34 protein-coding genes and 1 pseudogene are annotated in these 44,831 nt (G+C 42.1%); 22 read left to right on the plus strand and 13 right to left on the minus strand.

Features of this window, described 5'->3' with window-relative positions:
- Window positions 1–258: 258 nt before the first annotated feature.
- From N482_RS01705 to N482_RS01725, 5 genes are all read left to right on the plus strand, one after another.
- Window positions 259–1,695, plus strand: a complete 1,437-nt coding sequence (locus N482_RS01705; RefSeq protein ID WP_063375439.1) for a peptide MFS transporter — start codon at window positions 259–261, stop codon at window positions 1,693–1,695.
- Between the two features lie 430 nt (window positions 1,696–2,125).
- Window positions 2,126–3,172, plus strand: coding sequence for a 4-hydroxyphenylpyruvate dioxygenase (hppD, locus tag N482_RS01710; protein ID WP_063375440.1), 1,047 nt, complete (start codon window positions 2,126–2,128; stop codon window positions 3,170–3,172).
- A gap of 133 nt (window positions 3,173–3,305) precedes the next feature.
- The gene (gene fahA / locus N482_RS01715; protein WP_063375441.1) at window positions 3,306–4,619 is read left to right on the plus strand and encodes a fumarylacetoacetase; all 1,314 of its coding nucleotides are present in this window, start codon (window positions 3,306–3,308) and stop codon (window positions 4,617–4,619) included.
- A gap of 122 nt (window positions 4,620–4,741) precedes the next feature.
- On the plus strand, window positions 4,742–5,842 hold the full coding sequence (locus tag N482_RS01720) for a M23 family metallopeptidase (protein ID WP_063375442.1): 1,101 nt from the start codon (window positions 4,742–4,744) through the stop codon (window positions 5,840–5,842).
- On the plus strand, window positions 5,832–6,218 hold the full coding sequence (locus N482_RS01725) for a bactofilin family protein (RefSeq protein WP_063375443.1): 387 nt from the start codon (window positions 5,832–5,834) through the stop codon (window positions 6,216–6,218). Before N482_RS01720 ends, N482_RS01725 begins: the two co-directional genes overlap by 11 nt.
- On the opposite strand, the gene N482_RS01730 is transcribed toward N482_RS01725, so the two are convergent.
- Window positions 6,215–6,682: a hotdog fold domain-containing protein gene (locus tag N482_RS01730; protein ID WP_063375444.1), complete on the minus strand. Its 468-nt coding sequence runs from the start codon at window positions 6,680–6,682 to the stop codon at window positions 6,215–6,217. The two genes, N482_RS01725 and N482_RS01730, sit on opposite strands and share 4 nt — an antisense overlap.
- 231 nt (window positions 6,683–6,913) lie before the next feature.
- Between N482_RS01730 and N482_RS01735 the strand changes: the two genes are divergently transcribed.
- The 3 genes from N482_RS01735 (at window position 6,914) to N482_RS01745 (ending at window position 9,449) form a co-directional block, all read left to right on the plus strand.
- A complete protein-coding gene (locus N482_RS01735) occupies window positions 6,914–8,092 on the plus strand; it encodes a multidrug effflux MFS transporter (protein WP_063375445.1) in 1,179 nt (392 codons plus the stop codon).
- Between the two features lie 250 nt (window positions 8,093–8,342).
- A complete protein-coding gene (locus N482_RS01740; RefSeq protein WP_063375446.1) occupies window positions 8,343–8,978 on the plus strand; it encodes a LysE family translocator in 636 nt (211 codons plus the stop codon).
- 12 nt (window positions 8,979–8,990) lie between these two features.
- Entirely contained in the window at window positions 8,991–9,449 is a 459-nt protein-coding gene (locus N482_RS01745; RefSeq protein WP_063375447.1) for a methylglyoxal synthase, read from the plus strand.
- On the opposite strand, the gene yegD is transcribed toward N482_RS01745, so the two are convergent.
- From yegD to sixA, 6 genes are all read right to left on the minus strand, one after another.
- On the minus strand, window positions 9,446–10,807 hold the full coding sequence (yegD, locus tag N482_RS01750; protein WP_063375448.1) for a molecular chaperone: 1,362 nt from the start codon (window positions 10,805–10,807) through the stop codon (window positions 9,446–9,448). The genes N482_RS01745 and yegD overlap by 4 nt on opposite strands.
- An 87-nt stretch (window positions 10,808–10,894) precedes the next feature.
- Complete coding sequence (locus tag N482_RS01755; RefSeq protein WP_063375449.1) at window positions 10,895–11,737, minus strand: DNA ligase; 843 nt, start codon at window positions 11,735–11,737, stop codon at window positions 10,895–10,897.
- Between the two features lie 71 nt (window positions 11,738–11,808).
- The gene (locus N482_RS01760) at window positions 11,809–12,462 is read right to left on the minus strand and encodes an HAD family hydrolase (protein ID WP_063375450.1); all 654 of its coding nucleotides are present in this window, start codon (window positions 12,460–12,462) and stop codon (window positions 11,809–11,811) included.
- A 26-nt stretch (window positions 12,463–12,488) separates the two neighbouring features.
- On the minus strand, window positions 12,489–12,788 hold the full coding sequence (locus tag N482_RS01765) for a hypothetical protein (RefSeq protein ID WP_063375451.1): 300 nt from the start codon (window positions 12,786–12,788) through the stop codon (window positions 12,489–12,491).
- 132 nt (window positions 12,789–12,920) lie between these two features.
- Window positions 12,921–15,218: a TonB-dependent receptor gene (locus N482_RS01770; RefSeq protein ID WP_063375452.1), complete on the minus strand. Its 2,298-nt coding sequence runs from the start codon at window positions 15,216–15,218 to the stop codon at window positions 12,921–12,923.
- A 693-nt stretch (window positions 15,219–15,911) separates the two neighbouring features.
- Window positions 15,912–16,379 carry a phosphohistidine phosphatase SixA gene (gene sixA, locus N482_RS01780; protein WP_063375454.1) on the minus strand — a complete coding sequence of 156 codons (468 nt, stop codon included), beginning with the start codon at window positions 16,377–16,379 and terminating at the stop codon, window positions 15,912–15,914.
- Window positions 16,380–16,526: 147 nt separating this feature from the next.
- Between sixA and N482_RS01785 the strand changes: the two genes are divergently transcribed.
- The 5 genes and pseudogenes from N482_RS01785 to N482_RS01805 all read left to right on the plus strand — a co-directional run bounded on the left by N482_RS01785 (window position 16,527) and on the right by N482_RS01805 (window position 25,967).
- Complete coding sequence (locus tag N482_RS01785; protein ID WP_063375455.1) at window positions 16,527–19,214, plus strand: insulinase family protein; 2,688 nt, start codon at window positions 16,527–16,529, stop codon at window positions 19,212–19,214.
- Between the two features lie 328 nt (window positions 19,215–19,542).
- Window positions 19,543–21,654 carry a bifunctional diguanylate cyclase/phosphodiesterase gene (locus tag N482_RS01790; protein ID WP_231100768.1) on the plus strand — a complete coding sequence of 704 codons (2,112 nt, stop codon included), beginning with the start codon at window positions 19,543–19,545 and terminating at the stop codon, window positions 21,652–21,654.
- 829 nt (window positions 21,655–22,483) lie between these two features.
- A complete protein-coding gene (locus N482_RS01795; protein ID WP_063375456.1) occupies window positions 22,484–22,882 on the plus strand; it encodes an MmcQ/YjbR family DNA-binding protein in 399 nt (132 codons plus the stop codon).
- Window positions 22,883–23,065: 183 nt separating this feature from the next.
- Window positions 23,066–24,901, plus strand: coding sequence for a choice-of-anchor I family protein (locus N482_RS01800; RefSeq protein ID WP_063375457.1), 1,836 nt, complete (start codon window positions 23,066–23,068; stop codon window positions 24,899–24,901).
- A gap of 79 nt (window positions 24,902–24,980) precedes the next feature.
- Window positions 24,981–25,967 (plus strand): annotated as a pseudogene (locus N482_RS01805) (6-phosphofructokinase).
- Window positions 25,968–25,980: 13 nt separating this feature from the next.
- Here N482_RS01805 and nhaD read toward each other — a convergent pair.
- Window positions 25,981–27,426: a sodium:proton antiporter NhaD gene (nhaD, locus tag N482_RS01810; protein WP_063375458.1), complete on the minus strand. Its 1,446-nt coding sequence runs from the start codon at window positions 27,424–27,426 to the stop codon at window positions 25,981–25,983.
- Between the two features lie 317 nt (window positions 27,427–27,743).
- Window positions 27,744–28,682: a DUF368 domain-containing protein gene (locus tag N482_RS01815; protein WP_231100767.1), complete on the minus strand. Its 939-nt coding sequence runs from the start codon at window positions 28,680–28,682 to the stop codon at window positions 27,744–27,746.
- A 117-nt stretch (window positions 28,683–28,799) separates the two neighbouring features.
- Between N482_RS01815 and N482_RS01820 the strand changes: the two genes are divergently transcribed.
- Entirely contained in the window at window positions 28,800–29,666 is an 867-nt protein-coding gene (locus N482_RS01820; protein WP_081227647.1) for a DUF3530 family protein, read from the plus strand.
- 2 nt (window positions 29,667–29,668) lie between these two features.
- Here the strand turns inward: N482_RS01820 and djlA are convergent, their stop codons facing one another.
- From djlA to N482_RS01835, 3 genes are read right to left on the minus strand one after another with little or no spacing between them, the layout of a single operon-like run.
- Entirely contained in the window at window positions 29,669–30,538 is an 870-nt protein-coding gene (gene djlA / locus N482_RS01825) for a co-chaperone DjlA (RefSeq protein ID WP_063375459.1), read from the minus strand.
- Window positions 30,528–31,205 (minus strand): N-acetylmuramate alpha-1-phosphate uridylyltransferase MurU, encoded by a 678-nt coding sequence (murU, locus tag N482_RS01830; protein WP_063375460.1) that lies wholly within the window; start codon window positions 31,203–31,205, stop codon window positions 30,528–30,530. The genes djlA and murU overlap by 11 nt, the downstream gene beginning before the upstream one ends.
- A gap of 1 nt (window position 31,206) precedes the next feature.
- Window positions 31,207–32,241: an aminoglycoside phosphotransferase family protein gene (locus tag N482_RS01835; protein WP_063375461.1), complete on the minus strand. Its 1,035-nt coding sequence runs from the start codon at window positions 32,239–32,241 to the stop codon at window positions 31,207–31,209.
- A 98-nt stretch (window positions 32,242–32,339) separates the two neighbouring features.
- Here N482_RS01835 and lptD point away from each other — a divergent pair, with 98 nt between their 5' ends.
- The 7 genes from lptD (at window position 32,340) to N482_RS01870 (ending at window position 41,017) form a co-directional block, all read left to right on the plus strand.
- Window positions 32,340–34,595, plus strand: coding sequence for an LPS assembly protein LptD (gene lptD / locus N482_RS01840; RefSeq protein WP_063375462.1), 2,256 nt, complete (start codon window positions 32,340–32,342; stop codon window positions 34,593–34,595).
- 14 nt (window positions 34,596–34,609) lie between these two features.
- Window positions 34,610–35,902 (plus strand): peptidylprolyl isomerase SurA, encoded by a 1,293-nt coding sequence (gene surA, locus N482_RS01845; protein ID WP_063375463.1) that lies wholly within the window; start codon window positions 34,610–34,612, stop codon window positions 35,900–35,902.
- A gap of 11 nt (window positions 35,903–35,913) precedes the next feature.
- Window positions 35,914–36,906, plus strand: a complete 993-nt coding sequence (pdxA, locus tag N482_RS01850) for a 4-hydroxythreonine-4-phosphate dehydrogenase PdxA (RefSeq protein WP_063375464.1) — start codon at window positions 35,914–35,916, stop codon at window positions 36,904–36,906.
- Entirely contained in the window at window positions 36,903–37,709 is an 807-nt protein-coding gene (gene rsmA / locus N482_RS01855) for a 16S rRNA (adenine(1518)-N(6)/adenine(1519)-N(6))-dimethyltransferase RsmA (protein ID WP_063375465.1), read from the plus strand. The genes pdxA and rsmA overlap by 4 nt, the downstream gene beginning before the upstream one ends.
- The gene (apaG, locus tag N482_RS01860) at window positions 37,693–38,082 is read left to right on the plus strand and encodes a Co2+/Mg2+ efflux protein ApaG (protein WP_063375466.1); all 390 of its coding nucleotides are present in this window, start codon (window positions 37,693–37,695) and stop codon (window positions 38,080–38,082) included. The genes rsmA and apaG overlap by 17 nt, the downstream gene beginning before the upstream one ends.
- Before the next feature lie 3 nt (window positions 38,083–38,085).
- On the plus strand, window positions 38,086–38,886 hold the full coding sequence (locus tag N482_RS01865) for a symmetrical bis(5'-nucleosyl)-tetraphosphatase (RefSeq protein ID WP_063375467.1): 801 nt from the start codon (window positions 38,086–38,088) through the stop codon (window positions 38,884–38,886).
- A gap of 115 nt (window positions 38,887–39,001) precedes the next feature.
- Window positions 39,002–41,017 (plus strand): methyl-accepting chemotaxis protein, encoded by a 2,016-nt coding sequence (locus N482_RS01870; protein WP_063375468.1) that lies wholly within the window; start codon window positions 39,002–39,004, stop codon window positions 41,015–41,017.
- A gap of 218 nt (window positions 41,018–41,235) precedes the next feature.
- On the opposite strand, the gene tkt is transcribed toward N482_RS01870, so the two are convergent.
- Window positions 41,236–43,227 carry a transketolase gene (tkt, locus tag N482_RS01875; protein WP_063375469.1) on the minus strand — a complete coding sequence of 664 codons (1,992 nt, stop codon included), beginning with the start codon at window positions 43,225–43,227 and terminating at the stop codon, window positions 41,236–41,238.
- Between the two features lie 258 nt (window positions 43,228–43,485).
- Between tkt and metK the strand changes: the two genes are divergently transcribed.
- Window positions 43,486–44,637, plus strand: a complete 1,152-nt coding sequence (gene metK, locus N482_RS01880) for a methionine adenosyltransferase (protein WP_063375470.1) — start codon at window positions 43,486–43,488, stop codon at window positions 44,635–44,637.
- Window positions 44,638–44,831: the final 194 nt, after the last annotated feature.

Raw genomic sequence — 44,831 nt, forward strand, 5'->3', positions numbered from 1 at the left:
TCGGCATTAAGCGTTACGCTGACTTTTTTATATCTAAATGCGGCTAATCCTAGCTGGTAAGGCTTCCCCAAAGTCTGCCTGCTGGGTATACTGACTCGCTTTTAATGCATAGTTAGTCAATATTTACTTTGCATGTAAGCAATTTGGGAACTGGCCACCCGTTCAAAGTGTGCGCTAATTTGGCTTCATGAAGCTGTATTTACTCACCAATAATATTAAGGCCACAAAACACATTATGATTAAGTTTAGGAAGAAAACATGAATTCATTACCTAATCGAGGCGAGATCCTAGGTCACCCTAAAGGCCTATTCTTGCTTTTCGGCACGGAAATGTGGGAGCGATTTGGCTACTACGGCATGCGTGCAATCTTAGTACTTTATCTAGTAGCGCAAGTACAAAATGGCGGTTTTGGTTGGACTAATGCAGACGCATTAAGCCTATATGGTACATTTACAATGGCTGTATACCTAACCCCTTTGTTCGGTGGTTGGCTAGCAGATAACGTACTCGGACAACGCAAAGCCATCATCATAGGTGGTATTCTCATGGCTGCAGGTCACTTTATTATGGGTATTCCTCATAGCATTGTTGCAGGCCAAGAAGAAAACGTTTTTTATATTGGTTTAACCCTACTTTGTATTGGTAACGGTTTATTCAAGCCAAATATTTCTACTATGGTTGGTGATCTGTATGAAGAAGGTGATAAGCGCCGTGACGGTGCATTTACTATCTTCTACATGGGTATCAACATGGGTGGTGCCCTAGGTCCACTAGTCGCAGGCTATGTCGCTGCTGTTATTAGCTGGCAGGCTGGTTTTGTTGCCGCTGGTATCGGTATGGTGATTTCAGTTGTCATGCAAATGCTTCTAAGTCAAAAATACTTAGGCGACATAGGTGTTGTACCATCAGCTAAGCTCTCACAACAACAATCTGCATCAGGCACTAAAGAGCCGTTGACCAAAGTAGAAAAAGACAGAATCCGCGTAATCTTCACTATGTCTGTATTTAGTATCATCTTTTGGATGGGCTTTGAGCAGGCGGGCGGCTTAATGAACCTGTTTGCGAATGACTATACTAACCGCATGTTAATGGGCTTTGAAATCCCAGCTTCTTGGTTCCAGTCTTTAAACTCGCTCTTCATTATTATATTTGCTCCAATCGTCGCGATGATTTGGCTCAAGCTAGATAAAAAAGAGCCTAATTCACCAGTTAAATTCGCCATCGGCCTCGTATTTCTAGCACTTGGTTTCCTAACTATGATGCTAGCACTGATGACAGAAAGCGCAGAGCCAGGACAAACATTACAAATTAGCATGATGTGGTTAGTACTATTTTACCTTTTCCACACGCTTGGTGAATTATGCTTGTCTCCAATTGGTCTTTCTATGGTAAGTAAATTAGCTCCGCTACGTCTTGCTTCTTTGCTTATGGGGATCTGGTTCCTATGTACTGCCATTGCCAACAAGATCGCAGGCTTTGTAGGTTCTTTCTTGGGCGAAGGTCAAGAAGCGATGAACAATGCGATGGGCATCTTCATCGGCTTAGGTGCAACCGCGTTACTATCAGCACTTGCTATGTACTTACTAAGCAACAAGCTTGTTGACTGGATGCATGGTGCAGAAGGTGATAACGAGCCACACACGCAAGAGCACTATCTAGAAAAAGAGCTTGAAGTGAGCGGTGAAAGACAATAAACCGCAAATAAAATTTACTAAAAGCCGCGCCATATAGCGCGGTTTTTTTATATTCACTCAAAAAAATGTATAGATAATTTTACACTGAACTGTGCTTTACGTAGATATGAATCAAAGCTATTTGCAAACCTACATTTATTGAAAGATTTATACAAAACATTAAAAATATAATATATTCATAAAGTTAAACTTAAAAAAGAAATGCAAAGAACAGCTTTTTTGTGCAATTTTTCAGTGTAATTACACATTTTCAATCTAAAAAAATTGTCTGTTTTCGTTTTGTGTCTAAACGCCTGTAAACGTGCAGCTAAATTTACAAAATGCCGTTCAGCCAATTGGGCACCAAACCTTCCACTTTAGGCAAATTTGATTAATCATCCACTGCATAAATTACAACAAGCAATCCAGTGCTTAATGCAGGAGAATGACAATGAGTGAAGTAAATAATCCTCTTGGCCTTGTAGGTATCGAATTTACTGAATACGCAACCCCAGACACAGATTACATGGACAAAGTCTTTGCTGATTTTGGTTTCTCTAAACTTAAAAAGTTTAAAGGGAAAGACATCGTTCATTACAACCAAAACGATATCCATTTCTTACTAAACAACGAGCGTGACGGTTTCTCAGCTGAGTTTGCTAAGTCACACGGCCCAGCTATTTGTTCGATGGGCTGGCGTGTAGAAGATGCAGCAAAAGCATTTGAAGTAGCCGTAGAGCGTGGTGCAAAACCAGCTACTGATTCTGCGAACAAAGACTTACCATATCCTGCTATCTACGGTATTGGTGACAGCCTAATTTACTTCATCGATGTATTCGGTGATAAAGGCTCTATCTTCGAAAATGATTTTGAAGATTTAGCTGAACAGAACATTGTTGAAGACAAAGGCTTCCTTCGCATTGACCACCTAACAAACAATGTTTACAAAGGTACAATGGAAAAGTGGGCTAACTTCTACAAAGGCGTATTTGGTTTTGAAGAGGTACGTTACTTCGACATCAAAGGTCAGAAGACTGCACTACTTTCATACGCGCTTAAGTCGCCTTGTGGTACTTTCTCGATTCCAATCAACGAAGGTAAAGACGACAACAACAACCAGATCGATGAGTACCTAGATGAGTACAATGGTCCGGGCGTACAGCACCTAGCGTTCTTAACGAACGACCTTGTTGGTTCTCTAGACAAGCTAGACAAAACAAACATAGCGACTTTAGATATCGTTGATCACTACTACGATACAATTTTCGACCGTGTTCCTTGGGTTGCTGAAGATAAGCAAAAGATCAAAGAGCACCAGATCTTAGTAGATAGCCAAAGCGAAAACTGTTACCTACTACAGATCTTCACTAAGAACCTATTCGGTCCTATCTTCATTGAAATGATCCAGCGTGTAGACGATGGTGGTTTCGGTGAAGGTAACTTCCAGGCTCTATTCGAGTCAATCGAACGTGACCAAGAGCGTCGTGGTGTGATTTAATCACTTACCAGTTAATACAAAATAAAAAGCAGCTTTTCTAAGCTGCTTTTGCTATTTAAACTTGGCCATATTCTGGCGAAAGCACAAATTAAAATGCATAGTCATATGCAGTTTGTATAAAAAAGGAAAGACCATGTCTTTTATCAATGAAACACACGATATAAATTTAAAAAGCTGGGTAGCAAGCGCAAACCAAGCGGGTACTGATTTCCCTATTCAAAACTTACCTTTTGCGTCATTTCGTCGTAAAGGAAGCAGCGAAGAGTTCCGCGGCGGTGTTGCAATTGGCGATCAAGTATTAGATCTTGGTGCTGTAGCTGCTGCAAATATCTTTGACGGCGTTGCACAAGAAGCGGCTGAAGCAGCAAATGCACAAGCACTTAATGAATTTATGGGCCTTGGTAAAGCACATTGGTCAGGTCTACGCCTTGCACTTTCTCGTGTATTGCGTGAAGGCTCTGAGCACCAAAGTACGCTTGAAAGTGCACTTGTAGCACAAAATGACGTTGAATATGCATTACCATGTCATATTGGCGACTACACAGATTTCTATACTTCAATCTATCACGCGACTGCGGTAGGTAGTTTGTTCCGTCCAGATAACCCTCTTCTACCTAACTATAAGTGGGTACCAATCGGTTACCACGGCCGTGCATCATCTATCGATGTTTCTGGTCAAACTTTCCCTCGTCCAAAAGGTCAGACTAAAGCGCCTGACGCAGAAACACCTTCTTTTGGTCCTTGTAAGCGCCTTGACTATGAATTAGAGCTTGGTATTTATCTAGGTAAAGGTAACGAGCTTGGCGATACAATTGGTATTGAAGACGCCGAAGATCACGTATTTGGTTTCTGTCTATTCAATGACTGGTCAGCACGTGACTTACAAGCTTGGGAATACCAGCCACTAGGTCCATTCCTTGCTAAAAACTTTGCATCAACAGTATCTCCTTGGATTGTTACAACAGAAGCGCTTGCACCTTACCGCACTGCATGGCATCGCGATGAGAACGATCCTCAGCCTATGAGCTACCTTGAGTCTGCACAAAACCGTGAAGCTGGTGCATTTGATATTCAGATGGATGTACTTATCGAAACTGATAAGATGCGCAGCGAAAATGCAGTACCTAGTCGGGTATCTGAGTCAAGCTTTAAGCATAGCTATTGGACAGTCGCACAAATGGTCACGCACCACACCGTGAATGGCTGTAACTTCCTACCAGGCGACATGTTAGGATCTGGCACACAGTCAGGTCCTGAGCATGAAGAAGCAGGTTCACTACTTGAGCTTTCTCGTGGTGGTAAAGAGTCAATCACTTTAAGCAATGGCGAAGAGCGTAAATTCCTTGAAGATGGTGACAAGGTTATCATGCGAGGCTGGTGTGAAGCTGATGGCTTCAACCGTATTGGCTTCGGCTCTGTAGAAGGCACCGTGCTTCCAGCAAAATAATTGAATATTATAATTCTATTTAAATCAAAGGCGTGCATAAACACGTCTTTTTTTTGTATTTTTATACTGGCTTTTTGTATAAAAATTGTTAGAGTTAAGCGTTATCTAAATTTTTGAGTGTTATGTTAAGCGTTATCAAAAGCCTAATGGTTCAGCTATTTCAACCTAAACAACTAATGTTGCGTCAAAACGGCAAAGTGTCACTGGTGACTGTGCCAACTTGGCTACAAATCACTTTAACAATAAGTGTTTTTGCAACTTTGGTTTGGCTCGGTTTCGCAACTGCTCAATATTTCAAGCAAAAACATGGCATATCACAGTTAAACGAATCAGTTGCCTTACGTGAGCAGGATTGGCAATCGCAAAAAGCTGCATTAGAAGCCAAACTCGCACAACAAAATACCCGCATCGCACAGCTAGATGCTCAGCACTCTGTATTAAATGAACTTATGGCTTCTTTGCCAAGTACAATAACCGAAGAATCTGGGGTTGAATTAGAAGTGCAAGCTGAGCAACCTGAAGCCGAACAACCTATCGAAGCAGAGCATACACACGATGGTGATTTTCATCACCATGCTGTTGAGCTTGATGACGCTCAAACTAAGTTACTTAATCAGCTACATGGGCTTATTTCTAGACGTAATGAAGTATTAATTGCCAGTATGCAAGAGGCAGGAATTCAAGCACGGACGTCGACGCAGGCCCAAGGTGGTCCATATCATCAAGTGCAAGGCAGGCTGTTACCACAGGCCTACTTACAGGCGATCGATAGCTCGGTAAAGCTTAACCAGCTGGAAAACTTGGTTCAAACACTTCCACAAAGCATGCCGGTAAAAGAAGACAAGTATTATATCTCTAGTGCCTTTGGTTACAGAAAAGATCCAATAACAGGCAGGCGCGCTTATCATAAAGGGGTAGATTTAGCTGGTTGGCATAAAACTCAGATAATCGCCCCTGCTGACGGAACTGTGACTCGAGCCGGGAAAAATGGCGGCTATGGCAAGTTTATTGAAATACAACACGCCAATGGCGTCACGACCCGTTATGGTCATTTACACACCATAAAAGTTAAAAAAGGACAGCTGATTAAACAATCTGATGTCATTGCATTAATGGGCAGTACAGGAAGAAGTACCAGTACACACTTGCACTATGAGGTATTACAGGATAAAAAGCATATTAACCCCGTTAAACTTGCAAGAGTACTGGAACGTGTTCAATAAACTTAAAAACAATAAATCCACTGCGCCTTATGTCGCAATGATCTCCCCCAACACCCAAGTCATTGGTGATCTCAAATGTGATGGTGAAATCCAAGTCGATGGCATCATTACTGGCAACTTAGAAGTTGAACACTTGGTGATCGGCGAGCACGGCACGATAGAAGGCAATATCACTGCAACGCAAGTAGAAGTCAAAGGCACTGTAAATGGCTGTATCACAGCTCAGAAAGTGCGTTTAGAGCCTTCTGCCAAAGTCCATGGCGATATCATACATGATACGCTCAGTATCGAAGCTGGCGCGCATATTGAAGGCCAGTTAAAGCACAACACTGACCTGTCAAATGTCACCCCGATTGAGACGCAAGAGCAAGCTTAGCTTTTTTCCGTAATATACATAGTGATGTCGGCGTGAAATACTTTGACGCCTTCATTATTAAACACCTCAACAGGCACGATGAGATCCTCTTTGTCTTTCCATTCACGAGGCATTGGGATTTGTGCCTGCGCTTTTAAATCCGAGTCCGCTTTTTTCAGATACTGCACTGTCATCCCTTTAGGGATCCACCTATGTGTATGGTTTGGTACCGTTGCATCGGTCACCACACCTGCACATAATTCCGCAAGGTTACATTGTGCAATTGCATGCACAGTCCCTATATGATTGTGAACTGCGCGGCGATTTGGCATTTCAGCGCAAATACGACCACAGCTTAAGTGCGTCACCTTTGGCTTTATGGTGGCAAAGTAAGGCGCTCTTTTACATATTGCTTTACTGAATAACCAATTACCAAAAGGGAGCCACTTAAATTTTTTATATGTTTTTAACAGTGAGCTAGCCATACGTATCCTGCATAGTGTTTTAGAACAACCTAACACATCAGACCAGTTAAAACTAGCGCCAGACAGTATGTTTTGATTTGCAATATCAGCGCCCTCTCACCTATGTCTATTTCATTAGGGACAAGATAACTTCGATAATTTCTAACAATGAATAAATTATTTCCTGATTTCGGCGTTTTGTCCTGTCTTTTTGTTGGATGCGCAATACAATAGCGTCGAAAAGGAGACACTATGCAACACCGTACCAGCAAATCTTTAATTTTTATTCTCGCCCTGCTTGTCATTTTTTGCCCGCTAGGCATCGATTTATATCTGCCCGCTTTTGTCGATATGCAAAAGGCGTTGTCCGTTAGTGAAGCTAAAATACAACAAACCGTCAGCGTATATATGCTGGCTGTCGGCCTAGGGCAATTAATTGCTGGCCCGCTTGCAGACAAATATGGCCGAAAGCCCATTGCGATCAGTGGTATCACCCTGTTCACCTTTGGTGCTGTTTTAGCGACACTTGCACAAACTTGGGAATGGATCATGATAGCTAGAATACTGCAAGGCCTAGGTGCATGTGCTACATTTGTTAGTGCGTTTGCTATTGTGAGAGACAGCTTTGGTCACAGGGGTAGCGGCCAGATGATTACTTATCTCAATGGTATTGTTTGCTTTATTCCTGCGCTCGCCCCTATTTTCGGCGCTTGGTTAACAGTCGAATTTAGCTGGCGAAGTAACTTTGCTTTTTTAAGCATCTTTGCGATTTTAGGTTTGATAGTTATTTTTCTAATGTTTAGAGAAACCAAACCTGAAGAGTCAATTTACCAAGGTCACATATTAGATTTTCGCCGATTTAAACCTATGTTGAGCAGCTCTAAGTTTATGTTTAATGCATCCATCACCATGGTTTGCATGTCTGCGATGTTAGTTTTCGTCGTTGGCGCACCAGGCTGGATCATGTCTCATTTGAATATGCCTATGTCCGATTTTACTTTATGGTTTGCCATAAATGCCGCGATAAGTATTATATCGAGCTTTATTGCCCCACAGTTTATCAAGCGTAATAGCCGCAGAGCACTACAATTTGGACTCACTTTATTCTGCGGTGCTGGTGTCATTAGTTTTGCCTTGCCTCAAACAGATGTCATCACCTACATGTTGCCTATGTATGTGGCGTCCATAGGGTTTGCATTTACCTTAGGGGCCGCTGCTGGTAATGCCCTAGCTGAATTTCCAAAACAAGCCGGAACCGCATCTGCACTGATTGGCTTAATGCAAATGAGTGGTGCAGGACTGCTAGCCGTTGTAACACAACCTTTGGGTATAATTGCACCTTGGCAGCTGGCGCTACATCTAATTATGGCGATTCCGTTTCTACTGTTGCTGTTTTCTAGATATCGCTACACATTGCATAGCACGGCTTAATATAAATAACCCTAATAAGTCGTAAAAATGTCACATTGTAGAGGCATACTGTACCACAGTAACTTACAAGCTGTTGTTTATAAGACACTAGACTTCTTTTAGCATTATTTAAACAGATATACTCAAGATCCCCCAACCTTGATATGCGGGCTTAGCGGCCCGCATAATTTTTATAAATTTTAATAAAACATTTTCAATTTTTTTTTAACACATTAAACTAGCCCTGAAGTTAGAAAAAGAACAATCCTCTATGCTGAATCCCGAATACTTGATTTCTTTTGCTGTAGCAAGCCTCGTTATTGCTGTCGCTCCTGGTCCCTCAAATGCATTTTTAATGGCACAAACTTTCACCAATGGAAAAAGTGCTGGTATGCAAAGCGCACTTGGCTTTGCACTAGGCGGGGTTGTACATACTTTATTTGCGGTTATTGGCCTATCTGCAATTTTGAAAGCATCGGAAACCGCTTACACAACAGTGCAGTACTTAGGTGCTGCATATCTTGCTTATTTGGGTGTTATAACACTGAAAGATACGCTTACTTCCTCTCAAAACCATCAACAAGAAGCACAAATAAATACAAGTAAACCCAATAAGAATGTCACTTTTCAAGCTATGATGACTGAAGTGCTAAACCCAAAAGTGGCGCTGTTCTTTATCGCGTTTATCCCTCAATTCGTTGATACCTCTTTGGATGCCTCAACCACATTGCAACTCGCTTTATTTGGCCTGCTCTATCCTATATTAGCTTTTCCGATAGACTGTGCCTATGTATACGGGGGAGATAAAATCGCGGGGTACTTTAGAGCACACCCACAAGCACCGATCTGGATAGACAGAATATCGGGTGCCATATTTATTGCACTGGCAGTAAACCTCCTGCTATAGAAGAGCTCGCTTATGGAACAGAAACATTCAACGATTCCAGCAAAAAAACACATTGCCTTAGTTGCGCATGATGGTAAAAAACAAGCGATGGTAAATTGGTGTGCAAATCATACAGGCATATTGAGTTGCCACTGTCTATCTGCCACAGGAACTACAGGCAATTTGATAGAAGCTAAAACTGGCTTAGAAGTCACAAAATTGCTCAGTGGTCCCATGGGTGGAGATCAACAGCTAGGGGCGCAAATCGCTGAACAACGTGTAAATATGCTGATTTTCTTTTGGGATCCGCTTTCATCTCAACCCCATGACCCAGATGTCAAAGCATTACTGCGCCTTGCCGCTGTTTGGAATATTCCGGTCGCTTGTAACGAAGCAACCGCTGATATGTTAATAACATCATCATACATGGGGTGTGAGTTGCTAAGGCAGCAACCCGATTATGACGAATACTTCAAAAGTCGACTCAGTTAACGGTAAATACGCTCGGCCCACTTTGTAAGACCGGCTGTCACACTGCCAAAGTTATCGCCATTTAGCATTGGAATGTTACCCAATGCTTCGCGTAACGCTTGCTTTAACAACGGCGACTGAGCACTGCCTCCTGTCAGGTATATTGCATCTGGTTGGACACCGGCATCTGTAATTGCTTGTTGCGCAAGGTGGGTAATTTGCGACAAACTAGAATTTACCGACTCCTCTAGCTCTGTGACATTTACCTGCTGCATCAACTGCGCTTCAACAAATGAAAGGTCGGCACTGTATTCGCTTACTTCACTCAGTGCTATTTTGGCAAGTTCAGCCTGTCTAACAAATTGATGTGTCATTTTGTTTTCATGGATCACTTGCAAACGAGCAAGTTTGTTGGCTTCCTTCACATCTCGCAACATCGTTACCAGCTCTCTGCCAAAAGTACTACTATAGAAGTCACTTTGCATTTGAATATCATTGATTTTGCAGGCTTGCCAAAATATTTGGTGAGGGAGTGGTAGGCCCGATTTAAATTCACCACCCAGCCCACAGGTCGGCATCAGCTTATGAAACGCCAACGCAATATCTAAATCGTTTCCGCCGATCCGTTTACCTGTATGCGCCATAAAATCGCCGCTACGGTCAGTGTTATCTCTAAAGCTCGGCCCCATTTGGACGAAAGAACAATCACTCGTTCCCCCGCCGATATCAACGACCAATACTTTTTGGTCATGTTGTAAATTACACTCAAAGTCAATGCCTGCAGCCAACGGCTCAAACAAAAACTCAACTTCTTTAAAGCCAGCTCGATGGGCTGCTGTCGTCAAAATATCAATTGCCTGACGATTGCTTTCTTCACCCCCGACGGCTTGGAAATTGACAGGACGACCTATTACTGTGTGAGTAAGTGTTTTTCCTAAGTGGCGCTCTGCACGACGCTTTAACTCAATGATCATTGCGCTTGCGATATCTTCGAAAAATGCAATTTGCTCTGGCTTCAGACCAATGGCACCAAAGAAAGATTTAGGAGACTTAACAAAGTAACCCTCTTCTGGCATGGATATATATTCTTCGATCGCTTCTTGCCCAACAAAAACACCGCTTTCCGTGTTTTCTAAATCAAGGTCATTACGGGCGAGTTTGGCACTTTTCAATATACCTGCACGCGCTGAACGATATGCTGTCTGGTCACTACCATTTAACTCTCGGGCAACTAAATCTGATATCAATGAGTTGTGAAGTGCATACAAAGTAGAAGGCAAGTAGTGTTTGCCTTGCTCCAATGGGACAAGACTCACCCTATTTTGTTGCCATACACCCATTGCACAATTTGAACTACCATAATCAAAACCGACAACCATCGTGACCTCACAACTGTAAAGAAAAAGGCCGCGAAATGTAGCATAGCCAGCACGTAATTTAAAGGTAAATTGAGATGACTTCCTACACTATAACTGCGCTTTTATTCTTAAAAAGCTGGCGAATCGGGGTTTGCCATATTTGGTTTTCCCTTGGTATTGAAAAGTGATTGTACTGCCAATCGGTGGGGGAGTTTCACGCTGCTTATCACTAAAACCGGTACCGATATTAAATGTGATCCCAGATGGCATACGAACTTTGAGTGCGCCCATCATACCTTCATATTTACCCCTTCCAGGTAAGTGTGCAATCACTACAGCCTCTGCATCAAATTTTGGTTTATATTTTAGAATTTGCGCCGTTCGGCCACTTGCATGCTTAGCACGCTTTTCATGTAACATCACGCCCTCCCCACCACGCGCAAGCACATCCTGATAAAATGAGTCTAGCTCTAACTTATTTTTAAAGTGAAACTGCTCAACGGTTTTGACGTGAATACTAGGCAGCTCATCAATCAACTTTTTATAAGTTTGATATCGAGCTTCAAAAGACTGTTCACGATCTGGCGCATCAAAAATAAGGTAGTTTACCTGCTGCCAGTTCTTGTGGTCGGGCACTTTCCGTCGTATCAAACTACTCACAAACGCAAAGTTGTTATACCCAGCCCAAAGCTCACCATCCAGCCAACGGTTTGGCAAGATAGCTGTAAACCAATGCGGTGCATGTATGACATTCCCTTTACGCGTTTTAAGTTGCTTGCCATCCCAAATGGCTCTTACTCCATCGTATTTTTCGCTGACTAAGTAATGGTTGACTGGCTGTTGCTGTGCGTAAACTTTAGCAAGCTGAACATGAGGAACTTGTTGAGCCAAAAGGGGGAACGTTAAAAAGGCGAAAAATATGGCGACAAGCCAGACGAGAATTTGTTTCATGCTACTTTCCTTTGCAGATAAAAAACGTATATTCAATCTAAAAAGTAGCACTTTTAGCTCATTTGTACAGGCTAGCCGCTTGTTATTACATTCTTATAAGCAGTTTCTAAACTGTCGCAAAGCCACGTCGCTTTTGAAAAGTCTTGTTGTTTTGAATGCTGATGGGGTATCACAATGGTCCTTAAGCCGGCTTCAATTGCAGATGTTAACCCCGTATGGGAATCCTCTAATGCAATCGCTTGTTGTGTCGGTATATTTAACTGGCTCAGGGCCTTTTGATAAGGCTCAGGGTGTGGTTTAGGATGCTGCACATCGTCTTTGCAAACAACACAATCGAATAACTCAAGCAAGCCGTAATGTGATAACACAGGCATCGCCTCCGCGATTGTACTACCCGTAACTAGTGCCAACTTAAAATTCTGAGAACACGCCGATAATACATCTCTTGCATGAGGCATCAAAACTGGTTTATGTGTTTTTGCTGTTTCTATAAACTGTAGGTTCTTTTCTTGGGCTAGCTTTAATCCAGCTTTAGAAAGAGAGTAACGCTGTTGTAAGATATGCCCAGTTTTAACTGTGGGCACACCAGAAAACTCATTGCAAAAGGTGAGTTCATCAATAAATACTTGAAACGGCTTGAGCACTTCACACCAACTCAAGTAGTGAAGTGTCTCTGAGTCTACTAACGTGCCATCAAAATCAAACAATAACGCCTGTATACTCATAAACACTCCTTATTTATTAAATTATTTTAGCCTTTTAGTGCTGTTGGTGGCTCTGCATAGGCCTCTTCGCCCGTTTCGACTTCCACTAATTCGTAGCCGCGTTGCTTTCTAACTACTTTTAACACTGGTTTCTCGAATGCTGACTTAAGTCTATCTGAATCAGCTTGTAACTCTTCAATGGTATGTCCAAAAGGAGCTGCGCCAGTCTCTGACCAATTTGTTACTTTTCCGTTGATGTTGTACTCAACTTCATGAATTTGGTATAGCGCTGAATCGTTGTCTTTATCTTCACAATAAATCACGCGGTAGTTCCAAAATCCAGACATATTTAACTCCTCTTACTTTATACTACGCTGCGACTGTACCAACTTATTAGTACAGTTGCATTAAAGAAATAAAAAACCCGCGTTATTTTATCAATAACACGGGTTTATAACGGTTTATTTCACTTCACTCTATTAGAAGAAGCGAACCTTGAACTCAGCACCGATGAAGCGTTCTTCATTCAACATACCTGTGTTGTTATTGAAATCTACGCCACCAATAACAACTTGCTCATCAAACAAGTTACGTACGAATACCGATGCTTCGTATTCGTTATCACCAGATGCCCAAGCATAACCTGCCCTTACACCAGTTTCGAATAACGCTTCGCCTTCAAACTCAACTGATTCGTATAGGAAGAAGTTGATTTTGCTACGATAAGAGGTATCAGCGTATACGAAGAAGTCACCGCCTTCTAGCTCTTTAGTATAACGAAGTGTTGCATTAGCAATCCACTCTGGAGCATGTGGAAGGCTATTGCCATCTAGGTTATAAAGACCGGCATCATTCTTTACGTTTGTGATCGTACACTGAGCACAACCTTCAATAGCCAAGCTTGGATCGTCGATTTCTGTTTTGTTATAGCTCAGATTGAAAGTTGCGTTGAGCTCGTCAGTAAGCACCCATTCTGTATCTAGCTCAAAACCATAACCAGTTGTTTTATCAGCATTAACTAAGCGGTTAAAGTTTGCACCACCACCTACAGCAGTTAACTGCTGATCATTCATCTGATAATAGAAAACAGTACCGTTTACACGACCTTGCCCGTCTAACACATCAGACTTTATACCAAACTCAATTGAATTCGTTGTCTCTGAATCAGCAACAGTTACTTCATCACCAAATAGGATACGACCCTGAACACTCGGAGCACGGAAACCGTTCGCTAAACGACCAAATAGATTGATATCATCAGTCAGCTTGTAAGTAGCACTTAAGTCCCAGCTTACATGGCTGTCGCTTGGGTTTGCACGGCCTTCTAAGAAATCTGGCGAACCATTCCAAGGCGTTGGATTGTCAGTTCTTTTCGCATAAAACTCTTTTTCATCGTCAGAGTAACGAACACCAAGAGTTAAATCCAGTTTGTCTGATAGCGTGTAATCAAATGAACCAAATACAGCCCAAGCTGAGGTATCTTGATTCTGGACTGCATAACCGTTTTGTAAACCATACTGGCCCGCTGCGGTGTCGAATGCACCTGTATCAAAGCCAAAGCTTTCAATGGTCATCTCTTCTTCAAACAAGAAAACACCTACTTGGAAATTAAAATCTCCTGAGTAGTTACTCGATAGGCGTAACTCTTGCGTATATTGATCATGATCAGGAAGAGCATCAGCAGTTTCAGATGAGAATGGAATCAGACCTGGTCCCATTGTTGGTGCAAATTCATTGCCATATGCACCATCGACATCCGCACGCGAGTATATTTCTGCACTTTCCCAAGCTGAGATTGATGTTACCGTATGCTCGGCAAGATCCCACTCAAGTTTTAAGCTTAGACCTTGAGTTTCTACTTGCTGTGTCGCACGAGAAGCTGCGTCGTGATAAACAACATCATTATCATAGATTGGGTTGATGTTATTTGAGCCTTTCTCAATCAGGTTTGCACGAAATGGAATTGGACGACCGTCAAGATCACGAACGTGATAGTTTAACAAACCTGTAAAATCATCACCTTCATATAAAAATTGAACACGTGCAGCCTTTTCGCTGTAACCGCCTAAAGAGTCTTCTTTTGCGAACTCATTGGTTACACCTTCTGGTGAGCGAACATCTATGTAGTCTGGCTGTTCTTGCCATAACACAGATACACGCGTAGAAATTCTGTCAGTCAGGCCTGTACCTACAGCACCTTCAAAGTCAACAGACTCACGGCTACCGTATGAAACTGATGCATAACCATCAAATTCTTGACTCGGCTTTACAGAATCAAATTTAACAAGACCGGCTGGTGTATTACGACCAAATAAAGTTCCCTGAGGACCACGAAGCACTTCAATACGCTCGATATCAAAAACAGGGAAGCCTTTTAGAATAGGGTTTTCTTGAACGACTTCGTCAACAACCAAAGAAACCGGTTGCGAAGCATTTAGATCGAAGTCGGTGTTACCAAGACCGCGGACATAAAAGCGCGGGAATGTACGTCCAAACGAAGATTCAACCGACAAGCTCGGGATCTTAGCGTTCATAAAGCGGATATCCATACCAGCTGAACTGTAGGCGTCAAGGTTGTCGCCTTGTAATGCAGACACTGAAACTGGCACTTCTTGTGCATTTTCAACACGCTTACGTGCGGTGATTTGAATCACTTCCAGTTGATTACTTTTCGCTTGCGTTTCTTCAGCAAGCGTTGTGAATGAAGTACCTGCTACAGCAGAGAACAACGTTGCATTAATTAAAGTTGCTAACGTAGATCTTTTCATTGCTTTCATGTTGGTTTTTGACCTTATTTATGCACTCTTTGAGTTCAACGGTAAATTGGGCGCCGTTTCACAATGGCTATGGCATTCAATTTTGCGCGTCAATGACAAACAACGCGGACCTCATTATCGAGAGTGCAAAGCGAAAAACGAGGCTGAACGCAACGGGCGTAATTATAGCAGCAAATTTTTAAAATGCTCCAAATAAACACATAAATTACACACATTTTTACAACGTTCGACGACGTTAGGTCAAACTTTACGAATTTTAGCAACAAAAAGCGGACATTTGTCCTTATAAAATAATAAATATTGTGGTCAAGAAATTGTTTTTACCTATTAACTAAACAAAGCATCAATATTCTGTTGATGTTTAAAAAATTAACTGAGATATGTACAAAAGGTACACTCTCGCCAAATTTATAGTCATACCGGTTACAATCGCCCAAAATGGTAACCGGTGTCATGAAAGCCTGCGCATTCTATCTAAGCCTTTTCAACTAAGGGAGGACATTAGACCGCATATCAGAAACATAGCCAAAGCACCATTAAATAGAGTGCAAAACTAAAAAGAAGTTCAAAAGAAAAATGGATTTAATAAGAGTAATTGGCAAATAACTCATCAAACTTTACCGAAGCAAAGTATTTCATAGTTAGAGATACAAGCACCCGCCTTGATTCAGCAAGTGCTGATTAATACAAAACTTAAAGCTGAGGAGAATGCATTCCTGCATATGATGCTTTGTGAGTTGCTGGTTCGTACTGTATTACAGCTACACTTGCTGTGGAAAAAATAGGCATCTCACCAGGAACCAGTTGATCGACCATATAACTGACTATCGGCATGTGCGCCACAATCAACCAAGACTCAATATCGTTGTTCATACTGATTAATGTTTCAATATAATCCACCGCAAAAGAGGCACTGCCGCTTGGTACGATATCCGAGCACGTTTCTTCGAATACAAACTGATTATTGTGCTTTACCTCAAGCGCTGTCTGTTGTGCACGTTGATATGGGCTTACCAATAACGCTTGAGGTTGGTGACGCTCCAAAAGCCATTGACCCATTTCAAAAGCCTGTGCTCGCCCCCTTTTTGTTAACAATCGAGCTGCATCATCTGCTTGCATTGGTCCTGCTTCACCGTGTCGCATAATCAATAAGGTTTTCATAGCTCTCCGAAAAGTATCGAAATTTTTATCTTTATCAGTAGTAAACCTAGTTATTTGTCCGCTATATTAAAACAAAAGATTCATAACTGTTAATAATTTACGTAATCGACAGACTATCTCACTTATTTATATATCGGCGGCGCACATTTGAAATTAAGTAATAATGATAATAAACAATATAAGCACCTGACACTGGACAATGGTCTTAGGGTACTACTTGTTAACGATCCGAGCAGTGAGAAGTCTGCATCTTCTTTGGCAATAAATATAGGCCATTTTGACGATCCTATAGATCGCCAAGGCATGGCACACTTTATTGAGCATATGCTGTTTTTAGGTACAGAGCAATACCCAAACCGTGGAGAATTTTCCCAAATCGTCAGTCAATTTGGCGGTAATTCAAACGCATGGACTGGCACAGAACATACTTGTTATTTTTTTGATGTACGCTCAGAAAAATTCTCAAATGTCTTACCGCGCTTTGCCGACTTTTTTATTGCGCCACTATTTGAAGAGTCTGCTCTTAATGATGAACGAAATGCCATTGACTCTGAATTTAACCTCAAAGTAAAAGACGACAACAGAAGAATCATTCAAGTTCACAAAGAAACGGTCAACCCAGCTCATCCATTTACGAAATTTTCGGTTGGTAATCACGATACGCTTGGTGATAAACAAGGGCATATTCGTAAAGAAGTTGTAGATTTTTTCACTGCTCACTACCAAGCACAGTGGATGACATTAGTCTTGGCAGGGCCTCAATCACTTGAGGAACTAAGCGCATTGGCACACAATCATTTCAGTTCTATTGCGGGTTCAGGTATTGAAAAGCCCCCCATTTGTAAGCCTATGTACCGCCAAGAAGACTTAGGGTTGTTACTTCATATTCAACCCCGTAAGCATTTGCAAAAGCTTATAGTGAGTTTTGCGATGCCTGATATCAAAGACTTATATCGATATAAAAGTTTAAGCTTTCTCGCACACCTTTTAGGCTATGAAGGTGACGGTTCTTTATACTCAATACTGAAGAAGAATGGCTGGATCAATGCTCTGTCAGCAGGCGGCGGGGTAAATGGCAGCAACTTCAAGGATTTTAATATTAGCTTCGCACTTACAGATGCCGGTATTGAATTTTACGAAGATATTGTTGAAATGCTATTTGAATACATCAGCTTAATAAAAGACAAAAAGACTTCATTGCCTGCACTCTATTTGGACAAGAAACGACTACTGGAACTGGCTTTTGACAACCAAGAAGTTAATAAGCTAATCGACTGGGTGAGCAACGTTAGCGTCAATATGCATCACTATGATGATGACAACGTGCTCTATGGCGATTACTGTATGGCAGGTTTCAACGAAGTACTTCATGAGCAGCTATTAGAGTATTTATCACCTCACAACATGCGCTTAGTCATGATCCACCCAAGTGCTACGCACGAAACAGAAACAATCAATAAAATTGCTCAGTGGTATAATACCCCCTATCAGGTTGAACAAATCAGTACTGAATGGCTGCATGCCTTGGCAAACATCCGCTCTCCCCTGCCTGAGATGTTGCTACCCAATGTAAATCCGTACTTGGCTCATGATAATGAGTTGTTTGAAATTGAGTCAACGGCGCAAACGCCAACACAGCTAAAAGACAAACCAGGGTTTGAGTTTTGGTTTAAACAAGACGCTACTTTCAGAGTAACCAAAGGCCACTTTTACTTAGAGTTAGATTCTGAAATATCCATTGCAGATAATAAAGCAATGGCACTTACACGGCTTTTCGCAGATCTATTTATGGACAGTGTGGCTGAACAATTCTATTCCGCGGAGCTAGCGGGACTCAGTTATCATTTAACATCCCATCAGGGAGGTCTAACTCTACATACCGCAGGCCTATCTTCTTGCCAGTTAAAACTCGCCACGCAGTTGGTAGAAGCGCTGCAAAAGCAACCTATTAGTGCCACTAGGTTCGCTGAATATAAAAAACAACTCATAAGACATTGGAAGAACCACAATAAAAATAAACCTGTAAGTGAGTTATTCAGTATACTGGGCGCCAAACTTATGCCGTGGAACCCAACGCCAGAGGCACTTGCGAAAGCACTAAAAAATGTTTGCTTCAACGAGTTCAATGCATTTCGCTCAGCATTTTTTAGCTCAATTCATGCAAAAGCATTTTTGCACGGCAACTGGCAGCTCAAGCATGCAAAAGCGATTCAACAGCAACTGTTATGTAACTTTGCTACCAGTGAAATATTAGAAGATTTGAAAAAGCCACTTAACACTATTGAGACGCCCGAATGCGAAATATTTTGGAAAGAGAATAGTGAGCATGCTTTTATTCACTACATCCAAGCACCTACCAAAAACGTTGAAGACAAAATAAAAATCATGGCATTTAACCAATTAGTAAGCCAACATTATTTTGAGCAGCTAAGGACGCAAAAACAACTGGGATACTTAGTAGGGGCAGGCTATGCGCCATTTAATACCAGAGCTGGAATAGCCTTTTATATACAATCCCCCAAATTTACGAGCGCCGAGCTAGTTGAGCATCATCATCAATTTATGCAGGAGTTCGTTACACATATCGATGAACTTGAACAAACCCAGTGGTCTGATATGAAGTCGGGCTTAAAGTCACAAATTGCAGAGAAAGACAAGAATCTACGGTTGCGCTCACAACGTTTCTGGGTCGCTATAGGTAATGATGATCATGCTTTTTCAATGCAAGAACAATTATTAGAAAGCCTTAACGCACTGACTTTCGAGCAACTTAAGCAATTCATTATTGACGTCACCGCTCCAGATTTTCCAAATCTTACCTTGCAGATGAATTAGCACATTACATTAAAACGAACTGCGGCATAAAATACGTTTTTATGCCGCCGCCATGGGCCCGCGCAGCTTCATCCTTGAAATACAATAAAATACTCTCCGTTGGTATCTGACCTACTCTTTTCGTGTTTCATCAATTTTGCTTTGACTAAGGCAGGCTGTTTCGATTAGATTAGAGATGATTACTTCGAACTCTTGCACTATGGTACATAAAAAAAATATAAGCATATTCTCAGCTATTATTGCCCTTTTTATTCTGAGTACTTCAGTGCATGCGCACCCGTATGTAGAGCCTATCTTCAATAATCCCATGACATTTGTGGCTGTCGCTATGGTGGCGTTAACACCTTTTTTAATTCTGCTTATTTTAAATCGTAAAGCCTCTCGCTCCTTGTCCAGCTTGCGAATGTCAGAGAAGTGGCTCAAAAGTACGGTAGAAGGCAGTGGCGATACCTTATGGGACTGGAACATTCAGTCAGGTGAAATTATCCGCATCAATGATAAATATGCGCTTAATGAAGCGAAATGCGAACACTTTATACCGAATGCTAGCCGAATACACCCACAAGATATACCGATAGTCGAAAAGCAACTAAAACTCCACTTTGCAGAAAAGACAGCTTTTTTCGAGGCATCTTACCGCCTTAAGGATAATTTAAATCAGTATCATTGGGTGCTGGATAAAGGAAAAGTAATTAGCAAAGACGATAATTTAAACCCACTCAGAATGACGGGGACTGTACGTGATATCAACCACTTAAAAAGCACCGAAGAGCGCTTGAACCTATTTGCCAAGTGTGTCGAGTCATTAACAGATGCTATTGCCATCTATGATAATCATTTTAAATTAGTCGATTTAAACCCGAGCTACTTGCGGATATTTGGTGGCAAACGCAAGCAATACCTTCATTCAGAGTTTCAATTGCCTGGATACGATAGCCGGTTTATAAGACAGATAAAATCCGCTTTAAAAGAAACTGAGCACTGGCAAGAAGAATTAAAAATATACAACCAACAAGGGTTAATGTTGCCTATCGAGGTAACTATAGATGAAATTAAAAATAGCCATGGTCATATCACGAATTACGTTGTGGTTTTTTCGGATCTAACCGAGAGGAAAAAAGCAGAGTCACAATTGCACAACCTCTCAAATCGAGATCGTATAACAGGCTTGCCAAACCGAAACTTATTTTTTACTAACTTAAAAAAGCTGTCTCAGCAAGGCACACACCATGCTTTATTAGTATTCGATCTAGATAATTTCAAGAAAATCAACGACTCTTTAGGCCACCAGCTTGGTGATAGCTTGTTATCTAAGCTTGCCATGAGACTCAATAAACTATGTAGGCAGCAAGACACCTTTTATCGACTGGGTGGGGATGAATTTGCATTGGTGATGTCTGGTACAAATGATATACACACCATAACAAAGGTTGCTAAACAGTTTTTAGCAGCCATCGCCACACCGTTTAAAATGGCAAATCATGAACTAGTTATTACGTCATCTGTAGGTATCGTTCTCTTTCCTGAAGATGGGAAAACCCCAGAAATATTGCTCAAAAATGCAGATACAGCAATGTATCATGCAAAGCAAAAAGGAAATCACTACCTATTCTTCAACGACTCAATGAACGAGCAAGCAGTAAAACGTCTACAAATAGAAAACTTGATGCGGTTTGGGCTCAAAGAAGATCACTTCGTCGTTTATTACCAACCCAAAATGGATATTCGCACTGGTAAGCTTGTCGGAATGGAAGCACTCGTTCGTTTTATTACACCAAAGAAAGGTATTATTAGCCCGGGCGTCTTCATACCAATAGCCGAGGAGACAGGCCAAATAATCGAGATTGGTGAAGTTGTGCTAGACAAAGCGTGTAAGGATGTTAAGCGCTGGGTAGACAAAGGTTTGTTTAATGGGCGTGTTGCGGTCAATTTATCGGCAAAGCAATTCAGTTTGCCAGACTTAACGGCGCGCATCGATATTATCTTGCAAAAAAATCAACTACCATCGTATTTTTTGGAACTAGAGATTACCGAAGGAACGGTTATGGACGATCCTCAAGAAGCAATTTCAATTATGCGTTCCCTAAGTTCAAGGGGGATCCACCTTGCAATGGATGATTTTGGTACAGGTTATTCGTCATTAGCTTACTTGAAGCAATTTCCACTTAATACCCTCAAAGTAGACAAAGCATTCATTGACGATATGGGCAGTGATAGAGGCCGCAATATGGTTGACTCTATCGTTACCATCGCACACAACCTTGATTTACACGTGGTGGCAGAAGGCGTCGAGGAAGAGGAGCAACTTGCGCTGCTAAAACAACTAGATTGCCAAACGCTGCAAGGGTATTATTATTCAAAACCGCTATCGGGCGAAGAATTTGAGCGCTTTTTGGAATCTGAATCAGAACACAAACCAAACCTTCAATTAGTTAACTAAAATTGATTAAAAGAAGTGCCAAAATACTCAATGATTCATCACAATTCGGTCTGCACACCATGAAAGCGCCCCCAGCCAAACGCTAAGCTCACTTTTTAATCAAAACGACCATTAATCATGCAAACCACCAGATTTTAGCGTGGAAATCAGCCAAAATGACATAAATTGTTGCAAAATATTGCATTATTTAATTTAATACCAGCCTTGAAGATACAAGTATTTGCACGTATTTAGTTCTAAAAATAGGTATTTCAATAGCGAATTCAAGAAAAATCTATAAAAAACAACTTTTTAGATCTTATTCAATGAATAACCTGTTGAAGTTGGCTGTAAATCACTACTTTTCCATGACGGGCGCTTTATCTCAATGACATTGAGTCAATGATAAAAATGTTTGGTGAAGCTTTGAATTGCTTAAGTTGACGTAAAACTTATCTTTGTAAATCTAAATAGTGAAATTGCTTATACTAAGCTAAAGTTAGTAGTAAGTAGTCAACGCAGTACTTGTTAGATCAATTGGTCATGGTGTAGTTTGCAGCTAGGCCGTTTTGTGTAGTGTGCTTTTTGCACACTTGAGTTGATTTAAAGTAGATAAAGGCGGACTGAGTAAAGTAACCAATATTCACTTGATTAAACAATGGTTTTTCAGCATATTATGAAATTTACTTGTTTAATAAGATTGCTAAAGTGAAGTTTTGAATACTTATTGAGCTCACACATTACATCAGTGGTGTGCAATCAACCTTACATATTACAGAAATCTCTCAATAGCTGCTAAAATTAGCCCCATGTTGTATTAATTAATATAGTTTTTTCAAGGACACGGGCTATGGATCAGAAGAGTGTACATACGTATTTACAGGCAAAGCCTGGAACCTTTATTACCAAGCCGTTTGCCCAAGAGGTAGACGTCTATAAAGTGCAGCATAAAATGTTTGCGACCCTCTATGAGGGTAAAGAAGGTCAAACAGGTGCAAACGGCGAACCTGTTTGGTGGTTAAACTTAAAATGCGACCCTGATGAAGCTTTGTTACTTCGTGACAAATATTCGTCTGTCGTACCAGGCTATCACATGAATAAGCGCCTTTGGAATACCATAGTGCTTGATGGCAGCATACCTGAAGATGAGCTTAGGCAGTTAATTGACGACTCCTACAACATTGTTGTAGACAATTTACCGACAGCTCAACGCGAAGAGTTAGCTCGTATCACCTCAGGTGATAATTAATTGGCCCCCCTCGCACATTGTGCGAGGGCCATTTTAGCGAATATCAGTATTTCCACTTCCCAGTATTAAAAACTTCACACTCAAGCGTAATTTAATTGCTAATCAAGCAAGATTGTAATCCTTTCGTCAAACCCCTGTGATTCACTACTTAAGTAAATTTTTGCTTTAGGAAAAAATCTAACAATGAATAAACTAATACTGCCCCTAGCACTTTCTACTTTACTTATTGGTTGTGCGCTGGATGGGGGCGATGGCTCAAATGGCAAAGATGGCGCGGCAGGCGCACAAGGACAAATTGGCGCAACGGGGCCCACCGGTGAAAAAGGAAATACCGGGGAAACAGGTGACAAGGGGGAAACGGGAGCAGCAGGCCAACCTGCAACCATTCAATTAGTGCCTACACTAGTTGGACGCGCAGTATTGAATGCTCAAAGCCCAGAAGGAGCTGCGGAAATAGTTGCTTATCATGCACAGAGTCAGCGTATTTTTGCCCTCAATAGCTCAACATCACCAGCAACTATCGAAGTGATAAATATTGCCCAACTAGATGTAGAAGCATTAGTTAAAAATACAGAGGGAGTAATCACTAATACAAACTTACAAAGTGGCTCTACAATTAACCTCAGCGAATTCGAAACGGGCGATGCAAACAGCGTAGCAATACATGGTAATTTAATGGCCGTAGCCGTTGCCAAAGAAACGGGTCAAGCCGGTAAAGTTTTGTTCTTTGAGATAACACAAGACGCTGTCAAGTTTATCAAGTCGGTGACCGTAGGAGATTTGCCGGATATGGTTACATTCTCGCCTGACGGTAACAAAGTCATTGTAGCCAATGAGGGCGAGCCAGAAAGTGACTACAGCATAGACTCTGAAGGAACCATAGCTATTATTGAAACGGTTAATGGTGAAATTGCAGATAATGCGACTATGCTCAACTTTAATGCTTTTGACAACCAACAAGCCACACTAGAGGCACAAGGCGTTGTATTTGCCAACCCAACAGGTAGAACGATAAAAGGCAAAACGATTAACACTACGGTCTCCATGGATTTAGAACCTGAATATGTGTCCGTGAGTAAAGATGGACGATATGCGTATGTATCTCTTCAAGAAAATAATGCCATGGCGATTGTCGACCTTGAAACCAACACTCTTGATGTAAAGGGGCTTGGGTTTAAGGATTGGAGTAATTGGACACTTGATGCGTCGGACAAAGACGATAAAATAAACTTTGCATCCTACCCGGGTCTTTATGGCATGTATCAGCCTGACTCTATAGCGACTTACCAATGGCAAGGTGCAAACTTTATTATCTCAGCCAATGAGGGCGACGGACGAGAGTATTTCTTTGACTCCCAAGATGAAACAACCTGCCTTGCACAAGGTGGTATCGAGTTCGACGAAGATGATGGGTGCTTAGCATATACAGACGAGTCGCGCGTAGAGGACCTAACGCTAGGTGGTAACTTTTCATACCTAAATAACGATGACCAAGATATTGGCCGTTTAAAAGTTTCCACTGAACTAGGTGATGATAACAATGACAACCAGTATGAGGAGCTATATACATACGGCGGACGCTCTTTCTCAATCTGGGACCACAATGGTCATAGAATATATGATTCTGGCGACGATGTTGGCAAAATCACAGCGGCTATACATGGTGAAGCGTTTAACAACGATGAGGACGAAAACTCAGGAGATACCCGCTCTGATGCTAAGGGCGCTGAGCCAGAAGCGCTGGCAATTGGAGAAATTGGCGACCGAACCTACGCATTTATAGGGTTAGAACGCATGGGGGGCATTCTCGTCTACGATGTTACCAACCCATTTAATGTCACAATGAACACGTACATGATCAATCGTGGGCTGCAAAAAGACGCAGAGATTAGCGGCGATTTAGCCCCCGAGGGGATGGTATTTATCAGTGCTCAAAATAGTCCTACAGGCAGTCCATTGCTTGTCGTTGGAAATGAGATCTCTGGTAGCATTTCTGTGTGGTCTATTACGCAACAGTAATTGCTAAATCATTGACATTTAAGCATCGCTGTCTAGGATAAGAGCTAATAGCAAGCAATAGACTCACTGGAAGTTTGCCATGCAAAGGTTAGCAATTATTACCAGCGGCGGCGATGCGCCTGGCATGAATGCAGCCATTCGTGCCATAGTATTATCCTGTCACTCAAAGAGCATAGAGTGATTTGGGTTTTGTCATGGTTACAACGGACTGATGAGTGGTGAATACCAAATTCTTACTCCAGACATGGTTAGGCCAATCACACAATATGGCGGCACGATTTTAAAAAGCGCACGCTGCCCTCAAATGCTTCATGATTCAGGCCTAGAGACAGTCGCAAAAAATCTGCGACGACATAATATTGATGCGCTTATCGTCATAGGTGGAGATGGTTCGTTTCGTGGCATGATGGCGTTGCAGTCATTTTGGTCTGGACGGCTTATTGGTGTCCCCGCAACCATAGATAACGATTTAGCCTGTACAGACAGTACCATTGGTTTTGCGACTGCCGTGAATACTGCAACGCAAGCTATAGATAAAATTAGAGATACCGCAAATGCTTTTGAGCGTGTTTTTATTGTAGAGGTAATGGGACGACATAGTGGCCATATTGCTTTCAATGTCGGCCTAGCGACAGCCGCTGAAAGCATATTATCTTTTGAAAACTGCCCAACTGACAATTTAAAACATGTAGAACGCGCACTTATTGCGCAAATCCAAACTCAGCAACAAAATAACCATAGCAGCTTTGTTATTGTCCTCGCTGAAAACCTTTGGCCAGAAGGCCCACAAGGGCTAAAAAAAGCCCTATTTGACGCAGCTAAAATCGAAAGCGCGGTGTGTGTATTGGGTTATATTCAAAGAGGTGGCAGCCCTTCACCTGAAGATAGGATCCTTGCAACTGAGCTTGGTATTGAAGCCGTTAGCGCTGCCATTTCAGATTCAGGTGTTATGATCGGCAAAACAAACGGCACTTTGACAAGAAGCAGTATCATTCGTGCAACCGAGCAAAATAAGCCCGTAGACCAGGCCCTGCACTCGGTCTACCAGCAATTGGCCTATTTCTAAGTGCGACAATAGCTTAGCCATAAATATCAAATAGGTCAGCATTCAACCACAAGTGCACCATAATACTGGCTACATAACCCAACGCTATCACCGGCGTCCACTTTAAATGGCCAAAAAAGGTGTAGTAACCTCTCGCTTGACCCATTAATGCCACGCCTGCAGCAGATCCTATCGACAACAAACTGCCTCCTACACCTGCTGTTAGCGTAATCAATAACCACTGGCCATGAGACATATCTGGTTGCATAGACAATACAGCAAACATAACTGGAATATTGTCAATTACAGCGGAAATGACACCTAAGAATACGTTTGCCCCCGTTGTTGACCAACCGCCATATAACATATGAGACATTAAGTTTAGATAGCCAAGAAAGCCAAGCCCTCCAACACACATTACGATGCCGTAAAAGAACAACAGCGTATCCCACTCTGCTCGAGATACTTTACTGAAAACATCAAAAGGTACCACACTACCCAGCTTCTTAAGTCTGTCCTGATCGCCTTCTCGCTCAGCCATAGCTTTTTTGCGCGCCAAAGAACCGGGAAGTGTCACACGCAGAAAGTACCCAAAGAATTGTAGATACCCTAATCCCATCATCATGCCTAATACAGGCGGTAAGTGAAGTAAACTATGGCACATAACCGCTGTAGCTACGGTAAGTAAAAATAAGGTCAAAATCCGTAATGCACCACGTTTTAATTCAACGACTTCACAACTCGAATTAGGCTTTTTATCAGCTACAAAAAAGCTCATGATTGCCGCAGGCACAACATAATTAGCAACAGCCGGGATAAGCAGTACAAAAAACTCATTAAATTTAACCATACCTGCTTGCCATACCATCAAGGTAGTGATATCGCCAAACGGGCTGAAAGCGCCACCAGCATTCGCTGCGACAACTATATTAATGCAACTTAAGTTGATAAATTTTTTATCGCCTTCAGCTACTTTCATTACCACGGCGCACATTAATAGCGCAGTTGTTAAATTATCGGCAATTGGCGAGATAAAAAAGGAAAGAAAACCCGTTAACCAAAACAGTGTTTTATAGCTAAATTCTTTACGCACCATCCAGGTGCGCAGTGCGTCAAACAAACGCCGCTCTTCCAATGCATTGATATAGGTCATCGCAACAAGCAAGAATAGCATTAACTCTGCAAATTCAAGCAAGTTATGGCGAAAAGCATGCTCCGTAGCTTCCGGCATGCCTTGCTCAACATAATAAGCGCCTATTAATATCCATATTAAACCAGCTGCAACCAGCACAGGTTTTGATTTACGCATGTGAAGCTTTTCTTCGAGCATCACCAATGTGTATGCAACAGCGAATATTGCTATGCAAATAAACCCTAGCATATTTGCAGTTAAATCGAGTTGAGAAGTAGAGGCAAACGCTGAAAAACTCGTTCCCAGCAGACAGAAAAATAGCAGGCAACTTATCCCTACAAGTTTCATTTCAAGGCTTTTCCTAAATAAGTGAGCACATCTCCGCCAGAAAGTAACACACTTTTTACACCTGTGGCATTGTACACAAGTCTACATTTACAGTTATTTTACGATATGGCATATAAAAGACTGAATTTAAGCAATGCGACGCAGTTTGCCATTATCATACATGGCACATATGAAAATTAGATTAAGGCGGGGAAATCTGAAAGTGGATTTGATACTCCGCAGTGCCGACCATAGCAAAAGAAATCAAAAAGCCGCAAATAGCGGCTTATTTGCGGCTTTTCTTGTGTATTAGGCAGGAATAAACCTCACACAAAAACTCAATCTTTATGGCTGATGCGATCCAAAGTAAGGATTAAGATCAGGCCAGCTACGGCCAAAGCAATGCAAACTGTTAATTGCGCGTCTTGACCAGTCAATTGCGTGAATTCCATCGGTGAAATGTTTTTTTGCATCAGCGGTTTTTCTATGCCGCTGGAGTTCACATAGGTCGTTACGACTTTTTTCCAGGGCCACAGCATATTTAATGAACCTATCAAAAACCCAGACAATAGTGCAAACGTTACTTGCTCGTACTTACTTAATAACCAAGACAAAAATCTCGAAAAAATCATTAATCCGCAAATACACCCAAGTAAAAATAGCCCAATTAAAATCAGTTCTTTGTTGTTTAGAGCAGTTAGAACATGTCCATACATACCAAGCAAGAGTAAAATAAAGCTCCCAGAGATCCCAGGTAATATCATCGCGCAAACAGCAATGCTACCTGCGACAAAATAAAACCATGGTTGTACCTGTGCTTCGGCAGGGCTCATTGCAGTAATCACATAAGCAATCGCTGCGCCTAATATACAACTTACTATGTGTGTTGCCTGCCACTTATCAACTTTTTTGGCGATATAAATAAAAGACGCAATAATCAACCCGAAGAAAAACGACCACACCAATTGTTGATGATGTTCGAGTAAATAAGTGATTATTTTTGCCAAAGACAACGCGCTTGTGATCAAGCCTCCGAATACTGCCAGTAAAAAGCTACCGTCGACATGTTCCCAAGCCTCTTTAAATTGGCCTTTCAGTACCATTTGGAGCGCACTCAAATCAACACTTTTAATGGCTGCCAATAAGCGAGCATAAATGCCTGTTATAAATGCAATAGTGCCGCCTGAAACACCTGGTACGACATCCGCCGCCCCCATGCCAGCCCCTTTAAAAAACAACCATATATAATCACGTTTGCTATCTGTCGTATTTGACACCGATATACCTCCAATACTATCAACATTCTCAGTGTATCAAATTCCCTTACCAAAATACTAAAGTTCGTCGTTTTACTGTCGATAGGAAAGTACAGCAGTTCATTTAAGCACATTACAATGAAGGGTCTCCGATTTTATCTCGTATCTATATGCTTCGTATTCTTGATTTTTGTCAGTACAGTTTGCCAAGCAGTTGAACATGTTGCTCCTATCGCAAAGTCTGCTGTGATCGGATCAGACCTAAACCACTGGCTACCGGCCGATTCGTTTATCACAATTAAAGATGATGAAAGAGAAATATCCGTTCTATATTCTGAGTATATGAGTAGTAGCAAACGCGGCATCGTCGTCATGTTACCGGGCATAGATCAGAGCCCGGTTCAGGGAAATGGATTGAGTTACTTAAGAGAAGCACTGAATGACGATGGCTATGATACGTACGTTATTCCTTCTCCGAGTTTCAATTATGGGCCTGATCTCATGAAGAGTGCAATTTCTAGCACAGACAGTGATGATACCCAAAAATCAGCAGATGTTGCTGTAATAAGTGAAATGGCGCTCAATGACTATAAATCTGAGCTTGTTGCTCGGTTTTCTGCACTTTACAAAACCCTGGCTCTACGAGAAAGCGAACATATTGCCATTCTTGCTTTTGGCAACAGTGCTGGACTGATCACAGAATACCTTGCTACTTTACCCAATATTCGCGTAGATGCTCTCATCACGGTAAGTGCTCAGTTAGCCAACCCAAGCAGAAACAAACACCTACCAGCTAGCCTTTCGCTCGTAAGCCCTGCGCTTTTGGACGTATATTACTCATACGACAACCCCGCGGTACTACACACGATTAAAGCACGCCGCAGGTGGGCAAAACGCAATAGCAAGTACGACTATCGCCAAAGACAATTATTTGGCCAGCATACCCAAGAGCGACAACATCAAAGACTAAGAAAAGAACTGTCGGGCTTCCTAAGGCAGCTCTGAGGTTACCTCTTTTTTAATACCTCATACGCAGCTTGAATATTCTGTGACTTGCCTTTCGCTATTTCCATCATGTGCTCTGGCAGTCCCTGAGATACTAATTTATCCGGGTGGTGCTGCGCCATTAGTTTCCGATAGGCACGCTTAATGTCCTTTTCATTCGCTCCCTGCTCTAGCCCTAAAACAGCCAAAGCCTGTGCTTCAGATACCTCTGGTTGAGATGGCGGCATATGCGTTCGCTTTTGACCATGCTGATTTTCACGATTGCCAGAGTGAGTACGCTGTTGAGATTGCCACTGAGCACGCTGCTGCCTAAACTTAAACTCAGCTTGGTAACGCTTTAAAATAAAACGGAAATGCTTTTCATTAATACCTAAGTATTTACTTACCAACTTCAAAAGCTCAAGCTCTTTTGTCGCTAAATGCCCATCGGAAAAAGCCATTTGAATTTGAATTTCTAAGAATAATTGCAATAAGTCATACCGTCTTGCAAAGGCTTCTTTGAAATCGCCAACCGACTCTTCGATTGAGAACTCATTACTTTTTCCGGCATTGAAAGCACTCTGTGCCTCCCTGCGCTCTTCACCATGAAGCCGCATTTCGTCCATAAATGCCGAAGCTGCTTGAATATGAATTTCACTTACTCGGCCATTGGATTTTGCAATATGACCCATGACTGAAAAACAGCTTGAAAAGAACAGTGCTTGCCTCTCGTTTAAATCATCGCCGCTGAAAAAGCCTTGGAATCCACCCGCTTTATCAAAATCTTGCTTTAAACTTTTGTCAAACAAATGACCGAGATAGAAACCTAAAATAGCCCCGAACCATTTGCCAAACAAAAACCCAAACCCTGTGCCTAGCAGCTTACCCCACATGTTCAGACTCCATTTCTCGATTGATCTCTTCTAGCCTCTGGGGTGTACCAATGTCATACCAAAGGCCCAGATATAATTCACTGGATACTTTGCTCTCATTTATCCCCTCACGCAACAGTGGCCCCAATGGCACTTTGCCGGTTTCTAAGTCATCAAAAAAAGCTTTGTCGTAGAGGCCTATACCAGAAAAAGTATATTTGTGTTCATTCAGCGGTTGATGTGTTAGGCCAAAATCACCTTGAGGGTTGTGAGCGGGGTTTTCGACCAAGACAATATGGGCTTCTCCTGCATGTAATTGCAGCTTGGTTAATGCGTGGACATCATAGTCTGTAAAAATATCACCATTTATTACGATAAACTGTTCTTCTTTGCTACACAACTTAGGGAGTGCTTGCTTGATGCCACCAGCCGTTTCTAGGCCACCCAGGGGCTCATGGCTATATTGAATTTGCATTCCCAACTGCTCACCGTTGCCAAAAAAACTTTCTATTTTATTTCCCTGCCACGCTAAGTTAATGACCACTTCGTCAATACCAGCCACTTTTAAACGTTCAAGATGATAAGTAATCAATGGCCTACCTGCAACTTGTAAAAGCGGTTTTGGAAGGTCTGAGGTAAGTGGCATCATACGCTGGCCACGACCAGCCGCTAAAATCATGGCTTTCATATTAACTCTGTAATTTAACCTGTATCAAAGGTATTATCTCGGATTGCAACCAAGTTGCAAGCCATTGAAACTCTGAATAACGATTTCCCACTTCGACAACATATTCCAAAGTAGGAATAATGCTTTGTAGGTAACCCGCTTTACCATCACGTAAGTGCAACCGCACAAATATACCCGCCGCTTTTAAGTGTCTTTGTAATCCAGTTAAATCAAAGTGATAAACATACTGATCAAACGTCATATCGCCAAGCAAACCAGCTTTAAACAGCTGTTGATAGCTTTCGCTCCGCAATTCAAGAAACTCTGTTTGTGGCAATCTAATGTAACAATCTTTAAGTAAAGATACAGCGTCGTAACACACAGGGCCCATCACGGCATCTTGATAGTCAATTAATCGCCCAGCATTTTCGCTATACATTACATTACGGCTGTGAAAATCACGATGCATCACCGTTTGTGGTTGTGCTAACATTTGCTCGGTCAGCTTCGCATTTAATTCCGTCCATTGCATGCTCATTTCTTCAAATAGCGTAACGCCCAACCAAGACTCAAGTAACCACAAACGAAAGATATTGGTTTCTTGCTGAATAAATTCAGCGTCATAAGGGTTCATCCAAGGAGATGCTTTTACTTGTGCAATTTTAGGTAACCAGCTTATCAGCTCTCTATACTTGCGCTTGTCAAATTGATGGTCAATTAAATCCGCAAGGTGCGTAGAGCCCAAGTCTTCTAACAATACAAAGCCTAGCTTTTCATTAAATGCATGAATTTCCGGTACTGCTAAGCCATTTTTTTTAAAATTTTCGTTTAACTTAACAAAAGGCACAACGCTCCCTTTTTCTGGCGTTACGTCCATCAAGATGTAGCGCTCTTGCCCTACCACAACTCTGAAATACAAGCGAAAGCTGGCATCCCCTGTGATGGCCTCGAATTTTAGCTGTTCAGGCGTATTTTCTTGTTGTGTCAAATATAGCTCGATAAATTTCAACCTGTCTTGACTTCTTTGTACTATCTCGTCTGAGTTTAACCTCGTCATTTTTCTCACCAATTACTGATCTTAATTACTGTATTTAACACGGTTTTCATTTATCATGTCTGGCTTGAATAGTGGTGCTAGGTAGACAAGGTTGATAAATGAGTAAAAATTGGGGCATTCTAGTCCTACCCCTGATTAGTACAACAGCTATAGCTAATTCGAACACTGTTGGCGGACTCTGTAAAGAGTATATTCAGCCTAAAAGGTGGCAACCAATACCTGATTTGATGCCTAACACTATCGATATTCAAGCAAACAAAGTTGAACTGCAAGGTACCAAAAGCGCAGAATTTTCTGGCAATGTTGCTGTATATACTGCCGCAATGACAATGAATGCTCAAAGCGCATTGATTGATAAAAGACAGGGCTTACTCAATGCCACAGGGCCTTTGTTGTTCCAAGATAGCTACACCCTAGTAAACAGTTCGGGTATGTATGCCGACCTCAATAATAATGAATTTAGCTTGCTCGGTGCTGAATACCGCCTCACGCAACAGCAGGGCCGCGGTAAAGCTGAAAAGTTACACGCCTCTCAAAATCAAGTTGGATTGTTCAATGCTAGCTTTACAACTTGCCCCGGCGATTCGCCGTTTTGGGCAATTGAGGCAAGCTCCATTGTTTTAGACAAAGAAAATGGGTGGGGCGAAACCTATAACACAGTGCTTAAAATACTAGACACACCCGTTATTTATGTCCCTTATTTTACTTTCCCGATTGATGACAAGAGAAAGTCAGGCTTATTGACACCCACCATATCAAGCTCGAATAGATATGGCCTTGAGCTCGTCACCCCTTATTACTTCAACCTTGCTGAAAATTATGACGCGCTGTTAACACCTCGCTATATGTCTAATAAAGGCCTACAAATTCAAGGCGAATTTAGATATCTAACAGATCAACATTACGGCCTAGTTGCAACTGAATTTTTAAGCAATGACAAATCTGAAGCTAACCTGGATGAACGTTATTTGGTTCATTGGCAGCAACAAAGTTACTTCGATGATTTTTGGCGAGCTAGCGTAGATATCACGAATGTCAGTGATGATAACTATTTGACGGATCTCGGCTCTAGCTATGCCAATCAAACGGATACACAGCTGACCAGAAAAGGGCAACTTAGTTACCTTGGAGAAGATTGGCTCGTTGATTTACAAGTACAAGATTTTGAAGTGTTAGGTAATCACTCTGAGTCCTACTCCACTTTCCCCGAAATTACGATTAAAAATCGTACTGCGGAGCAGTACCTCGGACTTGATTGGCGATTTACAGGCCAACTCAGTCACTTTAAAAACAGCAATGCAGAAATAACGGATGCTACTCGACTACATTTAGAGCCAAGTGTGACATATAACTTGAGTGAGCATGCTTGGTCGTTTGATTCTCGCTTTGCACTACTGCACACACATTACGAACAAAACGGCAACTTTGGTACTGATAAATATCAAGAGTCGATTTCAAGAACATTGCCTCAAGTCAGGCTGCACGGCCAACTAAACCTTGAGCGCAGTATGCGAGGGATCCTAGAAGGCGGCACACAGACGCTAGAACCTCAGATACAATACCTATATACACCGGAAAAAGATCAAAGCAAAATCGGCCTATACGACACCGTAAAAATGCAAGATGACTTTTTTGGTTTATTCAGAGAGAGGCGCTTTTCCAGTGTCGATTATATTTCAGAAGCAAATCAGTTTACGCTGGGTGCCACAACGCGTCTTTTGGACAAAAAAAATGTTGAGAGATTCAGTTTTAGCGTTGGCCAGATTATTTATTTGAGTGAATCAGCCAAGCCAACCGAAGCGACTTTTAATAACACCTTCCGTGAAAATAACTACAACGCGTTATTTGCTGCGGAAACAAAAATCCATTGGCACCCTCGTTGGTATTTCTCAGGTGGCTTACAATATGACGCCGATGAAAAAGATTTAATCCGTTCGCATATGACACTAGATTACCGAGGCAATAATAAAAAGCTAGTACAGTTGAACCATCACTATGCAAACGATGTCTCAGGTAACGAGATAGATCAAGTTGGTATTTTTACTAGCTTACCAATTGATGAAAACTGGCAAATGGTCGCAAGCTATCATCGAGATCTGACAGCCAAGCGAAGCGTTGAAGTTTTCGCAGGCTTTCAATATGAATCTTGCTGTTGGGCCATTCAGATCACGGGAAACAGAACCATTGAAACTGACTTAAATAATAATTTGCAAACTCAAGATCCGGTTTTTGACTCGAGCATAAATATCAATTTTGTGTTAAAAGGGTTAGGAAGCAAGTCAAGATATGATGCAAGTCAGTTGCTAAAACAAGGTATCTTTGGTTACCGTAGACCATATTTTTTAAATAATTAACAACAAAGACTCTTATGAATTTCAAAAAGCTGTTACTAATTCCAATATTGAGTGCTGCCCTTTGTCAGCAAGCACTTGCTGAGCGCGTACAAATAGATAAAGTTGTTGCCACCGTCAACGAAGGCGTAGTTTTACAAAGTGAAGTAGACCAAATTGTAAACCGAGTAAAAGAACAAGCCAATCAACAAGGCACTGAGCTTCCTTCTGATAAAGTACTCAGCATTCAAGCCACTGATCGACTTATCGACCAAGTATTGGTATTGCAACTAGCAAACCGTATGGGTTTAGAAATATCTGATGCACACTTAGATCAAACCTTAGCCAATATTGCTAAAGAACAAGGCGGTACTATTGCTGATCTGCGCCGTTCAATTGAGGCCTCGGGTGAAAGCTTCCAAGCTTATAGAGAAGATGTGAGAAAAGAAATCACCATGAGCCAAGTTAAGCGTGGCGCTGTTGATAGAAGAGTCTACATTAGCCCTCAAGAAGTCGAAAACCTAAACAAAATATTAGCTGAACAAACTGGTCAAAGTGAAGAATATGATATTGGCCACATTTTGATTAAAGTGGATAGCAAAGCAAACCCTGAAGAAATTGCAGAAGCCAGAGAGCGTGCAGAAAAAGTCATCGAATTCTTAAATGAAGGCAGAGAATTTAAGCGCATTGCGATTGCTTCATCAGGCGGTGCAAATGCGCTGGATGGTGGACAGCTAGGTTGGATGGGCATCAATGAAATGCCAACGCTTTTCGCTGAAGCCATCAAAGGTAAGAAAAAAGACGAAATCGTCGGCCCATTGCGATCTGGAGCTGGTTTCCATATTGTGAAAGTGCAAGATGTGAGAGGTAGAGAAGTCGTAGAAACTATCGAAGTTCGCTCACGACATATCCTATTAAAACCTTCGATTATTCTAAGTGAAGAAAAAGCGAGAGATATGCTTGCCGGATTCATAAACGATTTACGCGAAGGCAAAGCTGATTTTGCCAAGCTTGCAAAAGAGCATTCAGAAGATCCAGGCTCGGCGCTTAAAGGTGGTGAGTATGATTGGACAGACCCATCGACTTACGTTCCTGCATTTAGAGATACGCTAATGGGTCTTGAGAAAGATCAGATCAGTGAACCATTTCGTACAACTTACGGGTGGCATATTGTACAGTTGCTTGATAAGCGAGTTGCTGATAAAACAGAACAAGCAAAGCTCAATCGTGCTCATCAGCTTTTATTCAGAAGAAAGTTCAAAGAAGAAAGCTTTAAATGGATGAGAGAAATGCGTGAGCAAGCTCACATCCAAGTATTAGAAAGCCAATAAGAAGACGCCATATGTGCTTGAGAATAGCAATTACACCAGGCGAGCCAGCAGGAATTGGGCCTGATTTGGTTCTGAAGCTAGCGCAGCAAAGTTGGCCTGCGCAGCTTGTTGCTGTGGTCGATCAGACCATTTTAGTGCAGCGAGCAAAAGAGCTGAGCTTAGATATTGAGTTGCTGCCATTCAGTACAGAGCAACCAGTGCAGCCAGCCAAAGCAAAGCAACTATATTATTTGCAAGTTGATAAAGGGGCTGATGTGACCCCAGGTCAGCTGGATGAAAAAAATGGTCAGTACGTTTTAGATACGTTGCGTATAGCGTCAGAAAAAAATATGGATGGTACCTTTGCAGCGGTTGTCACCGGCCCTGTTCACAAAGGTATCATCAATCGTGCAGGCATCTCTTTTAGTGGTCATACTGAATACTTCGCACATCAATCTAACACGCCTGATGTGGTGATGATGCTGGCGACTAAAGGACTGAGAGTAGCACTCGCAACAACACATATACCCCTTGCTTATGTATCTAAAGCAATTACTAAAGAGCGCTTAACTAAAGTCGCCAACATCCTTTATCACGATTTGCAAACTAAGTTTGGCGTCGCTGAACCAAGAATTTTAGTATGTGGCCTTAATCCTCATGCGGGAGAAGGTGGGCACTTGGGTAACGAAGAGATCGACACGATTACACCTGTGCTAGAGGTGCTGAACCATGAAGGTAAAAACTTTATTGGTCCACTACCTGCTGACACACTGTTTCAGGCTAAATATTTAGATAATGCGGACGCTGTACTCGCAATGTATCACGATCAAGGGTTACCTGTGTTAAAATATAAGGGATTCGGTAACTCGGTTAATATTACCTTGGGTTTACCTTTTATTCGAACTTCTGTCGACCACGGTACTGCACTTGATTTAGCAGCATCTGGAGATATAGAAGTTGGTAGCTTTGAACTAGCAATACACGAAGCAATTAAGCTTGCAAGCAAGAAATTAAAGAATTCATGACAGATAAAGTACATTTAGGGCATCGCGCCCGCAAAAGATTTGGCCAAAACTTCCTTAATGATGACAGTATTATCGATAAAATTGTCACCGCTATCGATCCAAAGCCAGGCGATAACCTAGTAGAAATCGGGCCTGGTTTAGGTGCGATTACCGAGCCAGTGGTTGAGTTAAGCGGCAAATTAACGGTTGTTGAGCTCGATAGAGATTTGGCTGAGCGCCTAATCGAGCATCCATTTATGGGCAGTAAACTCACTGTTCATCAGGGCGACGCAATGAAGTTTGACTTTTCGAGCTTGGTAGACGAACAAGCCAAGCTGAAAATCTTTGGTAACCTACCCTACAATGTGTCTACCCCACTACTCTTCCATTTGTTTGAGTTTGCAGACCAAGTTGAACACATGCACTTTATGCTGCAAAAAGAAGTCGTTAACCGTATGGTTGCAGGACCGGGCAGCAAAGCCTATGGTCGACTCAGTGTCATGACACAATACTACTGTCACGCGATGCCTGTCATTGATGTGCCACCGACTTGCTTTAAACCTGCACCAAAGGTTGACTCAGCTGTTGTCAGGTTAATACCAAAAGGTCCTGATAGTCGTAATGCGAAAAGTACTAAAATTCTCAATACCGTTTGTTTGGAAGCTTTTAACCAACGACGTAAAACATTGAGAAACAGCCTGTCAAACTTGCTTACAGTAGAAGAAATAACACAACTGGGTATTGATCCGTCACTTAGAGCGGAAAATATCTCTCTTACTCAATTTATTGAAATTGCAAACTGGATTTATGACAACAAACAGTGAGATTGGTTCGCCGATAAAAGTATCGGTAGAAACATTTTATGTAGAAGCTCAGTCACAACCTGAGAAAGATAAGTACGTATTTGCCTATACCATCACAATCAAAAATCACAGTTTGTGCAGTGCTAAGTTGGAAAGCCGGTACTGGTTAATTACCGACGCAAATGGTAAAGAAACAGAGGTAGAAGGAGATGGGGTTGTCGGTGAGCAACCAACTATTCGTCCAGGGGAGAGCTATCAGTACACCAGTGGTGCGGTACTCGACACGCCTGTCGGTACTATGGAAGGTTACTACCTTATGCGCAATGAATTTGGTTCAGAGTTCAAAAGCCCAATCAAGGTATTTCGTTTAAACCGACCAGATATTTTGCATTAAGAAATGGCAACTTACGCAATAGGTGATCTTCAGGGGTGCTACGACCCCTTTAGGAGCTTGCTTGATGAAGTCGGGTTCAACCCCAGTCAAGACCATCTCTATTTGGTAGGAGACTTGGTTGCTCGAGGGCCAGACTCCCTTTCCTGTATGGAACTCGTCTATCGTCTAAAAGATTCTATTACCGTCACATTGGGTAATCACGACCTACACCTGTTAGCAACGGTTTTGACAAACAAACACCCCAATCCAAAAGATAAGCTCGAACCACTATTAGCGAGTGATAAACTATCCTGCTATGTCGCTTACCTGCAATCGCAGCCGCTATGTTACTATGACACACAATTTGACAGTTTCGTTTCTCACGCGGGCATTTACCCTTTGTGGGATATAGATACGGCAATTGAACTCTCAAATTGGGCTAGAACATGCTATCAAGGCTCCGAAGCGGCAAACTACCTTAGTGCCATGTACGGTAAACAACCCGCGATTACAATTGAAACTCATGACAAGCAAGTCAAATTTAATTCGATTCTCAATGTATTTTCTCGTATGCGATTTTTGACCAGTGACTTACGTCTTGATTTTGATAATAAAGGAGGCTTAGCGAACACTGAAGAATTACAACCTTGGTTCTCACACACGAGATTCAAAGCAGCGAGTACGCAATTTATATTTGGCCACTGGGCTGCCCTCGAAGGTAAAACCACTACCGAAAACGCTGTCGCTTTGGATACAGGTTGTGTGTGGGGAGGTCCGATGACACTGCTAAATTTGTCAACAAATGAACAAATATCCAGCAAATAATCGAAACCTGTCCATTTTTACTGAATTTTCTATTCACATCTGCTATAAAATACTTAACTAATGCGCAATAAATCCGATAAGTAGTTGTACTGCTTTAACTTGATGGTATACCCGTATGAATTTAACCGTTAGCCAACGTATTTGGGGTGGCTTTATAATTATTACCCTACTCTTATTATCCATCGGAGGGAACTCACTGCTCAGGATCGCAAATATAGATAGTTCTACTCAGCTCGTCAACACACTTTCTGTGCCTGCTCTGGATCGTAGCGCTGCACTACAAATTGAGTTTACTCAAATGAGTAAGATTGCTCAGGCAAGTTTTTATACTCAATCTAGTGGTGATTTAAATAACCTTAAGGCTGCTTTTAGCGAGCGCCAAAAAGCATTCGAACGGAGTTACTCTGATTTAAACGATATCGTGAGTAACGAACCTAGCTTGGCCAGCAGTAGTAAGGAAGTCAGCTCAAGCTTTCAGACTTTTTCCGGCTCAGTTGGCTCTCTTTTCCAAGACAAAGCGCTGGAACTTAGTCTAAACAAGCAGCTAAAGTTGCAACTTGAAGAAACTGAGATTGCGGCAGACGATGCGGCTACCGTGGTTGTTGATATTCTAGATTTAGATGGTTTTGAGAGTATTAACCAAAGAGCTTACCGCGCTGCCAACAAGCTTGAAAACTCATTTAGCTCTCTGGCCACCAGCAGCGCAGATATGCTGACAATTAACGAAAAAAGCACATTAGATATCGTCAAGAAAGAGCAAAGCTATGTCTTTGAAGATATTGATAGAAATATCGAGTTAATGCGCGCTACCATCGCTGAACTTGACGAAGACTTGTTAAACGACCTAGACACTTATTATCAAACGCTTTCAGAACAACTTTTGGGCAGCAATAGCATACCCAATAATCGTGAGCGCTTGATCACTGCAAGAGAGAACACTCAAAATGAGCTGAACGTTGCTGAACAAGCAACTGAGAAAGCACTTAAACAATTGGGCGATTTAGTCGCACAGTCTAAGCAGTTGGCATTTGAAATCCAAAATGAGGTGACTGAAGATGTTTCCTCTGCCAATATCGCTACATGGACAGGCATGATTGCTGCTGCATTACTTGCAATCGGTATTGCTTTCGTCACAGTTAGCCGTATCACCAAACCACTTGCAGAAGTAAATAGAGTACTAGACATTGTTGCCAAAGGTGACATGACACACTCTTTAGATGCCTCAGCGCAAGATGAATTCGGCGAGCTGGCGCAAAGTTGTAATACTTTAATTGAAAGCTTAAAAGACCTTATTGCTGGTATTGTTTCACGCTCTACTCAGCTTGCTGCTGCTTCCGAGCAAACATCGGCGATTACATCAGAATCAAGCCATGCAATTAAGAGCCAACAATCTCAAGTTGAGCAAGCCGCAACAGCAACCACAGAAATGAGCTCTACAGCACATGGTGTGAGTAACAGCGCACATCAAGCGCTTGAAGAGATTAAGAATGCCGACCAAGAAGCTGAGCGCGTTAAAGGGATCTCCCATGACAACAAGCGCACTATTGAGCAGCTCGCACATGAGGTTGAGGAAGTTTCGACGGTCATCAATAAGCTTCATCAAGACAGCTCCGCAATTGGTGGTATTTTAGACGTGATCCGAGGTATTGCTGAGCAAACAAACCTACTTGCGCTTAATGCTGCGATAGAAGCCGCACGTGCTGGTGAACAAGGGCGAGGGTTCGCAGTTGTCGCCGACGAAGTTCGTTCATTAGCCAGTAAGACACAAGAGTCTACCCAAGAAATTCAATCCATGATCGAATCTCTACAATCAGGCGCAGAAGAAGCAGTTAGTGCTATGTCTAAAGGTCAGCAACAAGCTGAGTCGTGTGTAGCACAAAGCGATATTGCCAATGAAGCACTTAACAGCATCACTGACGCGGTATCTAGAGCGCATGATGTTAGTGAAGAAATTGCGACTGCTGCAAATGAACAACAGCAAGTTTCTCAAGAGATCAGTGAAAGGTTGGAGTCTATCGTGACAATTGCCGAGCAAACTGCTGAAGGTGCGAATCAGACCTCCATCTCTAGCTCTGAAGTTGCTAAACTCGCCGAAGAGTTACGTCAGTCAGTATCTCAATTTAGAGTTTAAATCTAAATTAGAAAGGCCATAACGAGTTATGGCCTTTTTCTTTTCTAAAAGATCCCAGCCTATTTTTTTAGGAGTCGCCTAACACCTATCTGCCAGCTAAGTTGAGCTATTATAAACTGATATGTTATAGACATAAAAAAACCACCTACAAGTCATTGAGGTGGTTTTTTTATGAATATCACGTGCACGCTAGAGGTAACACATAACTTTTGACATGCTTAAAAAAGTGCTTTTACTTTTTCTACTACATTTTCAACAGTGAAGCCAAAGTGTTTAAACAACTCACCAGCAGGTGCTGACTCACCAAATGTGCTCATGCCAACAATTGCGCCATTTAAGCCAACGTACTTGTACCAGAAGTCTTCAATACCCGCTTCGATTGCAACTCGACGAGTCACCGCTGCTGGTAGAACTGACTCTTTGTAGTCAGCCGACTGCGCATCAAATACATCCGTAGAAGGCATTGACACAACTCTTACTTTCTTGCCGCTTTCGCGTAGCTGTTGCGCAGCTTCGACAGCCAACTGCACTTCTGAACCAGTTGCAATTAAAATTACTTCAGGATTTGAATCACAGCTCAGTACGTAACCACCACGTTTAATCGCAGCTACTTGCTCTTCTGTACGGTTTTGCTGCTCTAGACCTTGACGCGTGAATACAAGAGATGTAGGGCCATCTTTGCGTTCAATCGCTTGCTGCCATGATACTGCAGACTCAACTTGGTCACATGGGCGCCAGCTAACTAAGTTTGGCGTCAAACGCATATTTGCCAGTTGCTCTACTGGTTGGTGAGTTGGTCCATCTTCACCTAGGCCAATTGAATCGTGTGTATAAACGAAAATGCTTGGTTGCTTCATCAATGCCGCCATACGAACAGCATTTCTTGCGTATTCCATGAACATTAAGAAAGTAGCGCCATAAGGTACGAAGCCTTTGTGAAGCGCAATACCATTCATGATCGCTGACATACCAAACTCACGTACACCGTAGAAGATGTAGTTACCCGATGCGTCTTCAGCTGTAAGGCCTTTTGAGCCCTCCCAAATAGTTAAGTTTGAACCAGCTAAGTCAGCAGAACCACCCATAAATTCAGGCAGCATTGGGCCGAAAGTGTTCAATGCATTTTGAGAAGCTTTACGTGTTGCAGGGTTTGCTGGATTAGCTTGAAGCTGTGCAATGTATGCTTCTGACTGTTCCGTCCAATCTGCTGGAAGTTCGCCTTTAGTACGACGCTCAAATTCTGCCGCAAGCTCTGGGTAGTTAATCTGGTATTCCGTAAATTTAACTAACCACTCACTTTGGATTTGCTGACCATGTGCTGCTGCGTCCCATTTAGCGTAAACACCTTCAGGAATTTCAAACGCACCGTGCTCCCAACCTAAGAACTCACGCGCTGCTTTGATCTCTTCATCACCAAGTGGTGCGCCATGACAGTCATGGCTGCCAGATTTATTTGGTGAGCCGTACCCAATTACAGTCTTACAACAAATTAGCGTTGGTTTACCTGTCTCAGCACGTGCAGCTTCAATTGCAGCTTTGATAGCTTCGCTGTCATGCCCATCTACCGCAGGGATAACATGCCAACCATAAGACTCAAAGCGCTTTGGAGTATCATCACTAAACCAGCCTTCAACTTCTCCGTCGATTGAGATGCCGTTGTCATCCCAAAATGCGATTAGTTTACCAAGGCCTAATGTGCCAGCTAAAGAACATGCTTCATGGGAAATACCTTCCATTAAGCAACCATCACCTAAAAACGCATATGTATAGTGGTTTACAATATCGTATTCATCACGGTTAAATTGTGCTGCAAGCGCTTTTTCAGCGATCGCCATACCAACTGCGTTAGTAATACCTTGACCTAGTGGACCAGTCGTTGTTTCAATACCCGGCGCATAACCATATTCTGGGTGGCCTGGCGTTTTTGAATGCATTTGACGGAAGTTCTTCAAATCATCAATAGAAAGATCGTAGCCGCTTAAGTGCAACAGAGAATAAATTAACATTGAACCGTGGCCATTTGATAATACAAATCTATCACGATCAACCCATTCAGGGTTATTTGGATTGTGCTTTAAATAGTCACGCCAAAGTACCTCTGCGATGTCAGCCATTCCCATAGGTGCCCCTGGGTGGCCTGATTTAGCCTTTTGTACAGCGTCCATGGATAGAACGCGAATTGCGTTTGCAAGTTCTTTGCGAGATGGCATGGATTCTCCTACCTTTAAATGTTTGCACGGTTGTTTTAAAGGCCCATTCTTACCTAATAAAATTACCACTGCAATTAAAATCATCAGAAAACTAATAAATTCACATTGTTTTTAATTCATTAAATGAATGGATGTAAAAACAGACGTCTAGGCGTAAAAAAGCTATGCATAGTTCAATGTTTTAGTTAGAATATCTTCTTAATTTTTTAGCGCTGTTTTACGCATGTTCGCGAAGCGCTCTATTGTGAGTATAAAATAATGGCGAAACACTTATTTACTTCAGAGTCAGTTTCTGAGGGCCACCCGGATAAAATTGCAGATCAAATTTCAGATGCAGTACTAGACGCAATTCTTGAACAAGACCCTAAAGCACGTGTTGCTTGTGAAACCTACGTAAAAACAGGTATGGTCATGGTTGGTGGTGAAGTAACCACGAGTGCTTGGGTAGATATCGAAGAGCTAACTCGTAAAACAGTTCGTGAAATCGGCTACACTCATTCTGACATGGGCTTCGATGCGGACTCTTGCGCAATCCTAAATACAATCGGTAAGCAGTCTCCTGACATTAACCAAGGTGTTGACCGCACTCGTCCAGAAGATCAAGGTGCGGGTGACCAAGGTTTGATGTTTGGTTATGCATGTAACGAAACTGATGTTTTAATGCCTGCGCCAATCACATATTCTCACCGCTTAGTTCAGCGCCAAGCAGAAGTACGTAAAGACGGCACGCTTCCTTGGTTGCGCCCAGACGCTAAATCACAAGTAACATTTGCTTATGAAAATGGACAACCTGTAGGTATTGATGCAGTTGTACTTTCTACCCAGCACTGCGATTCTATCTCACAAGACGATCTTGTTGAGGCAGTCATGGAAACAATCATCAAACCAACGTTGCCAAAAGAATTAGTCACTGAAGCAACTAAGTTCTTTATTAATCCTACTGGTCGTTTTGTTATCGGTGGCCCAATGGGTGACTGTGGTTTGACTGGTCGTAAGATCATCGTTGACACCTACGGTGGTATGGCTCGCCATGGTGGTGGTGCATTCTCTGGTAAAGATCCATCAAAAGTTGATCGCTCAGCTGCTTACGCAGGTCGTTATGTTGCTAAAAACATTGTTGCAGCGGGCCTTGCAGATAAATGTGAGATCCAAGTTTCATATGCGATCGGTGTTGCTGAACCAACTTCTATCAGCATCGATACTTTTGGTACTGGCAAGCTTGAAGAGGCACGACTGATTGAACTAGTTCGTGAGCACTTCGACCTTCGTCCATACGGTTTAATTACGATGCTTGACCTAGAACGTCCAATCTATAAACCTACAGCTGCATACGGTCATTTTGGTCGTGAGGAGTTCCCGTGGGAAAAAACAGATAAAGTTGACACACTAAAAGCGGCTGCGAACTTATAACCCTAGTGATTTAAGATAGTTGAAAAAGGCGCATATAGCTGTCTCTTATACACAAATCCCTGCTAAGAAATTAGCGGGGATTTTTTTGAACTTAACCTCAATCTCATGATCAGATCTTCAAATACTATATGGAGACACATTGTGATTAACGCGCATACTCACTGGGCAGAGCAGCAATTTGGTCAATCGGACTT

The sequence above is a fragment of the Pseudoalteromonas luteoviolacea NCIMB 1942 genome, assembly GCF_001625595.1.
GTDB classification, from domain to species: domain Bacteria; phylum Pseudomonadota; class Gammaproteobacteria; order Enterobacterales; family Alteromonadaceae; genus Pseudoalteromonas; species Pseudoalteromonas luteoviolacea_A.

Excerpts from the sequence above, each read along its gene's own strand:
- N482_RS01705 (WP_063375439.1), top strand. The coding sequence starts at position 259 with ATGAATTCATTACCTAATCGAGGCGAGATCCTAGGTCACCCTAAAGGC.
- hppD (WP_063375440.1), top strand. The coding sequence starts at position 2,126 with ATGAGTGAAGTAAATAATCCTCTTGGCCTTGTAGGTATCGAATTTACT.
- fahA (WP_063375441.1), top strand. The coding sequence starts at position 3,306 with ATGTCTTTTATCAATGAAACACACGATATAAATTTAAAAAGCTGGGTA.
- N482_RS01720 (WP_063375442.1), top strand. The coding sequence starts at position 4,742 with ATGTTAAGCGTTATCAAAAGCCTAATGGTTCAGCTATTTCAACCTAAA.
- N482_RS01730 (WP_063375444.1), bottom strand. The coding sequence starts at position 6,682 with ATGGCTAGCTCACTGTTAAAAACATATAAAAAATTTAAGTGGCTCCCT.
- N482_RS01735 (WP_063375445.1), top strand. The coding sequence starts at position 6,914 with ATGCAACACCGTACCAGCAAATCTTTAATTTTTATTCTCGCCCTGCTT.
- N482_RS01740 (WP_063375446.1), top strand. The coding sequence starts at position 8,343 with ATGCTGAATCCCGAATACTTGATTTCTTTTGCTGTAGCAAGCCTCGTT.
- N482_RS01745 (WP_063375447.1), top strand. The coding sequence starts at position 8,991 with ATGGAACAGAAACATTCAACGATTCCAGCAAAAAAACACATTGCCTTA.
- yegD (WP_063375448.1), bottom strand. The coding sequence starts at position 10,807 with ATGGTTGTCGGTTTTGATTATGGTAGTTCAAATTGTGCAATGGGTGTA.
- N482_RS01755 (WP_063375449.1), bottom strand. The coding sequence starts at position 11,737 with ATGAAACAAATTCTCGTCTGGCTTGTCGCCATATTTTTCGCCTTTTTA.
- N482_RS01760 (WP_063375450.1), bottom strand. The coding sequence starts at position 12,462 with ATGAGTATACAGGCGTTATTGTTTGATTTTGATGGCACGTTAGTAGAC.
- N482_RS01765 (WP_063375451.1), bottom strand. The coding sequence starts at position 12,788 with ATGTCTGGATTTTGGAACTACCGCGTGATTTATTGTGAAGATAAAGAC.
- N482_RS01770 (WP_063375452.1), bottom strand. The coding sequence starts at position 15,218 with ATGAAAGCAATGAAAAGATCTACGTTAGCAACTTTAATTAATGCAACG.
- sixA (WP_063375454.1), bottom strand. The coding sequence starts at position 16,379 with ATGAAAACCTTATTGATTATGCGACACGGTGAAGCAGGACCAATGCAA.
- N482_RS01790 (WP_231100768.1), top strand. The coding sequence starts at position 19,543 with ATGGTGGCGTTAACACCTTTTTTAATTCTGCTTATTTTAAATCGTAAA.
- N482_RS01795 (WP_063375456.1), top strand. The coding sequence starts at position 22,484 with ATGGATCAGAAGAGTGTACATACGTATTTACAGGCAAAGCCTGGAACC.
- N482_RS01800 (WP_063375457.1), top strand. The coding sequence starts at position 23,066 with ATGAATAAACTAATACTGCCCCTAGCACTTTCTACTTTACTTATTGGT.
- nhaD (WP_063375458.1), bottom strand. The coding sequence starts at position 27,426 with ATGAAACTTGTAGGGATAAGTTGCCTGCTATTTTTCTGTCTGCTGGGA.
- N482_RS01820 (WP_081227647.1), top strand. The coding sequence starts at position 28,800 with ATGAAGGGTCTCCGATTTTATCTCGTATCTATATGCTTCGTATTCTTG.
- djlA (WP_063375459.1), bottom strand. The coding sequence starts at position 30,538 with ATGTGGGGTAAGCTGCTAGGCACAGGGTTTGGGTTTTTGTTTGGCAAA.
- murU (WP_063375460.1), bottom strand. The coding sequence starts at position 31,205 with ATGAAAGCCATGATTTTAGCGGCTGGTCGTGGCCAGCGTATGATGCCA.
- N482_RS01835 (WP_063375461.1), bottom strand. The coding sequence starts at position 32,241 with ATGACGAGGTTAAACTCAGACGAGATAGTACAAAGAAGTCAAGACAGG.
- lptD (WP_063375462.1), top strand. The coding sequence starts at position 32,340 with ATGAGTAAAAATTGGGGCATTCTAGTCCTACCCCTGATTAGTACAACA.
- surA (WP_063375463.1), top strand. The coding sequence starts at position 34,610 with ATGAATTTCAAAAAGCTGTTACTAATTCCAATATTGAGTGCTGCCCTT.
- pdxA (WP_063375464.1), top strand. The coding sequence starts at position 35,914 with ATGTGCTTGAGAATAGCAATTACACCAGGCGAGCCAGCAGGAATTGGG.
- rsmA (WP_063375465.1), top strand. The coding sequence starts at position 36,903 with ATGACAGATAAAGTACATTTAGGGCATCGCGCCCGCAAAAGATTTGGC.
- apaG (WP_063375466.1), top strand. The coding sequence starts at position 37,693 with ATGACAACAAACAGTGAGATTGGTTCGCCGATAAAAGTATCGGTAGAA.
- N482_RS01865 (WP_063375467.1), top strand. The coding sequence starts at position 38,086 with ATGGCAACTTACGCAATAGGTGATCTTCAGGGGTGCTACGACCCCTTT.
- N482_RS01870 (WP_063375468.1), top strand. The coding sequence starts at position 39,002 with ATGAATTTAACCGTTAGCCAACGTATTTGGGGTGGCTTTATAATTATT.
- tkt (WP_063375469.1), bottom strand. The coding sequence starts at position 43,227 with ATGCCATCTCGCAAAGAACTTGCAAACGCAATTCGCGTTCTATCCATG.
- metK (WP_063375470.1), top strand. The coding sequence starts at position 43,486 with ATGGCGAAACACTTATTTACTTCAGAGTCAGTTTCTGAGGGCCACCCG.